The 57,671-nt window shown below is 50.6% G+C and carries 51 protein-coding genes (2 of these 51 running past the window's edge); 32 read left to right on the plus strand and 19 right to left on the minus strand.

From position 1 onward, the window contains the following. Together cynS and SGR01S_RS08020 are read right to left on the minus strand one after the other, a co-directional pair. Nucleotides 1-97, minus strand: partial view of a cyanase gene (cynS, locus tag SGR01S_RS08015; protein ID WP_037424597.1) — the 5' end (the start) only. It extends 374 nt beyond the left edge of the window; only the first 97 of its 471 coding nucleotides appear in the window; the start codon lies at nt 95-97; its stop codon lies off the left edge, out of view. Nucleotides 98-118: 21 nt separating this feature from the next. Beyond that, a complete protein-coding gene (locus tag SGR01S_RS08020; protein ID WP_037424600.1) occupies nt 119-772 on the minus strand; it encodes a carbonic anhydrase in 654 nt (217 codons plus the stop codon). A 114-nt stretch (nt 773-886) separates the two neighbouring features. On the opposite strand from SGR01S_RS08020, the gene cynR reads away from it, so the two are divergent. Beyond that, nucleotides 887-1,789: a transcriptional regulator CynR gene (gene cynR / locus SGR01S_RS08025; protein ID WP_061807066.1), complete on the plus strand. Its 903-nt coding sequence runs from the start codon at nt 887-889 to the stop codon at nt 1,787-1,789. A gap of 24 nt (nt 1,790-1,813) precedes the next feature. Continuing rightward, the gene (gene mchS3 / locus SGR01S_RS08030) at nt 1,814-2,230 is read left to right on the plus strand and encodes an MchS3 family protein (RefSeq protein ID WP_061807067.1); all 417 of its coding nucleotides are present in this window, start codon (nt 1,814-1,816) and stop codon (nt 2,228-2,230) included. A 78-nt stretch (nt 2,231-2,308) separates the two neighbouring features. On the opposite strand, the gene SGR01S_RS08035 is transcribed toward mchS3, so the two are convergent. Beyond that, on the minus strand, nt 2,309-3,226 hold the full coding sequence (locus SGR01S_RS08035; protein WP_061807068.1) for a LysR family transcriptional regulator: 918 nt from the start codon (nt 3,224-3,226) through the stop codon (nt 2,309-2,311). Nucleotides 3,227-3,317: 91 nt separating this feature from the next. Between SGR01S_RS08035 and SGR01S_RS08040 the strand changes: the two genes are divergently transcribed. Together SGR01S_RS08040 and SGR01S_RS08045 are read left to right on the plus strand one after the other, a co-directional pair. Continuing rightward, a complete protein-coding gene (locus tag SGR01S_RS08040; RefSeq protein ID WP_061807069.1) occupies nt 3,318-4,127 on the plus strand; it encodes an isocitrate lyase/PEP mutase family protein in 810 nt (269 codons plus the stop codon). Nucleotides 4,128-4,310: 183 nt separating this feature from the next. Continuing rightward, complete coding sequence (locus tag SGR01S_RS08045) at nt 4,311-5,903, plus strand: ABC-F family ATPase (RefSeq protein WP_073963419.1); 1,593 nt, start codon at nt 4,311-4,313, stop codon at nt 5,901-5,903. Nucleotides 5,904-5,991: 88 nt separating this feature from the next. Here SGR01S_RS08045 and moeB read toward each other — a convergent pair whose 3' ends face one another. Both moeB and moeA read right to left on the minus strand, forming a co-directional pair. After that, entirely contained in the window at nt 5,992-6,747 is a 756-nt protein-coding gene (gene moeB, locus SGR01S_RS08050) for a molybdopterin-synthase adenylyltransferase MoeB (RefSeq protein WP_037424617.1), read from the minus strand. Nucleotides 6,748-6,749: 2 nt separating this feature from the next. After that, nucleotides 6,750-7,988, minus strand: coding sequence for a molybdopterin molybdotransferase MoeA (gene moeA, locus SGR01S_RS08055; protein ID WP_061807070.1), 1,239 nt, complete (start codon nt 7,986-7,988; stop codon nt 6,750-6,752). Nucleotides 7,989-8,081: 93 nt separating this feature from the next. Between moeA and SGR01S_RS08060 the strand changes: the two genes are divergently transcribed. The 7 genes from SGR01S_RS08060 to SGR01S_RS08090 all read left to right on the plus strand — a co-directional run bounded on the left by SGR01S_RS08060 (nt 8,082) and on the right by SGR01S_RS08090 (nt 15,526). Then, nucleotides 8,082-8,618, plus strand: a complete 537-nt coding sequence (locus SGR01S_RS08060; protein WP_061807071.1) for a DUF924 family protein — start codon at nt 8,082-8,084, stop codon at nt 8,616-8,618. Nucleotides 8,619-8,964: 346 nt separating this feature from the next. Continuing rightward, complete coding sequence (locus SGR01S_RS08065) at nt 8,965-9,921, plus strand: isoaspartyl peptidase/L-asparaginase family protein (protein ID WP_061807072.1); 957 nt, start codon at nt 8,965-8,967, stop codon at nt 9,919-9,921. A gap of 19 nt (nt 9,922-9,940) precedes the next feature. Then, nucleotides 9,941-11,818, plus strand: a complete 1,878-nt coding sequence (locus tag SGR01S_RS08070) for a dipeptide ABC transporter ATP-binding protein (protein ID WP_061807073.1) — start codon at nt 9,941-9,943, stop codon at nt 11,816-11,818. Nucleotides 11,819-11,841: 23 nt separating this feature from the next. Further along, nucleotides 11,842-13,380, plus strand: coding sequence for a glutathione ABC transporter substrate-binding protein GsiB (gene gsiB, locus SGR01S_RS08075; RefSeq protein WP_061807074.1), 1,539 nt, complete (start codon nt 11,842-11,844; stop codon nt 13,378-13,380). Nucleotides 13,381-13,430: 50 nt separating this feature from the next. Further along, complete coding sequence (gene gsiC, locus SGR01S_RS08080) at nt 13,431-14,351, plus strand: glutathione ABC transporter permease GsiC (protein WP_061807075.1); 921 nt, start codon at nt 13,431-13,433, stop codon at nt 14,349-14,351. A 9-nt stretch (nt 14,352-14,360) separates the two neighbouring features. Further along, nucleotides 14,361-15,269: a glutathione ABC transporter permease GsiD gene (gene gsiD / locus SGR01S_RS08085; protein ID WP_172479774.1), complete on the plus strand. Its 909-nt coding sequence runs from the start codon at nt 14,361-14,363 to the stop codon at nt 15,267-15,269. 26 nt (nt 15,270-15,295) lie between these two features. Beyond that, nucleotides 15,296-15,526, plus strand: a complete 231-nt coding sequence (locus SGR01S_RS08090) for a hypothetical protein (RefSeq protein WP_037420231.1) — start codon at nt 15,296-15,298, stop codon at nt 15,524-15,526. A gap of 46 nt (nt 15,527-15,572) precedes the next feature. Here SGR01S_RS08090 and fghA read toward each other — a convergent pair whose 3' ends face one another. From fghA to ptrR, 3 genes are all read right to left on the minus strand, one after another. After that, on the minus strand, nt 15,573-16,415 hold the full coding sequence (gene fghA, locus SGR01S_RS08095; RefSeq protein ID WP_061807076.1) for an S-formylglutathione hydrolase: 843 nt from the start codon (nt 16,413-16,415) through the stop codon (nt 15,573-15,575). 14 nt (nt 16,416-16,429) lie between these two features. Next, nucleotides 16,430-17,557: an S-(hydroxymethyl)glutathione dehydrogenase/class III alcohol dehydrogenase gene (locus tag SGR01S_RS08100; RefSeq protein ID WP_037420225.1), complete on the minus strand. Its 1,128-nt coding sequence runs from the start codon at nt 17,555-17,557 to the stop codon at nt 16,430-16,432. Between the two features lie 153 nt (nt 17,558-17,710). Beyond that, nucleotides 17,711-18,628 (minus strand): putrescine utilization regulator PtrR, encoded by a 918-nt coding sequence (gene ptrR, locus SGR01S_RS08105; RefSeq protein ID WP_061807077.1) that lies wholly within the window; start codon nt 18,626-18,628, stop codon nt 17,711-17,713. Nucleotides 18,629-18,735: 107 nt separating this feature from the next. Between ptrR and SGR01S_RS08110 the strand changes: the two genes are divergently transcribed. From SGR01S_RS08110 to mglC, 9 genes are all read left to right on the plus strand, one after another. Then, nucleotides 18,736-19,893: a YbfB/YjiJ family MFS transporter gene (locus tag SGR01S_RS08110; RefSeq protein ID WP_061807078.1), complete on the plus strand. Its 1,158-nt coding sequence runs from the start codon at nt 18,736-18,738 to the stop codon at nt 19,891-19,893. A gap of 489 nt (nt 19,894-20,382) precedes the next feature. Beyond that, nucleotides 20,383-21,207 (plus strand): acid phosphatase, encoded by an 825-nt coding sequence (locus SGR01S_RS08115; RefSeq protein ID WP_061807079.1) that lies wholly within the window; start codon nt 20,383-20,385, stop codon nt 21,205-21,207. Nucleotides 21,208-21,233: 26 nt separating this feature from the next. Continuing rightward, entirely contained in the window at nt 21,234-21,998 is a 765-nt protein-coding gene (locus SGR01S_RS08120; protein WP_218000718.1) for a hypothetical protein, read from the plus strand. Nucleotides 21,999-22,437: 439 nt separating this feature from the next. Beyond that, nucleotides 22,438-23,103, plus strand: coding sequence for a GTP cyclohydrolase I FolE (folE, locus tag SGR01S_RS08125; RefSeq protein WP_012005993.1), 666 nt, complete (start codon nt 22,438-22,440; stop codon nt 23,101-23,103). 70 nt (nt 23,104-23,173) lie between these two features. Beyond that, nucleotides 23,174-24,355, plus strand: a complete 1,182-nt coding sequence (gene yeiB, locus SGR01S_RS08130) for a DUF418 domain-containing protein YeiB (protein WP_037420209.1) — start codon at nt 23,174-23,176, stop codon at nt 24,353-24,355. A 129-nt stretch (nt 24,356-24,484) separates the two neighbouring features. After that, a complete protein-coding gene (gene galS / locus SGR01S_RS08135; protein ID WP_061807081.1) occupies nt 24,485-25,522 on the plus strand; it encodes an HTH-type transcriptional regulator GalS in 1,038 nt (345 codons plus the stop codon). A gap of 254 nt (nt 25,523-25,776) precedes the next feature. After that, nucleotides 25,777-26,769: a galactose/glucose ABC transporter substrate-binding protein MglB gene (mglB, locus tag SGR01S_RS08140; protein WP_061807082.1), complete on the plus strand. Its 993-nt coding sequence runs from the start codon at nt 25,777-25,779 to the stop codon at nt 26,767-26,769. 313 nt (nt 26,770-27,082) lie between these two features. Continuing rightward, nucleotides 27,083-28,591: a galactose/methyl galactoside ABC transporter ATP-binding protein MglA gene (gene mglA, locus SGR01S_RS08145; protein ID WP_061807083.1), complete on the plus strand. Its 1,509-nt coding sequence runs from the start codon at nt 27,083-27,085 to the stop codon at nt 28,589-28,591. An 11-nt stretch (nt 28,592-28,602) separates the two neighbouring features. Then, nucleotides 28,603-29,613, plus strand: a complete 1,011-nt coding sequence (mglC, locus tag SGR01S_RS08150) for a galactose/methyl galactoside ABC transporter permease MglC (RefSeq protein WP_012005998.1) — start codon at nt 28,603-28,605, stop codon at nt 29,611-29,613. Nucleotides 29,614-29,679: 66 nt separating this feature from the next. Here the strand turns inward: mglC and sanA are convergent, their stop codons facing one another. The 8 genes from sanA to metG all read right to left on the minus strand — a co-directional run bounded on the left by sanA (nt 29,680) and on the right by metG (nt 39,453). Next, nucleotides 29,680-30,417: an outer membrane permeability protein SanA gene (gene sanA, locus SGR01S_RS08155; protein ID WP_061807084.1), complete on the minus strand. Its 738-nt coding sequence runs from the start codon at nt 30,415-30,417 to the stop codon at nt 29,680-29,682. Between the two features lie 170 nt (nt 30,418-30,587). Further along, on the minus strand, nt 30,588-32,285 hold the full coding sequence (locus SGR01S_RS08160; RefSeq protein ID WP_037420197.1) for an NAD-dependent malic enzyme: 1,698 nt from the start codon (nt 32,283-32,285) through the stop codon (nt 30,588-30,590). A 221-nt stretch (nt 32,286-32,506) separates the two neighbouring features. Beyond that, nucleotides 32,507-33,391: a cytidine deaminase gene (gene cdd / locus SGR01S_RS08165; protein ID WP_061807085.1), complete on the minus strand. Its 885-nt coding sequence runs from the start codon at nt 33,389-33,391 to the stop codon at nt 32,507-32,509. A gap of 137 nt (nt 33,392-33,528) precedes the next feature. After that, the gene (locus SGR01S_RS08170; RefSeq protein ID WP_037420194.1) at nt 33,529-34,224 is read right to left on the minus strand and encodes a CidB/LrgB family autolysis modulator; all 696 of its coding nucleotides are present in this window, start codon (nt 34,222-34,224) and stop codon (nt 33,529-33,531) included. Further along, nucleotides 34,221-34,628: a CidA/LrgA family protein gene (locus SGR01S_RS08175; RefSeq protein WP_037420191.1), complete on the minus strand. Its 408-nt coding sequence runs from the start codon at nt 34,626-34,628 to the stop codon at nt 34,221-34,223. Before SGR01S_RS08175 ends, SGR01S_RS08170 begins: the two co-directional genes overlap by 4 nt. A gap of 137 nt (nt 34,629-34,765) precedes the next feature. Further along, entirely contained in the window at nt 34,766-35,992 is a 1,227-nt protein-coding gene (locus tag SGR01S_RS08180; protein WP_061807086.1) for an MFS transporter, read from the minus strand. Nucleotides 35,993-36,124: 132 nt separating this feature from the next. Further along, nucleotides 36,125-37,195, minus strand: a complete 1,071-nt coding sequence (locus SGR01S_RS08185) for a sugar ABC transporter substrate-binding protein (RefSeq protein ID WP_061807087.1) — start codon at nt 37,193-37,195, stop codon at nt 36,125-36,127. Between the two features lie 230 nt (nt 37,196-37,425). Further along, nucleotides 37,426-39,453 carry a methionine--tRNA ligase gene (gene metG, locus SGR01S_RS08190; protein ID WP_061807088.1) on the minus strand — a complete coding sequence of 676 codons (2,028 nt, stop codon included), beginning with the start codon at nt 39,451-39,453 and terminating at the stop codon, nt 37,426-37,428. Between the two features lie 160 nt (nt 39,454-39,613). On the opposite strand from metG, the gene apbC reads away from it, so the two are divergent. Then, entirely contained in the window at nt 39,614-40,726 is a 1,113-nt protein-coding gene (gene apbC, locus SGR01S_RS08195; protein ID WP_037420181.1) for an iron-sulfur cluster carrier protein ApbC, read from the plus strand. A gap of 48 nt (nt 40,727-40,774) precedes the next feature. Here apbC and SGR01S_RS08200 read toward each other — a convergent pair whose 3' ends face one another. Further along, nucleotides 40,775-41,404 carry a phosphatase PAP2 family protein gene (locus SGR01S_RS08200; protein ID WP_061807089.1) on the minus strand — a complete coding sequence of 210 codons (630 nt, stop codon included), beginning with the start codon at nt 41,402-41,404 and terminating at the stop codon, nt 40,775-40,777. Nucleotides 41,405-41,649: 245 nt separating this feature from the next. Between SGR01S_RS08200 and udk the strand changes: the two genes are divergently transcribed. From udk to asmA, 3 genes are all read left to right on the plus strand, one after another. Beyond that, entirely contained in the window at nt 41,650-42,291 is a 642-nt protein-coding gene (udk, locus tag SGR01S_RS08205) for a uridine kinase (protein ID WP_004942376.1), read from the plus strand. 126 nt (nt 42,292-42,417) lie between these two features. Next, nucleotides 42,418-42,999: a dCTP deaminase gene (gene dcd / locus SGR01S_RS08210; protein ID WP_012006010.1), complete on the plus strand. Its 582-nt coding sequence runs from the start codon at nt 42,418-42,420 to the stop codon at nt 42,997-42,999. Nucleotides 43,000-43,043: 44 nt separating this feature from the next. Next, nucleotides 43,044-44,882 carry an outer membrane assembly protein AsmA gene (asmA, locus tag SGR01S_RS08215; RefSeq protein ID WP_061807090.1) on the plus strand — a complete coding sequence of 613 codons (1,839 nt, stop codon included), beginning with the start codon at nt 43,044-43,046 and terminating at the stop codon, nt 44,880-44,882. 45 nt (nt 44,883-44,927) lie between these two features. Here asmA and SGR01S_RS08220 read toward each other — a convergent pair whose 3' ends face one another. Next, nucleotides 44,928-46,721: a putative phage tail protein gene (locus SGR01S_RS08220; protein WP_061807091.1), complete on the minus strand. Its 1,794-nt coding sequence runs from the start codon at nt 46,719-46,721 to the stop codon at nt 44,928-44,930. Nucleotides 46,722-47,025: 304 nt separating this feature from the next. Here SGR01S_RS08220 and dcuC point away from each other — a divergent pair, with 304 nt between their 5' ends. Next, complete coding sequence (gene dcuC / locus SGR01S_RS08225; RefSeq protein WP_061807092.1) at nt 47,026-48,384, plus strand: anaerobic C4-dicarboxylate transporter DcuC; 1,359 nt, start codon at nt 47,026-47,028, stop codon at nt 48,382-48,384. A 33-nt stretch (nt 48,385-48,417) separates the two neighbouring features. On the opposite strand, the gene SGR01S_RS08230 is transcribed toward dcuC, so the two are convergent. Beyond that, nucleotides 48,418-50,004 carry a TerC family protein gene (locus SGR01S_RS08230; RefSeq protein WP_061807093.1) on the minus strand — a complete coding sequence of 529 codons (1,587 nt, stop codon included), beginning with the start codon at nt 50,002-50,004 and terminating at the stop codon, nt 48,418-48,420. A 683-nt stretch (nt 50,005-50,687) separates the two neighbouring features. On the opposite strand from SGR01S_RS08230, the gene galU reads away from it, so the two are divergent. The 7 genes from galU to wzc form a co-directional block, all read left to right on the plus strand. Then, on the plus strand, nt 50,688-51,587 hold the full coding sequence (galU, locus tag SGR01S_RS08235) for a UTP--glucose-1-phosphate uridylyltransferase GalU (protein WP_061807295.1): 900 nt from the start codon (nt 50,688-50,690) through the stop codon (nt 51,585-51,587). Between the two features lie 44 nt (nt 51,588-51,631). Beyond that, entirely contained in the window at nt 51,632-52,525 is an 894-nt protein-coding gene (locus tag SGR01S_RS08240) for a UTP--glucose-1-phosphate uridylyltransferase (RefSeq protein ID WP_061807094.1), read from the plus strand. Nucleotides 52,526-52,651: 126 nt separating this feature from the next. Then, a complete protein-coding gene (locus tag SGR01S_RS08245) occupies nt 52,652-53,527 on the plus strand; it encodes a glycosyltransferase (RefSeq protein ID WP_167348752.1) in 876 nt (291 codons plus the stop codon). A 116-nt stretch (nt 53,528-53,643) separates the two neighbouring features. Continuing rightward, the gene (locus tag SGR01S_RS08250) at nt 53,644-54,747 is read left to right on the plus strand and encodes a glycosyltransferase family 4 protein (protein ID WP_061807097.1); all 1,104 of its coding nucleotides are present in this window, start codon (nt 53,644-53,646) and stop codon (nt 54,745-54,747) included. 35 nt (nt 54,748-54,782) lie between these two features. Then, nucleotides 54,783-55,919, plus strand: a complete 1,137-nt coding sequence (locus SGR01S_RS08255) for a polysaccharide export protein (protein ID WP_061807098.1) — start codon at nt 54,783-54,785, stop codon at nt 55,917-55,919. A gap of 10 nt (nt 55,920-55,929) precedes the next feature. Then, nucleotides 55,930-56,361, plus strand: coding sequence for an arsenate reductase/protein-tyrosine-phosphatase family protein (locus SGR01S_RS08260; RefSeq protein WP_061807100.1), 432 nt, complete (start codon nt 55,930-55,932; stop codon nt 56,359-56,361). A gap of 15 nt (nt 56,362-56,376) precedes the next feature. Next, nucleotides 56,377-57,671, plus strand: partial view of a tyrosine-protein kinase Wzc gene (gene wzc, locus SGR01S_RS08265; RefSeq protein ID WP_061807101.1) — the 5' portion only. 859 nt of this gene lie beyond the right edge of the window; only the first 1,295 of its 2,154 coding nucleotides appear in the window; its start codon is at nt 56,377-56,379; its stop codon lies beyond the right edge, outside the window.

The raw sequence follows: 57,671 nt of genomic DNA on the forward strand, positions 1-57,671 counted from the left end.
TAATCGCTTCGAAGGTCAGATTTTTGCGGATCTTAGCGTCCATAATGATGTCGGTTAAGGCTTCGCGTGAAGATGAGTGATGCAGTGACTGTGTCATATTGTCTCCTTAATAATGAAATTAAAAACGTGGTACGGCAGGGGTTGCCGTGACATCAGGATTAGTGGCCAGTGGAATAAAACGACGGGTTTCACCGTCCAGCGCTTCAATGCAACCGCTGGCGATGTCATAAACCCAGCCGTGCAGTTTCAATCGCCCTTGTTCAAGCGCCAGGGCAACGGACGGATGGGTTTTAATATTGGTCAACTGTGCGATGACGTTTTCACGTACCATCGAACTGACGCGCTCCTCCTTGGATATGTGCTGATACGCCTGATTTACCGCCTTGGCGGAATCGGCATAGCGCAGCCAGTTAGCCACGGTTGGCATATGATCCAGGCACTGGCAAGTAGCAATCGCAGTCATCGCACCACAGTCGGAATGCCCGCAGATCACGATATCTTCCACTTCGAGTGCAGAGACGGCATATTCCACCGATGCGCAGACGCCACCGGGCTCTGGACCAAATGAAGGCACAATATTGCCGGCATTACGGATCACAAACAGGTCGCCAGGTTCTCGCTGGGTAATCAGTTCTGGCACCAGACGGCTGTCAGAACATGAGATAAACAGGGTGCGTGGGCTTTGTTGAGTAGCCAATTGCTGGAACAATGCCGTACGTTCGACGAATGCTTCGCGCTGGAACTTCAGAAAACCCTCGATCACTTCTTTCATAATTTCTCCATCGGGTTGCTGTTAAGCGATGGATGTATCTTGCGCTGTGCTAGCTATAGGGTCTAAGACCCATTTATAATGATAGTCATAGGAATTACTAATAGTAGGTGCGCTATGTTGTTACGACATATCCGTTATTTTCTTGCTGTAGCCGAGCAGGGCAATTTCACCCGCGCGGCCGAAGCCTTGCATGTCTCACAGCCGACGTTATCGCAGCAAATCAAACAGTTGGAAGAGCAACTTGGCACACCCCTGTTTGATCGCAGTGGCCGTGCGGTGCGTTTGACCGACGCTGGCGTTGCCTGGATGCGTTATGCCCGACTGGCATTGCAAGATCTGGAAGCGGGAACGCGGGCAATTCACGATGTGGCGACATTGGAACGCGGCAGCCTGCGGTTAGCGATGACGCCAACGTTTACTGCCTATTTGGTTGGTCCGGTTATTGATGCTTTTTATCAGCGCCATCCGGGGATATCGTTGAGTATTCAAGAGTTGACGCAGGACAGAATCGAGGCGTTGTTGGCGGAGGACCGACTGGATCTGGGCATAGCTTTCGGCCAGGCACAATCGACGGATATTACGGCTGAAGACCTATTTAGTGAGTCCTTGGAGATGATGGTGGGTGTTAACCACCCCCTGGCCCAACAGCAACACCCTTTGACGGCGGAAGAGTTTGGCCGGCAACCCCTTGCGTTGCTGAGCGAGGATTTCGCGACCCGCCAGTTTATCGACAGTTATTGCCGTCAGCAGGGTATCCGGCCACAGGTGGCCGTTGAGGCCAATGCTATTGGCGCTATCGTTGAAATTGTACGCCGCGGTCAGCTCGCCACTGTGTTACCCGCGGCGATTTCCCAGGCAAATCCGCAGTTGCGCTCAGTGCCGTTGAATAGCGCGATGCCTGCTCGTCGGGCGGTATTGTTGCAACGGAAAGACGCGTACCGCAGTGCGGCATTGCGGGCATTTGTGACTGTTTTGCATCAGCAGGATTTGATGTCGGCACATTCCAACCCGGTATAAAACCGGTTGAATAGGGAGACTTTTATGAAAATGATTTTTCGCGTTGTGGCTTTGCTTGTTGTTTCTTTCTGTTCCCTCAACGCTTACACCGCTGAGCAAAGCAGTGAAGAGACAGAAAATGTTTTATCCAAAGTCAGCAATTTCTCTTTGGGAATGAATGGGTTTGTTGGCATTGGCAGCGTTGGCGAAACCGAGTTAATAAAAATCCTGACCTATCAGGATGCGGGAGCCATTTTCTTGCGTATTGCCAAAAAACCGCAGGCAACGCCAGAAGCGAAACTTTATGCCGCCTGTGGCTTAAAAAAGCTAAATAACAACGACGGCGAAGCCGATTTTACCCAAGAGTGGGATAAACCGGTTTCGGTATTGAAAGGGGATGTTTTAAGGACAGAAAAGTTTAAAGATGTTTATTTCAGTATCTTAAAACATGGCTGCTGGTGATTTCGTTAGTGCAGAAAGCACATTGGCACAGGATTCCCCGCCAGATGGATAATACCGGGTTGGCGGTATCCGGTTCTGTCACCTAATTATGGCGCTTTGCAGACAAGGTTCCTGCTGCCAGCGGTGGCTCAGAAATTCGACCAACGCCCGAGCCGCTGGCCCCACAGGCCCCGGTGGATAAACGGAATAAACCCCTGTCTCTCTACCCGTCCATTGCGGCAACACCTGCACCAACTGACCCAAACTGATGGCGTCAGCCATGGTAGCTGCGGAATGAAACGCGATACCTTGTCCATCGAGACAAAACTGTTTAACTGCATCACTGTTGTCTGCACGCATCCTGCCCTTGGGGCGAAAAAGGGTTTCGCCTTCAGGGCCAAACAGGCGCCAATTATCACCGTCGTGGCTCGCGGTAGAAACCAGACACTCGTGCCATTGCAACTCCTTCAGGGTTTCCGGTATACCACGCTGCTGCAGGTAGTTCGGCGCGGCAACAAGAATGCGCCGATTATTGAGCAACTTGCGTGCTACAAGGCTCGAGTCTGGCAGGCGGCCGATACGGATTGCCACGGCTACGTGTTCTGCGACTATGTCGACATAACGGTCAGTCATCAGCAGGTCTATCCGTAATTTTGGATAGTGCATCATAAAGGCTGACAGGTGCGGCGCGACGTGAAGGCGACCAAAGGACAGAGAAGTACTAACCCGCAGTGTTCCCCGAGGCTGGTTTTGCTCATCGCGCATACGTTCATATGCTATGTGCAATTGCTCAAGTGCGGCACTGCAATCGGTAAAGTAACGCTGGCCAGCATCGGTCAGCGACATGGCCCGAGTGGTGCGATTGATCAGCAGCATATCAACCTGCAGCTCAAGTTTTTTGACCAGGCGACTAATCGCCGAAGGGGTCATATTGAGCCTTTGTGCCGCCTTGGCGAAGCTTTGGTGTTCCGCCACAGTGACAAAGACTTTCACCAGATGCAGGGAAGGTTCTTCCATTCGTTCTCCTGAGGAATGAATATCTGAAATTCGCGGCTATTATCATCCAGATTGACGATGGTTAGAATGCGTTTTTTCTTGGGAGAATTTTATGGACCTCAACAGTAACGCCACCATTTTTGCCAATTTACACCGCCAGCGACATCCCTTGCGTCTGCCCAATGCCTGGGATGCCGGCAGTGCATTATTGATTGAAAGCCTCGGTGCGGCGGCGATCGCGACTACCAGCGCCGGTGTTGCCTGGTCACTTGGCTACCGCGACGGGGATCAGTTGCCGTTGGAACCCCATCTGGCGAGCATAGCGGCAATAGCCCGGGTGATTAAAGTGCCGCTCAGTGTCGACATTGAAGGCGGCTATGCCACGCATGAACATAGCTTCGAAAATGTAGTAGCCCGCTTTATTGATGTTGGTGCGGTTGGCATCAATATTCAGGATGGTGCAGGCTCCCCGCAAATACTGTGCGAAAAAATTAGTCAGGCGCGTAGTGTGGCGGAACGCTTGGGCGTCAAACTGTATATTAATGCCCGAACGGATGTTTATGCGCGTAATCTGACTTCTGCCGCCAAGCGGATGGATGAGACGCTGTTGCGAGCAAAACTTTATCGCGACGCCGGAGCCGACGGTCTGTTCGTTCTGGGGGTGACAGATCCGGAAGCGATCCGTCAGATTGCCGGCAATACTGATCTGTTACTCAACGTAATCACCTGGCCTGGTCTTCTGCCCGCCGACAGGCTGGCTGAACTTGGCGTTCGGCGAGTGAGTGTTGGTTCATGGATCCCGCAAACGCTGTGGGCAAGCACTATCAAATTAGCCGCGGGCTTTTTGGCTGACGGCAACTCAGAGCCGTTATTCACAGATGCGGCATCTTATGCGGATATCAACGGTCATTTTCCGGATTAACCCGCTTGTCTGTCGGGTGGGGGTTACCGCATCCGACCGTTCTGGCAAACAATCTGCTTGCCTGGCTTCCACCACCGCCGCATCTTTGCTCAAATTGTCACCGAAACTTCCCGCGATCTCTTATCCCCGTTATGGCATAATGCGCGCCAAATCACATTCCCAATGATATGAAGAGCGAGCGCTGTGTTAAGCACTAACAACATCACTATGCAGTTTGGCAGTAAGCCGCTGTTTGAAAACATCTCCGTCAAGTTTGGCGGCGGTAACCGTTATGGTTTGATCGGGGCCAACGGCTGCGGTAAATCCACCTTTATGAAAATCCTGGGTGGCGATCTGGTACCGAGCGGCGGCAACGTGTTCCTCGACCCGAACGAGCGTCTGGGTAAACTGCGTCAGGATCAGTTCGCTTTTGAGCAATACAGCGTGCTGGACACCGTTATCATGGGCCACCATGAACTGTGGGCAGTGAAAGAAGAGCGTGACCGTATTTACGCGATGGCCGAAATGAGCGAAGAAGACGGCTATAAAGTGGCCGATCTGGAAGTGGCTTACGGCGAAATGGACGGTTACACTGCCGAAGCGCGTGCCGGCGAACTGTTGCTCGGTGTAGGCATTCCGGTTGAACAGCATTACGGCCCAATGAGCGAAATTGCACCGGGCTTCAAGCTGCGTGTATTGCTGGCACAGGCGCTGTTCTCCGATCCGGAAATCTTGCTACTCGATGAACCGACGAACAACCTGGACATCGATACTATTCGTTGGCTGGAGCAGGTGCTGAACGAACGTAACAGCACCATGGTTATCATTTCGCACGACCGTCACTTCCTGAACATGGTGTGTACTCACATGGCGGATCTGGATTACGGCGAACTGCGTGTCTATCCAGGCAACTACGACGAATACATGACGGCGGCGACTCAGTCGCGTGAACGTCTGATGGCGGATAACGCGAAGAAAAAGGCACAGATTAACGAACTGCAATCGTTCGTGAGCCGCTTTAGCGCCAACGCCTCCAAATCAAAACAAGCAACTTCACGTGCCCGCCAGATAGACAAAATCCAGCTGGAAGAAGTGAAGGCGTCAAGCCGTCAGAACCCGTTCATCCGTTTCGATCAGGACAAGAAACTGTTCCGTAACGCCTTGGAAGTCGAAGCATTGACCAAAGGCTTCGACAACGGTCCACTGTTCAGCAAGCTTAACCTGATGGTTGAAGTCGGCGAAAAAGTCGCGGTATTGGGTCCGAACGGTATTGGTAAGTCTACCTTGCTGAAAACGTTGGTTGGCGATTCACAGCCGGACAGCGGCAGCGTGAAATGGTCTGAAAACGCCAAGATCGGTTACTACGCACAGGATCACGAATACGAGTTCGATGACACCCTGACGGTATTTGACTGGATGAGCCAGTGGAAACAGGAAAAAGACGACGAGCAAGCGGTGCGTAGCGTGCTGGGTCGTTTGCTGTTCAGCCAGGACGATATCAAGAAGAAAGTGAAGGTGTTGTCTGGTGGTGAGAAGGGCCGCATGTTGTTCGGTAAGCTGATGATGCAGCGCCCTAACATCCTGATTATGGATGAACCGACGAACCACCTGGACATGGAATCCATCGAGTCGCTGAACATGGCGTTGGAAATGTATGAAGGCACCTTGATCTTCGTTTCCCACGACCGCGAATTCGTTAGCTCGTTGGCAACCCGCGTGCTGGAAATGACACCGACCAAGGTGATCGACTTTACCGGCAACTACGAAGACTACCTGCGTAGCCAGGGTATCGTATAACTCTCAGGTAGGGGCGCTGCATGCTGCGCCCAAAGAAGATAACCAGTGATAATCTAAGGCGGGAATATTCCCGCCTTTTTTGTGTCTGCTATTCTCCGCCACACACCTCGCACTGCGGATTCTTCGGCAGTTTCATTTCGCGGAACTGCATGGTCATGGCATCAAACATAAGTAGTTTACCGGTGAGGGGCTGACCGTATTGTGTCAGTAGCTTGATGGCTTCCATGGCCTGTAAGGTGCCAATCGTGCCGACCAGCGGTGCCATCACTCCGGCTTCAACACAGGTTAACGCGTTGTCACCGAATAACCGGCTCAGGCAGCGGTAACAAGGTTCGTCAGGTTGATAGGTAAAGACACTGAGTTGCCCCTCCATGCGGATCGCCGCACCGGATACTAATGGTGTGCGTTGTGCATGACACAGACGGTTCAGCAAGTCGCGTGTCGCCACGTTGTCTGTGCAATCCAGCACCAAATCACAGGCGGCAATCTGCGCCGCCATCTGTTCGTCGTCCAGTTGCCCATCAAGTGTATCAATGTGGACATGGGGATTGATCCCGCTTAATTCGATGCGGGCAGATTCAACTTTTGTCATGCCGATGCGCGCGTCGCGATGCAGAATCTGGCGTTGCAGGTTGGAGAGCGAAACGGTGTCGAAATCAACCAACGTCAGGTGACCCACGCCCGCCGCAGCCAGATAGGGGGCTGCGGCGCAACCTAATCCACCGAGGCCGACAATCAGCACCCGTGCGGCTTTCAGTTTCTCTTGGCCGTCGAAGTCGAAGCCACGCAGGATAATTTGGCGGTTATAGCGGAGTGCTTCGGCATCGGTTAATTCCGGCAGCATATTCAGTTCCTCAGCAGGGCGTTGAAGGGCTCAATTTCGACCATTTCGCCTGCAGCAACAGAGCCGCGTTCACGCTCCAAGACGATAAAGCAGTTACCCTGACTGAACGAACTGAATATGTGTGACCCTTGATGCCCGGTGGTACTCACTTCTAACTCACCCTGTGCATTGCTGGTAAACACACCACGCTGAAAATCGAGGCGGCCAGGTGCCTTCTTCAATGGCGTCAATGCACGTGCTTTTAGACGCGGTGGCAACTGCCAGTCGCTGTGACCGGCCAGTTTTGCCAGTAACGGTTGCACCAGTTGGTAGAAGGTCAGGGCGGCAGAAACCGGGTTGCCCGGCAGACCGCAGAACCAGGCATGTTTTAATTTACCGAAAGCGAAAGGTTTACCCGGCTTGATTGCCAGCTTCCAGAAACTGACTTCACCCAGTTCATCCAGCATCTGCTTGGTGTAGTCGGCTTCACCCACGGAGACGCCACCGCTGCTGATCACCACATCGGCCTGGCTGTCCGCCTGCTCGAAAGCGGCGCGTAGCGCTTCTTGATTGTCGCGGATAATGCCCAGGTCGATCACCTCGCAGCCCAGCTGTTCCAGCATCAGGCGTACTGCAAAGCGATTGGTATCGTAGATTTGCCCAGCCTGTAACGGCTGGCCGACCGGCTGTAACTCGTCGCCGGTAGAGAATACCGCGACTTTCAGTTTGCGCATCACCTGGACTTCGGCAACGCCGAGCGACGCCAACAACGGTAACTGTGCTGCACCTAATCTCACACCTGCCGGCAACACGCCTGCACCCTGACGAATATCTTCCCCCGCCAAACGGATGTTTTGCCCGTTTTGCACCTCAGCGGTGAAGCGTACGCCGACATCGCTCACTTCTGCTTGCTCCTGCATGATCACGGCCTCTGTGCCGGCAGGGACAGGCGCGCCGGTCATGATGCGAATACAGGTATTTAGCGGCCAGTCACCGTTGAACGGTGCACCAGCAAAGGCTTTCCCCGCCACAGGCAGCGGCGTGTTAGCCTGCAAATCGGTGAGGCGAACAGCGTAACCGTCCATGGCCGAGTTGGCGAACGGTGGCACATCAATAGGGGATATCACCGGTGCAGCAGTAATGCGGCCCGCGGCGGCGGTCAGGGCAATGGATTCAGTCTGCTGTAGGGGAGAAAGCAGGCTGAGCATCTTCTCTAATGCCTGCTCCAGGGAAATGAGATCGGATGTATGACAATGATCCATTGGGGGAACTCCGTAATCAGGGTGCGCGAAATTTTCGGCAAAGTAGGGGTATTATGAAGGATGCTATGCTGAAGTAAACAACAGGAGGCAGTGATGCACAGACAGGTATTAGACTTCTGGTTCGATGAGATCGAACCGGCTTTGTGGTTCAAAAAGGATGATGATTTTGATCGCCTTCTGCATACGCGTTTTAATGAGATTTGGCATGCCGCTGCCGCCGGGGAGTTGGCGCACTGGCGAGAAACCATTGAGGGACGGCTGGCGGAGGTGATTGTGCTCGATCAGTTTAGCCGCAACCTGTTCCGTGGTACACCACGTTCATTTGCCAGCGATTGCATGGCGCTGGTGTTAGCGCAAGAGGCGATCCGCAGTGGGCAGTGTGAGCAACTCAGCAAGGAACAACGGGGTTTTCTCTATTTGCCGTTTATGCACTCGGAATCGGCGCTGATTCATCAGCAGGCGCTGGTGTTGTATACCGAGCTGGATAATGGTGACCAGTTGGCGTTTGAATTGCGGCATAAAGCCATTATTGACCGTTTTGGTCGTTACCCACATCGTAATGCGATATTAGGCCGCGTCTCAACCCCGGAAGAAGAGGCATTTTTGTTGTTGCCAGGTTCGGGGTTCTGAATATTGATCATCTGCGTTCAGCCTGCAAAAAAACAGCAGGTTGAACGTGTAGCCGCGAGATATTCAGAGATATCGGTTATTTCTCTAGATAATAGTTCTCTATCTGCCAAGTGTTTTTACCAAAAATCCCAATCGTTATTTGTGACATTTTTAGTGCGTTCTAACTCTCTGTTTTTATTCCATTAAGCTATTTCAATGTGCGAAATAATCTAAGCGGGCTACGCTAAATGATGAGTGATGACTTAATGCTTTACATAGAATGCTGGGCTAAATATAGTCGGGAAAAGATAAAATAAATAATTATCAGCCCGGGAACGGTGCGGGATTAACACAGGGTGTCAGGCAAATGAGCAAACCAGTGATTGCTATTCATGGCGGTGCGGGGGCGATTACCCGTGCGGCGCTGAGTGTTGAAAAGGAACACGAGTATATTTTGGCGTTATCCAGCATTGTCGGTGCGGGCCAGGAAATTCTGGCCAGAGGCGGCAGCGCATTGGATGCGGTTACCGAAGCCGTAAGGCTACTGGAAGAGTGCCCGTTGTTTAATGCAGGCAAAGGTTCCGTATTTACTCATCAGGGCACGCATGAATTGGATGCCTGTGTGATGGATGGACGCACGTGTGATGCTGGTGCTGTGGCATGCGTGAGTCGGATACGTAATCCGGTGCTGGCTGCGCGCGCGGTATTGGAAAATAGCCAGCATGTCTTGTTCACCGCTGAGGGCGCAGAGAAATTCGCTGCCGCCCATGGCCTGGAAATGGTCTCTCCTGACTTCTTCTTTACCCAACAACGTTTCGACCAATTGCACCGTGCTCAGGCGGAGCAGGGACGCGTGCTGCTCGATCATGATGGTGCAGCACAGGCCAGTGAGCCGATCGATCCCGATCGTAAATTCGGCACCGTGGGTGCGGTGGCGCTGGATGCATTAGGCAACCTGGCGGCGGCCACATCGACCGGCGGTATGACGAACAAACAAGCAGGCCGGGTGGGCGACACGCCAATTATCGGCGCCGGTTGTTACGCCAATAATGCCACCGTGGCCGTGTCCAGTACCGGCACGGGCGAAATATTCATGCGCGGCGTGTCGGCTTATGACGTTTCTGCCTTGATGGAGTATGCCGGCTTCAGTCTGCAGCAGGCCAGTGACCGGGTAGTAATGGAAAAGCTGCTGGCGATGGGCGGCAGCGGCGGCATGATCGCCATCGACAGTCACGGTAACGTGGCGCTACCTTTTAATAGTGAAGGCATGTACCGCGGTTTTGGTTATGTCGGCGATGCGCCGTCGGTAGGGATTTATCGCTAATCGATCACCAGGAGGGTGCATGACCGAGACCTTGATGCCACCAGCGGCCGACAGTGGGCTAGTGCTGCCACCACAGCGTGTACTGTCGGTGCGTGATCTGAGTATTCATTTTAGCCAACAGGGCGATACCGTAGAAGCGGTACGTCACCTGTCATTTGATGTTGATCGCGGTGAAACGCTGGCGATCGTCGGTGAGTCCGGTTCAGGAAAATCTGTCACTTCTCTGGCATTGATGCGCCTGGTCGAACAGGGCGGGGGGCAAATCGTCAGTGGTGCTATGCCATTTCGGCGGCGTAACGGTGAAGTGCTGGATCTGGTCCGTGCGCGTCAGGGCACGCTGCGCACGGTACGCGGTGCCGATATGGCGATGATTTTTCAAGAGCCCATGACCTCGCTGAATCCGGTATTCCCGGTAGGTGAACAGATCGCCGAGTCTTTGCGCCTGCATCAGGCAATGGATCACCGTACCGCAAAACACGCCGCTTTACAGATGCTCGATCTGGTACGAATCCCTGAAGCCAAAGACGTGCTTAACCGCTACCCGCATCAGCTTTCCGGCGGTATGCGCCAGCGAGTGATGATCGCGATGGCGCTATCTTGCAAACCCGCATTGTTGATCGCCGACGAGCCGACTACCGCGCTGGACGTTACCATCCAGGCGCAGATCCTGCAGCTCATCCGAGTGCTTCAACAGGAAATGCAGATGGGGGTGATTTTCATCACTCACGACATGGGTGTGGTGGCGGAAATTGCCGATCGGGTACTGGTGATGCGTCAAGGGGAAAGCGTCGAACAGGGGGCCGTGAGAGAACTGTTTACTGCCCCACAACAGCCTTATACCCAGGCATTGCTGGCCGCGGTACCGAAGCTCGGTTCGATGGCGACCCAAGACTTTCCGGCCAAATTTCCGTTGCCAAAGGGGACGGAAAATGGCGGGCCGCAGGATACCGTTCCGCCCGGTGTGGCACCGATCCTACAGGTAGAAAACCTGGTCACCCGCTTTGATCTGCGCAGCGGCATTTTGAACCGTGTTACCCGCCGGGTACACGCGGTGGAAAATGTCAGCTTTGAACTTTATCCCGGAGAAACGCTGGGTTTGGTGGGGGAGTCAGGTTGCGGTAAGTCTACTACCGGCCGTTCTCTGCTCAAGCTGGTGGACAGCCAGCGCGGCACCATCACCTTTGACGGCCGCCAAATTAATCAGTTGAAAGGCCCGGCATTGCAGCACCTGCGGCGGGATATTCAGTTTATCTTTCAGGATCCTTACGCCTCGCTCGATCCACGTTTGACCGTCGGTTTTTCGATTATGGAACCCTTGTTGGTGCATAACGTGGCGCGCGGTAAGGCAGCACAAGAAAGGGTGGCCTGGTTACTGGAACGCGTCGGGTTAAAGCCGGAACACGCTCGCCGCTACCCGCATGAATTCTCTGGCGGGCAGCGGCAGCGTATCTGCGTTGCACGCGCGTTGGCACTCAATCCTAAAGTCGTGATTGCCGACGAGTCAGTATCGGCACTCGATGTGTCGATTCAGGCGCAGATCGTCAACCTGTTGCTCGATTTACAGCGTGAATTTGGCATCGCCTTTTTGTTTATTTCCCATGATATGGCCGTGGTGGAGCGTATTAGCCATCGCGTTGCGGTGATGTACCTTGGACAAATCGTTGAAATCGGCCCACGTCGTGCGGTGTTTAATAATCCCCAGCATGCCTACACGCGCAAGCTGATGGCGGCAGTGCCGGTGGCCGATCCGGCCCATGCTCACAAACGCCAGCCGTTGTTGGTAGATGAAATCCCCAGCCCGATCCGTGCATTGGGTGATGAACCCGTTACCGCACCGCTGGTGCAGGTTGGCCCCGGGCACTTTGTTGCCCGTCACCCGATCGCCGGTGCCTTTTAGTGACCTCAGGAGAAGCAAGCACCATGAAGCACACATTCAAACGTAAGGCATTAGCGGCCGTTGTGCTGCTGGCGGCGGTGGGCGCAGGCCCAGCTTGGGCTGCAAAGGATGCGGTGATCGCCGTCGCGTCCAACTTCACCACACTTGATCCGTATGATGCCAATGACACGTTGTCACAGGCGGTGGCCAAATCCTTCTATCAGGGCCTGTTCGGTTTCGACAAGGACATGAAACTGGTGAACGTGCTGGCAGACAGCTATGAGGTGAGTCCGGATGGCCTGACTTACACCGTCAAACTGCATCCGGGGGTGAAATTCCATGACGGTACCGATTTTAACGCCGAAGCGGTGAAGGTGAACCTGGATCGCGCCAGTAACCCGGACAATCATCTCAAACGCTACAACCTGTTCAAGATGATCGACAAAACCGAGGTGGTGGACGCCACTACGGTGAAGATCGTGCTGAAAGCGCCGTTCTCCGCGTTTATCAACAATCTGGCGCACCCGGCTGCGGTGATCATTTCCCCGGCGGCACTGAAACAATACGGTAAAGAGATCGGTTTCCATCCGGTCGGCACCGGCCCTTATCAGTTCGTGACCTGGAACCAGACCGATTTTGTTAAGGTGACGAAGTTTGATGGCTACTGGAAACCGGGGCTACCGAAGCTCGACAGCATCACTTGGCGACCGATAGTGGACAACAACACTCGAGCAGCGATGTTGCAAACCGGTGAGGCGACCTTTGCCTTCCCGATCCCTTATGAGCAGGCCAAGGTGCTGGAAGGCAATACCAAGCTTGATCTGGTGGCAGCGCCCTCGATCCTGCAGCGTTATATCAGCCTGAATGTGACTCAAAAACCTTTTGATAATCTGAAGGTCCGTCAGGCGCTAAACTACGCCATCAACAAAGATGCGTTGATCAAAGTGGCGTTCTCCGGTTACGCGGTACCGGCAGAAGGCCCGGTGCCACCGGCAATCGACTTTGCTACCCGTTACAAACCATGGCCGTACGATCCAGCCAAAGCACGCGAACTGCTGAAAGAGGCTGGCTATCCGAACGGTTTCACGACCACATTGTGGTCTTCTCATAACCACAGCACTGCGCAAAAAGTACTGCAGTTTGCTCAGCAACAGTTGGCGCAGGTTGGGGTGAAAGTGACGGTAACCGCGATGGATGCCGGCCAGCGCGCAGCGCAGGTAGAAAGTGTTGGGGTGAAAGACACCGGCGTACGCATGTTCTATACCGGCTGGTCTGCGTCAACCGGTGAGGCGGATTGGGCACTGTCGCCGTTGTTCTCTACCCAGGCCGCACCGCCTAAGCAGTTCAACACGGCGTTCTACAGCAATCCGCAGGTGGATCAGGATCTGACCAGCGCGCTGGCAACCACCGATCGTGCCGAAAAGCAAAAGCTGTACAAGGACGCGCAGGATCGTATTTGGGCTGACGCACCGTGGATCTTCCTGGCGACAGAACGTCTGCTGTCGGCCAATAACAAACAGTTGAGTGGTTTCTATGTGATGCCAGATACCTCGTTCAACTTTGACAATGCCGACCTTAAATAAGGCACCCATCCCCGCTCTCGTTGAGGGCGGGGTGAGGGGACTCACGCGAGATGCTTAATTATTTTCTGAAACGACTTCTGGGCCTGATCCCGACGCTACTGATTGTTGCGGTGCTGGTGTTTCTGTTCGTCCATATGTTGCCTGGTGACCCGGCGCGATTGGCAGCAGGGCCGGAGGCCGACGACGCGGTGGTGCAATTGGTCCGTAAGGATTTGGGGCTGGATAAGCCATTACCTCAACAGTTTGTACACTTTTTTGTCAACGCGTTGCAGGGGGATTTCGGTACCTCGATGGTATCCAAGCGCCCAGTGAGCGAAGAAATCGGTTCGCGTTTTCTGCCGACTTTGTGGCTGACCCTGACCAGCATGCTATGGGCGACGATCTTCGGTATGGGGATTGGCATGGTCTCCGCGGTGTGGCGTAACCGATGGCCCGATCGTCTTGGTATGACGCTGGCTGTCTCTGGGATTTCATTCCCTGCGTTTGCACTCGGCATGCTGCTGATGCAGATGTTTTCCGTCAATTTGGGTTGGTTGCCGACGGTGGGTGCCGACAGCTGGCGGCACTATATTTTGCCTTCCATCACGTTGGGCGCCGCAGTGGCAGCGGTGATGGCGCGGTTTACCCGTGCTTCATTCGTGGAAGTGTTGCAAGAGGATTATATGCGCACTGCACGGGCCAAGGGGGTACGGGAAACCATGGTGGTGGTGAAGCATGGGATGCGCAATGCGATGATCCCGGTGGTCACCATGATGGGGCTACAGTTTGGCTTTTTGCTCGGCGGTTCTATCGTCGTGGAGAAAGTATTCAACTGGCCGGGTCTGGGCAGGCTGTTGGTCGACTCGGTGGAGATGCGTGATTATCCGGTGATCCAAGCCGAAGTTTTGCTGTTTTCGTTGGAGTTTATTTTGATTAACTTGTTGGTGGATCTGCTGTACGCGGCAATTAACCCGGCGATACGCTACAAATGAGGACGCTGGATGATTAAGCATTGGCGACGTAATGCCGTACTGAAAGCGATACCGACGATAGATTCTCACACGGTGCGTACGCCATGGCATGAATTCTGGCGGCGTTTCCGGCAACAACGCGTGGCGCTGTTGGCCGGCGTGTTGGTGTTGCTGCTGGCGGTAGCTGCATTGCTGGCTCCCTATCTGGTGCCCTTTGACGCGGAAAACTACTTTGATTACGACCGATTGAACGAGGGCCCTTCGTTAGTGCATTGGCTGGGTGTGGATTCACTGGGGCGAGATATTTTTAGCCGTATTCTGATGGGGGCACGTATCTCGCTGGCTGCCGGAGTATTCTCAGTGCTGGTCGGCGGGGTTATTGGCACGCTATTGGGTCTGCTGGCGGGTTACTACGAAGGCTGGTGGGATCGCATCACTATGCGCATTTGCGATGTGCTGTTTGCTTTTCCCGGCATTTTGCTGGCAATCGGCGTGGTGGCGATTATGGGCAGCGGCATGGCGAATGTGATCATTGCGGTGGCCATTTTCAGCATCCCGGCGTTTGCCCGGCTGGTACGAGGCAATACGCTGGTGTTGAAGCACCTGACCTATATAGAGTCGGCACGCAGCATTGGTGCGTCTGACTGGACCATTATCATGCGACATATACTGCCTGGGACGATATCGTCGATCGTGGTCTATTTTACCATGCGTATAGGGACTTCAATCATTACCGCCGCCAGCCTGTCATTCCTTGGCCTGGGGGCGCAACCCCCGACGCCAGAATGGGGGGCGATGCTTAATGAAGCGCGAGCGGATATGGTGATTGCGCCACACGTGGCGATTTTCCCCAGTCTGGCTATATTTATCACCGTGTTGGCGTTCAACCTGCTGGGTGATGGGCTACGCGACGCGCTGGATCCGAAGGTAAAAGGGTAATTTTATGTTGTCAAAAGGGATTAATGATGAGTAATAAAACCCAAAGAAATAACGCACTGGTCGCCATGATCAGTGTTTGGGGTGGGCAAATTTTGGTGCACCGGTCGTCATTATTGATAGCGCAACCCTGTACCCGCTATGTCGATGTCATCATTGGTGTGCTGATATTTTTCGGCATCTGGAAAGTTTGCAATCTGGTGCAAGCCTTTTACCGTTGGTTCAACGGTATCGAGAAGGTTTCTTCTCACCCCGAGTAAGGGATTTGGCAGTTATACACCGCCAAACCCCTTTATTCAGACTTATTCAGCGGAACAGATGTTCGGCGTGGAAACGCAAATGGTCTTCAATAAAACTGGCGATGGTAAAATAGCTGTGATCGTAACCCGGCTGGATGCGCAAGGTCAGCGGCCAGTCGCGTTGACGTGCCAGTTCGGCCAGCTTCGCCGGTTGTAGTTGATCGGCCAGGAATTGATCGTCATCCCCTTGATCTACCAGCACCGGCATTTTTTCTGCACCGCTCGCCAGCAGGTGGCAACTGTCATATTGCAGCCACTGACTTTCGTCATCACCCAAATAGGTGCTGAAGGCTTTACGCCCCCATGGCACCTGGCAGGGGTTAACGATCGGCGCGAATGCCGATACCGAACGGAAGCGCTGTGGATTGCGCAGCGCCATCACCAGTGCGCCGTGTCCCCCCATTGAGTGACCGAAAATCGACTGACGATCACTAACGCTGAAATGCTGATGAATCAACGCCGGCAGTTCATCGCTGATGTAGTCGTACATACGGAAGTGTTTGTCCCAAGGAGCCTGGGTGGCATTCAAATAGAAACCGGCCCCCTGGCCCAGATCGTACCCTTCATCATTGGGGACATCATCGCCGCGTGGACTGGTATCAGCCATCACCAGTACCAGCCCCAGTTCAGCCGCAATGCGTTGTGCGCCAGCCTTCAACGTGAAGTTTTCATCATTGCAGGTCAGCCCCGACAGCCAGTACAGAACCGGCGGCGGGTTATCATCGCGCGGTGGTGGCAGATAGATGCTGAAAGTCATGTTGCAATTCAGGCTCTGCGCCGCATGGCGGTAGCGCTGTTGCCAGCCGCCGAACATACGATGCTCTTCGAGAAGTTCTAATGACAAAGTCATCTCTGCCTCCTGGCTTATTTTTTATCGAAGTGAATAACGGAACGGATAGATTTGCCTTCGTGCATCAAATCGAACGCCTCGTTAATCTGCTCGAGTCCCATGGTGTGGGTGATAAAGTCATTCAGAGCGAACTCGCCGTCCATATAGCGTTGGACGATACCTGGCAGTTGCGAACGGCCCTTCACGCCGCCAAAGGCGGAACCGCGCCACACACGGCCGGTCACCAGTTGGAACGGACGGGTAGAGATCTCTTGACCAGCCCCGGCGACACCGATAATCACGGATTCGCCCCAGCCTTTATGACAGCATTCCAACGCTGAACGCATCACGTTAACGTTGCCGATACACTCGAAGGAGAAATCAACGCCGCCGTCGGTCAGTTCGACGATCACGTCCTGAATTGGCTTATCGTAATCTTTCGGGTTGATCAGATCGGTAGCGCCCAATTTGCGTGCCAAATCGAACTTGCTGGTGTTGATATCAATACCGATGATGCGGCCTGCACCAGCCATCTGTGCACCGATGATTGCCGACAGGCCGATGCCCCCGAGGCCGAAGATGGCAACGGTATCGCCTTTCTGCACTTTGGCAGTATTGATCACTGCACCCATACCGGTGGTGACGCCGCAACCCAGCAGACAGACTTCTTCCAGTGGGGCCTCTTTGCTGATTTTTGCCAGTGAGATTTCCGGTACCACGGTGTATTCGGAGAACGTGGAAGTGCCCATGTAGTGGAAGATGGGCTTGCCGTCTTTGAAGAAGCGCGTGGTACCGTCCGGCATCAGGCCCTTACCCTGTGTGGTACGGATCGCCTGGCAAAGGTTGGTTTTGCCGGATTTACAGAATTTGCACTCGCCGCATTCTGGGGTGTACAGCGGGATCACATGATCGCCGACGGCTACGCTGGTGACACCTTCACCGATGGCTTCTACCACGCCACCGCCTTCATGGCCGAGGATCGCCGGGAACACGCCTTCGGGATCTGCACCCGACAGAGTGTAGGCATCGGTGTGGCAGACGCCGGTGGCGACGATCCGCACCAATACTTCGCCTTTTTGCGGTGGCATCAGATCGACTTCTTCAATCTTCAACGGCTGGTTCGGGCCCCAGGCAACGGCGGCACGGGTTTTGATCATTTTCATCATAGTCTCCAGTGGTCTACCCTTCTTACTTGACGCTGCGACATCGTTGGCGACATGAACTCACCTCCAATTCACTGACGTTAATCACGTTCTTGGGGATTCATACACTTGCCGTCTGACTGCAACGCCAATTAATCAGGGTCTATATTTTTATCAGGCTATGCCAGCAACACCCGATGAAACAGGGTCTGTGTTTTCAACAATAGCGGTTTCGGTTTGTTCAATAATTAATTCTTTCAGAGCGCGGACATTCGGGCCAAAGGCATCCCGTCGCCATAACAACCATGTGGCGGTTTGGGCAATATCATCCGGCAGGCTATGTACTTTTACGCGTTCATGACCCGGTAGCAGGCTGAGTACAGAATGGGGGATCATCGCCAATCCGGCGCCGCTGGCAACGCAGGCCAGCATCGCGTGGTAGGACTGGATTTCCATGACTTGGCCTGGCAGCACACCTTCGCGCTTGAACCAGGATTCTAACCGCAGGCGATAAGAGCAACTGGCGCGGAAGGCGAACAACGTTTCACCCTTGGCGTCTTTGGCGTTATTGATCGGCAGGTGATCGAGGCAGGAAATCACCACCATACGTTCGGGAAAGGCGATACAGCCGTTGAGTTCGTCGTATTGAACCGGCCCGTCGACCAACGCTGCTGCCAGCGTACCGGCGCGCACGCGTTCCGTGATTTCGCCAGAGGTTCCGGTAGTCAGCGACAGAGAAACCTGCGAGAAACGCTGGTGATATGCCGCCAGCAATGTGGGCAGTCGGGTGGCTGCCGTGCTTTCCATTGAACCAATGGCGAAGTTGCCTGCTGGTTCACCGGCGTGGGTGATGCTCATGGCTTCTTCGCTCAGCGCCAGGATACGATGGGCGTAACAGAGAAAATTATGACCCATTGGTGAGAGCCGCAGGCGTTGTTTTTCGCGGATAAACAGATCGGTACCCAGTTCCACTTCGAGCTGACGCAGGCGCGTGGTCAGGTTCGACGGCACACGGTGCAATTGCTCAGCGGCACGGGCGACAGAGCCAGTTTCGGCAACGCTGCAGAACATTCGGAGCTGGGTCAGATCCATGATCTTCTCTTTTCGTGATGAACTTGATGAGTATTATTCAGTTTTTGTAAGTGTAATGCTGCGGCATGATACTGGCAACTTTCTTTTAACAGTTTGGATAACTCAACATGGCCATAAGAATTGCCCTGAGCGGTTTTATTGCGTTGATCGTTGCTATGGGGATTGGTCGCTTTGCCTTCACCCCGCAGGTGCCGCTGATGATTGCCGAACACCAGTTCACCCTAACCGGTGCTGGGTTGGTGGCAGCCATCAACTATTTGGGATATCTGTGTGGAGCCTACGACGCTATGCGTGCCAGTCGGCATGTCGAACGTCGACTGTGGCTGGGCGTATGGGGTGCGGTGCTCTTGACGCTGCTTTCTGCGTGGGTGCAGGGGGAGTGGTGGCATGGTGCGGTGCGGTTTTTCATAGGTTGGGCCAGTGGTTGGTCGATGGTCTTGGTCGCGGCCTGGACCAACGAGCGGTTGGCACACTATGGCCGACCGGTGCTCAGTGCCGCGGTGTTTGCCGGCCCTGGGGCCGGGATTTTTATCAGCGGCATGCTGGCAGTAGGTATTCACAGTATGGCGCTGACAGCGTCACAAGCCTGGATGGTGTACGGTGTATTGGCACTGGTGTTGATTGGCGCAATCAGCATCAACCTGCCGAAGGCCGGTGAATTACATCGCCCGAATGTTGCACCAGAGCCGTTGCTGCTAACGCCGGCGCTGAAGCGTCTGGTATGGAGCTACAGTTTGGCAGGTTTTGGCTATATTCTGCCGGCAACATTCCTGTCGCAAATGGCAGCCGCGCGTTTTCCCGGCAGTGTCTTCGCACAATTTGTTTGGCCGATCTTCGGTGGGGCGGCAGTCCTGGGGATTATTCTCGGCATTCTAACCCGACACCGACTGACGACCCAGACGCGTTTGGCTATTACTCTGTGGGTACAGGCGTTGGGGGTATTGAGTGCGGAAATTGTACCGGGGGTTGCCGGGTTAGCGTTGGGGGCGTTGCTGACCGGTGGCGGTTTCCTCAGTGTGGTGCAGCTCTCAATTCAACATGGCCGTGAACTGGCGCCCAACCATGCACGTTACATGGCGGGTTTATTGACTACCGGTTATGCGATTGGTCAGTTAGTCGGCCCTACGTTGTCGGCATTATCAACCGCACTGACCCATCGTTTGGAGCCTGCATTATATGTTGCCGTTGTGGCTTTGATCGTGGCAGGTCTGCTGGTAGTGAATACGCCAGCGCGGGAGTTGGCTCGAAAACCGATGTCGTTATGATTCATGTAGACCACGTCAATTTCCCCACTGCGCTGGCAGTGGGGTTCAATAATCAATAAACTGTGCGCAAGGTACAGTAATGATAAATATCGTTAGTACATTATGTCATATCACAATATTTCATTGTTAATGAAAGCGGCGTTTTATTTCTACCTCTTTGGGATGGAGTGACTGTTTTTCTGTTAATTGAATTGACTACTATAGAAAGTAAAGGATACTCAGTAATTATCCTGATTAAAAATAATCTTATCTGGCTAATAATTAATTTTTGCAGGTGATTTCTTATTTTAATTAATATTATTTGTTTATTGTCATGACCAGTGGTAACCCATTTCTATCGGGGGGATTGGATTATTCATAACGCATTGTCCCTTCGAGATATTTTTAGTCACCATTTTCGTAAGTGCGATTAATTCAAAAAGTTATGATGATGCTAACCACTCTGGTTCAGGGGGGCATCTTCCGAGGCAATCAATAAGGATGAATATAATGATGATCTCCGGGTCTTTGCGTTACCGTTTGGTGCCGTTACTTTCTCTATTATGTACGACGTCTGTCTTTGCTACTCAAGAAGTAAAACCCAAGGTGACGGATCCGCATTTCAGTTTAGCCCCCGGTTATTTAGACTCAGCTGAGTTGCCGGCTCGTCTGGCGCTGCTTGGCGCACCGCCGACCCCAGATTCGGCAGCCTTTGCTCGTGATGAAGAAGCTCGTCGCGCTGCTCTTGCTTTACGGGGGACGATTCGCGAGAAACTGGCAGCAGAAGACGCCGAGCTGACTTTCCCGGCACCAGCCACCACCTTTTCCTGCGCACTCGGGGTGAATATCACCGAAAAGGACACTCCACGTCTTTATACCCTGATGCGCCGTGTCCTGACTGATGCCGGTATTTCTACCTACAGTGCCAAGAACGCATTCAATCGCACCCGGCCGTTTGTTATGCATAACGAAGGGACTTGCCGTAAAGATATGGAGGCTGTCTTGCGCCATGATGGCTCCTGGCCATCGGGTCACTCGGCTGCCGGTTGGGGTTGGGGGCTGGTGTTGGCGGAAATACAACCCAAGCGCGCCACTGAACTACTGGCCCGTGGTTTGGCCTTCGGTCAGAGTCGGGTGATTTGTGATGCTCACTGGCAGAGCGACGTGGATGCGGGGCGCATCATGGGAGCGGCCACTGTAGCGAGATTGCATGCAGAGCCGGCTTTCCTGGCCGATGTGGCTGCGGCCCGGGCGGAAGTCCAGGCAGCAGAAAAAAAGGGTCTGAAACCGACTCAGGATTGTGCGGCTGAACGCACCGCCTTGTTCTTGCGCTAATACTGATGAGGATAACGGGGATGGGCATGGCGTACAAAGCGAGTCTTTGTCTCGGTGTTTACCTGCTGCTGCCCGCAGCAACCAGCGCGGCGGGGGGATCTTTATCCGGAGCGCCGATGACGGCGGATGCGCAAGAGTGGCATTTTTCGGTAAGCCCTTATATCTGGGGGGCGGGGGTTGAAGGGGATGTAGGCCATAAAAGGACCGGTAAATCCCACGTGAAGTTAGATTTCTCAGATGTTGCCCGTAACCTTGACGTGGCGTTTATGGGGCTGATGGAAGCGAGAAAAGGGCCCTACAGTATCTTGGCGGATATCATGTATAGCGACTCAACCACGAAAACGGATCTGCCATCTAGCCGCTTGGATACGAAATCAAAAACGGCGTCTGGCTTTCTGGGGGCGGGATACACCTTACTTCAGGATGGAAAAAGTCATCTGGATGTTATTGCCGGCGGGCGAATATGGTACAGCAAAACCACGCTGGCTCTGCATGGTGGTGCTATTGACGGGACACAGAGAAGCGACAGTGCCACCTGGGTTGATGCGGTGGCCGGTATGCGTGGCCACTATGCTATGACCGAACACATATTCCTGACCGGATGGGGCACGGCTGGCGGGGGGCAGGCACGGTTCGACTGGGATATGGCGGGGCTGTTGGGATATCAGTTTGGTTCTACCGTTGCCGTGCTTGCAGGATATCGTGCAATGGGCGTGAATTATCAGCATGACGGGTTTGTCTATGACATGGTGCAGCAGGGACCGGTTATCGGCATGACCGTAGGATTCTGATTGCGGTGTGTCCGCCTGGTGATAATGGCTTCCTCTGAAACAGATTTGGCCGGCGGACAATTTTTGGCAATAGTACTGTTATGATCTTATGCATAGGTGAGGAAGCCCGGGAGATCTCATTGAATAGGTCGCATTTTTTCGCAAAGGCTAAATTTTGAGCGGAAGTTTAAACCGAGCCTTTTAACCGCGAAGGTGCTTTCCTCTCCCGCCGACAGGGTAACGTTGAAAAAACCACGGGCAGGAAAATGCGAATATTTCACCTGCTGATGAAGCACAATCACTGGATAATCGCCGCACTCTCATCTACAGTGGAGCCAAAATCTTGACCAGGTTCACGTTATTAACGACGTAAAGATCTGTTGTCAGGAGAGTACGCAATTCACCAGTTTGCTCGGTAAAGCAGCCGGATTGGCGAGTTCAAGTCCGTTGGAGAGATGAAATGACATCATTAAGTAAAGAAGCTGTACTGGTTCATGCTGCGCTTGAAGAGCGTGGTCTTGAAACACCGTTGCGTGGAGAAGTGCTGGATCGCGAGACGCGTAAGCGTCGCATTAAAGAGCACATGACGGAAATCATGCAGCTGCTTAATCTCGATCTGTCCGACGATAGCCTGGCAGAAACCCCACACCGTATCGCCAAAATGTACGTTGATGAGATCTTCTCCGGTCTGGACTACGCCAACTTCCCGAAAATTACCGTCATCGAGAACAAGATGAAGGTAGACGAAATGGTCACTGTTCGCGACATTACCTTGACCAGTACGTGCGAACACCATTTTGTGACTATCGACGGTAAGGCAACAGTTGCCTATATTCCAAAAGATGCCGTTATCGGCTTGTCTAAAATCAACCGTATCGTGCAGTTTTTCTCCCAGCGACCACAGGTGCAAGAGCGTTTGACTCAGCAAATCCTGGTGGCTTTGCAAACCTTGCTGGGGACCAATAACGTGGCAGTATCGATTGATGCGGTCCATTATTGTGTTAAAGCGCGCGGTATCCGTGACGCGACCAGCGCCACTACCACCACCTCGTTGGGTGGGCTGTTCAAGTCCAGCCAGAACACTCGCCAGGAATTCCTGCGCGCGGTGCGTCATCATCAGGGGTGATGAGAGTTTGCTAAACAAGAACAGGCGCCTGCGGGCGCCTTTTTAATGACCGGAATACAGCGGTAAAATAATGAACAACGCTCCGATAACGCCGCTGCCGCGCATCGCCACTCTGGACTGTGTGCGCGGCATCGCCATCCTTGGCATTCTGCTGCTGAATATCAGCGCCTTTGGACTGCCGAAAGCGGCCTACCTTAATCCCGCTTACCTGGGGCTACCGTCGTCGCGCGATGCCTGGACCTGGGCGCTGTTGGATATTTTCGCTCAGGCCAAATTTCTGGCGATGTTTGCGCTGCTATTTGGTGCCGGTTTGCAGATGCTGCTTCGCCGCGGTAAAGGCTGGATACGGGCACGATTGTCTTGGTTGGTGCTCTTTGGCTTGGCACATGCAATCTTCCTCTGGGATGGCGACATTCTGTTGGCCTATGGCCTGATTGGTCTCGTGTGCTGGCGGATGATCCGCGATGCCAAAGAAACCTACCAATTGCTGAAAACGGGTGTGGTGTTGTACCTGATCGGTGTGGGGGTGTTGCTGCTGCTGGGTTTCATATCGCACGGTGAACCGGGCGGTTTTTGGCAGCCCGGTGTAGCAGAACTGCAGTATGAGAAGTTCTGGAAATTACAGGGGGGTATGGAGGCATGGCGCAGTCGTACAGATTTGCTCTCTTCCAGCCTTTTGGCCATTGGCGCGCAATATGGCTGGGAGTTGGCGGGGCTGATGCTATTCGGTGCCGGATTGATGCGTAGCGGCTGGCTGCGTGGGACTTATTCACCGGGTTACTATCGTCGGCAGGCGGCTTGGCTGATACCGCTTTCATTGATGATCCAATTACCGGCAGTGGTATTGCAATGGCATCTTCACTGGGACTACCGCTGGAGCGGTTTTTTATTGCAGGTGCCACGTGAACTGGGGGCGCCCTTGCAGGCCATGGGATATCTGGCCTTATGCTACGGTTTCTGGCCGACGTTGTCGCGTCTACGTATCGGTCATTGGCTGACGCAGGTCGGGCGTATGGCGTTGAGTAATTACCTGCTGCAAACGCTGATTTGCACCACGTTGTTCTACCGCTTTGGTTTGTACCAGCAATTTGACCGTCTGCAACTCTTGGCGTTTGTTCCCGCAGTTTGGTTGGCTAACCTGTTGTTTTCAAACTTGTGGTTGCGTTATTTTTCCCAGGGCCCAGTGGAGTGGCTATGGCGCAAATTGACCACTTTGGCTGCCGGCAAGACGGAGCCCAAGGCACTGAACTGAGATCTGGCGCAGGTAGGTTAAAAAAATGTATGTAAACGTTTTCTTTCCTGTGACGTAATTCACGCAGAGGAGGATGACAAACGGGGTAGGATAGCGCCACTGTCAACTACCCCGACCTCAGGATCTTTCATGACCTCTGTTCACCCAACCACCATTCGCGACGTGGCGAAGCGTGCGGGCGTGTCTGTAGCGACCGTCTCCCGTGTGCTCAACCACAGCGCCCTGACCAGCAAAGAAACGCGTGAACAGGTGCTGAAAGCGGTGGCCGAACTGGGTTATCGGCCCAATGCTAATGCACAAGCATTGGCGACGCAGAGCAGTGATACTCTCGGGGTTGTGGTGATGGATGTCTCAGATCCCTTTTTTGGCGCTTTGGTGAAAGCGGTAGACACTGTCGCACAGCAACACCATAAATATCTGTTGATCGGCAACAGTTACCATCAGGCGGATAAAGAACGTCACGCCATTGAGGTGCTGCTACGGCAGAGATGCAATGCCTTGATTGTTCATGCAAAAACCTTATGTGATGCAGAGTTGATCGGTTTTCTCGATCAGGTGCCAGGTATGGTATTGATCAACAGAATTATCGCCGGCTATGAGCATCGCTGCGTTGGTTTGGACAATGTCAGCGGCGCGGAGATGGCAATGCGTTTGTTGTTATCGCAGGGCCATCAGCGTATCGGCTATCTGGGCTCCAACCACCCCATTGAAGATGGTCCGTTACGCCAGCAGGGCTATATGCAGGCGATGGGGGCCGCAGGCCTTGCGACGCCAGACAATTGGCGCGCTTACGGTTCGCCGGACTTGCAGGGTGGGGAGTCTGCAATGATTGAGTTGCTGGGGCGTAATCTGCACTTGAGCGCAGTGTTTGCCTACAATGACGCGATGGCAGCCGGTGCCATGGCAGTGTTGAAAGAAAACGGTATCACCGTACCGCAAAATTTTTCGCTGGTGGGGTTCGATGACATCCCTATCGCGCGTTATACCAGCCCCAAACTCACCACGGTACGCTATCCCATTGTTACCATGGCGACTTTGGCTACTGAACTGGCCCTGCGTGGAGCAGCAGGCCAGCTGGAGCCTCAGGCCCGTCATTTGTTCATGCCCACCTTGGTACGCCGCCATTCTGTCGCCCCTTGGCAAAGTGAGGCGGCGGTCACTCTCTGAACATTTAATCTTGTGTAACCGTTTTCAATCTGTGAGAAAATTCACAGATTATTAACATCACGCCGTCTATGCTCTAGACGTTTTCCAGCGCAAAGGCTCTTGCCGCTGCTGTTTTTAACTCGCGCTGTCAGCATATTTTCAGGAATAACATGATTCACGGATGACAGGGAAACTGCCAGGCCCGGTCGTGCACTTACCGCCGGTTAACTTTGGCTTAATACCGAGCAAGACCCTACATAAACCGGAGACACACAATGAATAAGAAGGTTTTCACCCTGGCCGCGACGGCCGCAGCCATGATGTTTGGCGCCGCAGCACATGCAGATACCCGTATTGGCGTCACTATTTATAAATATGATGACAACTTTATGTCGGTGGTACGCAAGGCGATTGAGAAAGACGCTAAAGCTTCTCCGGATGTCACTTTGCTGATGAATGACTCGCAGAATGACCAATCCAAACAGAACGATCAGATCGACGTGTTGATTGCCAAGGGTGTTAAAGCACTGGCGATCAACCTGGTGGACCCGGCCGCTGCCCCGGTAGTTATTGATAAGGCACGCGCAAACGATATCCCAATCGTGTTCTACAACAAAGAGCCTTCACGTAAAGCATTGGACAGCTATGACAAAGCTTATTACGTGGGGACCGACTCTAAAGAGTCCGGTGTGATCCAGGGCCAGTTGATTGAGAAACACTGGAAGGCTAACCCGAACTGGGATCTGAACAAAGATGGTCAGATTCAGTATGTGTTGCTGAAAGGTGAGCCAGGCCATCCGGACGCTGAAGCTCGCACCACCTATGTGGTGAAAACGCTCAATGATGACGGCATTAAGACTCAGCAGCTGCAAATGGATACCGCAATGTGGGATACCGCACAGGCGAAAGACAAGATGGATGCCTGGCTGTCTGGCCCTAACGCCAACAAAATTGAAGTGGTTATCGCCAACAACGATGCAATGGCGATGGGTGCGGTAGAAGCGCTGAAAGCACATAACAAATCCAACATTCCGGTATTCGGTGTGGATGCGTTACCTGAAGCGCTGGCGATGGTGAAATCTGGCGCGATGGCGGGAACAGTACTGAACGATGCCGATAATCAGGCTAAAGCCACTTTTGAATTGGCGAAAAACCTGGCTGCGGGCAAACCGGCTGCCGATGGCACCCAATATAAGATCGAAAATAAAGTGGTCCGTATTCCTTACGTTGGTGTTGATAAAGACAACCTGTCTCAGTTTGTTAAATAAGCTCTGAGATAACACACAATGCCCCCGCTTGTGGTGCGCTGACCGGCGCCAACACCAGGAAAGCCGCAGGCGGGGCATTTATGATTAATATCAAGTCCATACCCTATGAATTTCAAGTTACAGCAAGGCGGCCAGCACGGTCGGTCCAGGCGTTTACTCAGGTAAGTCACTGGGGGGAGCGACAAGTCTGTCGGGAACCGATTTGAACGCTGCTTGCAGTGGCCCCACAGGGGCAAGACCCAAGGATGGGCTTGTAAAGCAGATAACAACGCTGTGACTTGAAAGGCGACAGGTATACTAGCCAGGTGTATTTATGGCCGACAGCCCACGCGAATTTTTGCTGGAAATGACCGATATCAGTAAGTCATTTCCCGGCGTTAAGGCATTGGATAATGTGAATCTACGCGTTCGTCCGCACTCCATTCATGCGTTAATGGGGGAGAACGGCGCGGGCAAATCGACATTATTAAAATGCCTGTTTGGCATTTATAAAAAAGATGCCGGCAGTATTATTTTTCAAGGCCAGGAAGTTGATTTCAAAAGCTCTAAAGAGGCGTTGGAACACGGCGTTTCAATGGTGCACCAAGAATTGAACCTGGTTTTGCAGCGCACCGTGATGGACAACATGTGGCTGGGTCGTTACCCGACCAAGGGCATGTTTGTCGATCAGGACAAGATGCTGAAAGATACCCAGGCAATATTTGACGAGCTGGATATTGATATCAACCCACGGGATAAAGTGGGTACGTTATCGGTATCACAGATGCAAATGATCGAAATTGCCAAGGCGTTCTCCTACGACGCCAAGATCGTCATTATGGATGAGCCGACCTCATCGCTGACGGAAAAAGAGGTGAACCATCTGTTCACCATTATCCGTAAGCTGAAGGAGCGTGGCTGCGGCATTGTTTATATCTCGCACAAGATGGAGGAAATTTTCCAACTGTGTGATGAAATCACCATTCTGCGCGATGGGCAGTGGATCGCGACCCAGCCGCTGGAAGGGCTGGATATGGACAAAATCATTTCGATGATGGTGGGCCGTTCGCTCAGCCAGCGTTTCCCCGACAGGCAAAATACGCCGGGTGAAGTGATCCTGGAGGTGAAAGGCCTGACCTCAATGCGCCAGCCTTCGATTCGCGATATTTCTTTCGATCTGCATCAGGGGGAGATCCTCGGCATTGCAGGGCTGGTGGGGGCCAAACGTACCGACATCCTGGAAACCCTGTTCGGCATTCGTGAAAAAGTCGCGGGCACCATCAAGCTGCATGGCAAAGCCATCAATAACCACAGCGCCAATGAAGCGATAAACCACGGTTTTGCATTGGTGACGGAAGAGCGCCGATCTACCGGGATTTACGCTTATCTGGATGTCGGTTTTAACTCGCTGATCTCCAACATCCGCAATTATAAAAATAAAATCGGCCTGCTGGATAATGCCCGAATGAAAAGCGATACCCAGTGGGTGATCGATGCCATGCGGGTCAAAACGCCAGGCCACCATACCAATATTGGTTCGTTGTCCGGCGGTAACCAGCAGAAGGTGATCATCGGCCGTTGGTTGCTGACTCAGCCTGAAATATTAATGCTGGATGAGCCGACGCGCGGTATTGATGTGGGTGCCAAATTCGAAATTTATCAGTTGATGACCGAACTGGCGAAGAAGGGCAAGGGGATCATTATTGTCTCGTCTGAAATGCCGGAGCTTTTGGGAATTACCGACAGAATATTGGTGATGAGTAATGGTCAGGTTGCGGGCATCGTTAACACCAAACAGACCTCGCAAAATGAAATTTTACGTCTCGCATCCCTGCACCTTTAAGGATCAGAATTATGAACGCGCTGAATAAGAAAACTTTGTTCACCTATTTCAAGGAAGGTGGCATTTACGTGGTATTGCTGGTGCTGCTGGCAATTATTATTATCCAGGATCCGACATTCCTCAGTTTAATGAACCTGAGTAACATTCTGACGCAGTCCTCGGTGCGTATTATTATTGCATTGGGCGTGGCCGGACTGATAGTTACCCAGGGGACGGACTTGTCCGCAGGACGTCAGGTGGGGTTGGCTGCGGTGATCGCGGCGACGTTGTTGCAGTCGATGGATAACGTCAATAAGGTGTTTCCGCACATGGAAACCTGGTCGATCCCACTGGTGATCCTGCTGGTGTGCGCCGTGGGCGCGGTAATTGGTCTGGTGAACGGTTTGATCATTGCCTATCTCAATGTGACGCCGTTTATTACCACGTTGGGTACCATGATCATCGTTTACGGCATTAACTCGCTGTATTACGACTCTGTCGGTGCATCGCCAGTGGCGGGCTTTGATCCCAAGTTCTCGACCTTTGCGCAAGGGTTCCTGCGTTTCGGGGATTTTAAGCTGTCGTACATTACCTTCTACGCCATCATTGCGATTATTTTTGTCTGGATCCTGTGGAACAAAACCCGCTTCGGTAAAAATATCTTCGCCATTGGTGGTAACCCAGAGGCGGCAAAGGTTTCCGGCGTGAATGTGCCACTGAACCTGATCATGATTTATGCGTTGTCTGGTGTGTTCTATGCGTTCGGCGGTTTACTGGAGGCGGGTCGTATCGGCAGTGCTACCAACAACCTCGGCTTTATGTATGAGCTGGATGCGATTGCTGCCTGCGTGGTGGGGGGCGTGTCCTTTGCCGGTGGGGTGGGGACTGTGCTGGGAGTGGTGACCGGGGTGATCATCTTCACCGTCATCAACTACGGTCTGACCTACATTGGCGTTAACCCTTACTGGCAGTACATCATCAAGGGCGGCATCATTATCTTCGCGGTAGCGCTGGATTCACTGAAGTACGCCAAGAAAAAATAAACCTCCGTAGCAAGAAAAACGGCCAGCAAATGCTGGCCGTTTCTATTTTTAGTGTTGGGCTTCAGGCTACTTGGCCTTTTGTTTTTCCGCCGCTAACTTGTGTTCCAACTCGACTAACTGTTCTGGCGACACAGCCGGATAACCTTGAGCATCTTCGGGTACGGTGTGCATGGCGGAAATAGGGATCAGTGGGCCAAGGAAACGCGGTTCGCGTTTGAGAATGTACAGATCGGTCAGCGCACCAAGGCGGGCGAAGATCTCGCGAGCACGCACTGTCATCATATCTTTCGGCGAAGGCACCGCATAACACTGTGCCTGGATCCCCATATGCAACGCAATAAACAGCGCGCGCTCGCAGTGGAAGCGTTGAGTGATGATGATGAAGTCGTTAGTGTCGAACACTTTTCGAGTACGTACGATCGAATCCAGGGTGCGGAACCCTGCGTAATCCAGCACGATGTCGCTAGGTGCCACGCCTGCTGCAATCAAATCGCGGCGCATGGTCATAGGTTCGTTGTAGCTTTGCTGAGCATTGTCACCGCTCAGCAGCAGGTATTTTACCTTACCGCTGTTGTAGGCGTTGATCGCACCTTGAATGCGGTAGCGATAATATTGGTTGATCACGCCGGTACGGTAATATTTGGCGGTGCCGAGTACTACACCAACCTGCCGATGGGGCAGACCTTGTAGCTCGTCATAGACGTAAGGCGCGGTTTTCCAACTGATCCAGCGATCAAGCGCGAGAGCCGAAATCATCACCAGGGCAGTGATGATGAACAGGCTGATGATCAGGCGTTTCCACATGTTATTGCCTTACGCGCACAGGGGCCAAAAAAGATGGCTCAAGGCTACTTTACCTGACTGGCTGAAGCAAGCTTGTCCCTCTTTCAAGCACGCATTACGCGGCATTTTTAGGCAGTTTTGCCAATAAAAAAGCCCGGCGAACCGGGCTTGATAACCATCATCTGTTTCAATCAGAATGAGGTGCGCTTATAGCTGCGATATTGTGGACGCCAGAAGTTGTGTTCGATGGCTTTTGACAGCGCTTCTTCAGAGGTGACGACGGCCATTCCCTGCAGTTGCGCCGCTTTACCAACTTCCATTGCGATGCATTTTGACACGCCCTGGATATCATCGATATCCGGCAGTAATGCGCCATGCCCATCGGTCGCCAATGGCGAACATTCTGCCAGCGCACGGCTCGCGGCCATTAACATGGCATCCGTAACGCGGGTGGCGCCGGAAGCCAGAACACCCAAACCAATCCCTGGGAAGATATAGGAGTTGTTGCACTGGGCGATAGGGAACAGCTGGTCTTTATAGGTCACGGGTGCAAACGGGCTGCCAGTTGCGACTAACGCAGCGCCATCGGTCCAGTTGATGATGTCTTCTGGACGGGCTTCGACACGGGAAGTTGGGTTGGACAGCGGCATCACGATCGGACGCGGACAATGCTTGTGCATTTCGCGGATCAGTTCTTCTGTGAACAGGCCTGGCTGACCAGAAACGCCAATCAAAATGGTTGGTTTAGCGTTACGCACGACATCCAGAAGTGAAATGGCATCGCTTTCAGTCTGCCATTCGATCAGGTTTTCGCTCTTCTGCACCAGCTTGCTTTGGAAATCGAGCAGGTTAGGCAGTTTGTCGGTCAGCAGACCGAAACGGTCGACCATGAAGACACGTGCACGTGCTTCATCTTCGCTCAAGCCTTCGGATTTCATCTGCGCGATAATTTGCTCGGCAATACCACAACCGGCGGAACCTGCGCCAAGGAAGGTCACAGTTTGATCGCGCAGTTGGCTGCCCGCGGCACGGCTGGCAGCGATCAAGCTGCCAAGCGTGACGGCGGCGGTGCCCTGAATATCGTCGTTAAAGCAGCAGATTTCGTTGCGATAGCGGTTCAACAGAGGGGTAGCGTTATTCTGCGCAAAGTCCTCAAACTGCAACAACACATTCGGCCAGCGGCGTTTTACCGCTTGAATAAATTCCTCTACGAAAGCGTGGTATTCATCACCGGAAATGCGCGGATGGCGCCAGCCCATGTACAGTGGATCATTCAGGCGTTGTGGGTTGTTAGTCCCGACATCCAGCACTACCGGTAGGGTATAGGCGGGGCTGATGCCGCCGCAGGCGGTGTACAGAGACAGCTTACCGATAGGAATGCCCATGCCGCCAATGCCCTGATCGCCCAGGCCGAGAATACGTTCACCGTCAGTGACAACGATCACCTTGACGTTTTGCTTGGTGGCGTTTTGCAGCATGTCATCAATACGATCGCGGTTCGGGTAGGAAATAAACAGCCCACGTGCACGGCGATAAATATCGGAGAAATGCTCACAAGCCTCACCCACCGTTGGTGTGTAGATGATTGGCATCATCTCACTCAAGTGTGAGTCAAGCAGACGGTAGAACAGGGTTTCGTTGGTGTCCTGAATGTTACGCAGGTAAATATGCTTATCGCTGTCGTTTTTGAAATCCTGATACTGGCGATAGGCGCGTTCTGCTTGTTCCTCAATGGTTTCTACCGCATCAGGCAGTAAGCCTTGCAGGTTGAAATGGCTGCGTTCTTCTTCAGTGAAGGCGCTACCTTTATTCAGCAGCGGGAATTCCAGCAGAATAGGGCCGGCATAAGGGATGTAGAGGGGGCGTTTGCTTTCGTATTCAAGTTCCATGGCTTTTGCTCTTCAACGTATCGGATAACTTTATGGGGGAGATCCTAAAAGATCGGGAAAATATGTACAGCAATTGTTATCGGATCATGAGGTAATTTGGCGTAATTATCGACGATCACGTCCTAATTTAACTAAAGAAAGTGTTTTAAGACGTGAATGCCATTGTAATCGGCTTGCGGGGCTGTTAACAGCGGTGCCAGGCAGCACCGCCAAGAGCAGGATTAGAAAGTGATGCGGCTGACGTTTTGGCAGCCGAGCGCGGCCAGTGTCGCACGCGTAGCATCCCACTGTGTGAGGATGGCACTTTCCGGTTCAGCCAGCACTGCACGGCTCACTTTTTGGCAATCGCGGCCGGAGACATTCATGAGGATCAATGCGGCTTGCAATGGAGGCAGGCTTGGGTTGAACGCGGCGTTTTCAGCATAGCGACCAGTGTAAATAGTACCGTCTTCGGCTTCGAGCGCGACACCACTGTGGGCATTGCTGTATGGCGCATGACTCTGATTGGCTGCGGCCAGCGCGGCTTTTTCCAGTTCGCTGGTTAGCGTCAGTTGGAAACCGTGATCAACCCGGTCCATCAGCAGTGTGGCGATATCCAGATCTTTAGGGCCGAAGGCATCAGGCAAATAATCGCCAAGCGTTGCCGGTTCACGGCCGGGCAGGCGGATTTTCAGTGCGGCGCCGCTGTTGAGTTCATTCATAAATTGGCGGCAGTGACCACATGGTGTGTAGTTAACCGTGATAGAGACCAAGGCTGGTTCGCCGCGTAGCCAGGCATGGGTCACGGCACACTGCTCTGCATGAATGGTCTGTTGCATCGGCGCGCCACTGAACTCCATATTGGCACCAAAATACAGGTTGCCGCTCTGCCCACGGGCAATGGCGCCGACATAGAACCTGGAGATTGGAGCTAACGAGCAGGCCGCCGCCAGGGGCAACAGAGCGAATGCCAGAGCATCATCATCCAGCCCGCAGCGCTGCTTAATCGCATCCACCTGTTCTGCCTTAAACATGGCCGGAAAATCAGGCGCATCAATATAAGGTAATAGGGCGGATTGCAATGTGGCGGGCAGTTCACCGAAAGCGGTTTGAAAACGCGGGTGCATAGAAACTCTCTCTACAGGTTAACGGGATAACATTCTAGGCAGCTCGGCGTGAATAAAGTGTGATGTAAATCTCTTTCTTGATGAAATCAATGCAATGAAATTCATAATTGCGAGACTAATCGCAAGTTTTAAGCCTTTCAACCGAACAGATGCAGTAACACCGGGAATAGAAAGGGTGCCAATAGCGAGGTAATGATCCCGCAGATCACTAACGCGAGTGAACCGAATGCACCTTCCTGATAGTCCATTTCCGCACAGCGTGCCGTGCCCAGTGCATGTGATGCGGTCCCCATTGCCAGCCCGCGTGCCGAACGGGTTGTGATTCCCAATATTTTGAACAAGGTATGTCCAAATACGGCACCAAGAATGCCGACGAAGATAACGCAGACTGCGCTGATCGCCGGGATGCCGCCGAGTGATTCTGCGACTGCCATGGCGATGGGCGTCGTAACCGATTTCGGCATGATGGATGCTGCAATCTCCGGCGTAGCCCCCATCCATAATGCGATAGCACCACCGCTTATCATGGCTGTCATGCTGCCGATAAAACAGACGGCGATAATGGACTTCCAGCGAGCGCGGATCTGGTGCAGTTGTTCATACAGCGGGTATGCCAGTGCCACTACCGCCGGTTGTAACAAGTCATTGAGGGTTTTGCTGCCCTGAAAATAACGTTCATAAGGAATGCCCGTCAGCAATAGCAGGGGAATGATCACTGCCATTGACACCAGAAGTGGGTTGAGCAGTGGCATATTCAGCCACTGGGCCAGCTTGCGTGCTGCAAAGTAGACCGCCAGCGTCAGCGGCAATGACCACCAGATTTCATGGATCATTTTTCGCTCTCCACCGCATCAGATTTACCGACGATGCGGCGCTCTCGATGGAAGTAATGTGAGGTATAGCCGACGACGACCAGCACCATCAGAGTACTAACGACGCATGAGATCACAAGGGGGCCGAGGTGTTCGATAATCTGGTCATAGTATTTCATCACGCCAACACCGATGGGCACGAACAAAAGCACCATATAGCGGATCAACAGATGGCAACCAGGCTTGACCCACTTGGCCGGCATAATTTGTGTGGAAAGTAGAGCGAACAGCAGCAGCATACCGATAATGCTGCCGGGAATGGCGATCGGCAACAACGCCGCGACCGCATTGCCGATAAACAAACAAAGGTAGATAAGGGCGATTGCCCTTAAGTATTTCCAGCACAGAGTGAGTAGCTTGGTCATAACTTAATCCTGTTTAACCGATGCATTCATCATACAATTAAACTGTGACCTTAGCCACAAATCACACCATGAATTCGCTCTATGGCTACTATGCCGATTGAGTAGGTTGACAGCCTTACGCTAAGCCGCATGTATGCTCATTCCGCACTGAGCGCGTTAGGGGTGTCCAACTGCTGTTTCTGCGCCAAGCGGTGCCCGAGGAAAAAGAATAACAGGCTAAATAACGCGGCGGCAATCAACATCAGAAACATCATGTGTGGTGCGGCGTAGCTGAGAATAAAACCGCAGAGCACCGGGTTAATAGCACCGCCCAGCGCGCTGAGGTTTTGCACGCCGTAGTAACTGCCTTTTAGATGTTGCGGCGCGATAAAATCGATAAACATGTATTCCACTGGGATCACAATAATCTCGCCCAGGGTAAATATGGCCATCGCCGCGATCCACAACCAAAGCGATTGCCCGGCCAGGCTAAAACCGATCAACCCGAGAATGAAAAACAGCGTGCCCAACACCAGCCAGCGCAGCATGTTTTCCTGACGCATACCTCGACTTAGCAGGTACTGCAGGGCGATGACGATACAGGCGTTAACGATCATCACGGCGCCAATGACCTGGTAGGCGAACTCTGCGTTGGAAACCAGGATCAGGTATTGCGACAAATAGCCGGTGAACTGGCCGAAAACGACCGCCCCGAGGGTGCTGCCGAGGGTAAAGTAAATCAGCCGACGATCGTTGCGCAGGATTTTCAGCGTCTGGCGGAAATTAGGCGATGCGGCCGGTATCACACCGCTTGCTGGTGGTGGTGCAGCGTGTTGTCGGCGCAGACTAAAACTCAACGTTGCCACAGTGAACAACGCCAACCCGCCGGAAAGGTAGAAGGGCAATAACGGGTTCAGCCCTGCGACCATCACTCCCAGTGATGATCCGACCGCCCAACCAACGTTCACCAGTGTGTAATTAATTGAAAAGGCTTTGATACGTTGTGCCACCGGCAGCCAGTCGGCAAAACAGGCCTTGATGGTAATGCCCAGTACTGAATAGGCGGTATGTAGGATAGCCAAGACTACAATGATGCCGCCCGGATGTGGGATCCAAGGGATAGCAAAAAAGCTCAAAGAAAACAGTAGAATGGAGGTCAGGATAAGTGTGTTTTTGTTGAATTTATCTACCAGGTAACCGCCGTACAAACTGGCGAAAATACCGATTGCCAGACTGATGCCCAGAATAATCCCGACACTTTTCGGCAGCAGGTGGAAATGCCCGGTGAGATAAATGGTAATGAACGGCAGAGTGACACCGCGGCCGATGGTTAATACCAGCGAACTCGCCAGCAGTGCGTTGATCAGTGGTGGGAATCCCTTCATGTCAGACCTGTTTATGCATACAGTTATTAACCTTATAGGGATAACATAGCTTATTTTAACCAACATGGCAGGGGAGAAATGGGGAGTTGTGTGAAAAAAGAGGCTACCGGGATAGCCTCGGGCGGAAAGTGATTATTTGCCAGTTTTGGCCTGCAACGTGGCGAACCATGGCTGAATGAAAGCATCGCTACTGCCCCAGCCCGGAATGATTTTGGCCAGACTGGCGACGTTGACAGGACCAGGCTGGCTGACCAGTAACGCCTGTGGGATAGAGGCGGCTTTAAATTCGTAGGTTGCCGGCGTCGGTTCCCCGGCAATTTTGTTCGCCACCAAACGCAAGTTGACCGCACCTATCAGCTTGGTATCCACCGCTACGCTGACTTTCCATGGGCTGTTGGCTTCGCGCATCAGTTGCAGATCCTGATTGGATATGTCGATGCTGTAGAGTTTGATTTCGGTACGGCCATTTTCTTTTAGTGCTTTATAAGCTCCCTGACTGAAAGCATCCCAGGTGCCCCAGATAGCATCAATCTTGCCTTTCGGGTATTTGGCCAGCACAGCACCGACTTTATTGGCGGTATCCCCTTGTACGTCGGATGAGACTGCACCAATCGATTCCAGCTCATGAATGCCCGGGTTTTGTTTCAGTAACTGTTGATAGGCTGCTTGCCGGCGTTCCATTGGTGGAAAGCCCGCTACCCAGAGCTTAATAATATTGGCTTTGCCGTTGAAGTCCTTGACCAGCTGTCCGAAGGATTCATTCGCCAACGAGGCGTCATCCTGCTGTGAAACCGTGACGCCGGGAATACTGCCGCTGATATCGGTATCAAAGGCGGATACGGCAATGCCTGCTGCGGTAATGCGTTTGACCAGCTCGGTAGAATAAGGCGCACGTCCTTGCGAGAGGATAATACCGTCATATTTCTGGCTGATGGCTTGGTTCACGAAATCTTGAAAGCGTGCGTCATCACCATTGCTGAGAAAGGTGTCGACCTTAAAGCCTAGCTTGCGTCCTTCCTGAAGAGTACCTGCTAGAAACTGGGTAGTGTTGTCGTCAGAACCCAAATTGCGGATTACCGCAATACGGATTGGTCCCTGATGTTGCGCGATGGTGGCGGGCACTGGCGCAGGTGTTTCTGCTGCGAACAGTGGCAAAACGGTCAGCAGGCCAATGGCCAGCAGCGGGGTCTTTATGGTTTTCATTATTATTGGCTCCGAAAGCAGATGAGGACTATCCCGGTAAGACAATATTTATAGCAGTCTTTCCTTCTGGACGTCTACTTGTAATATCGGAACCTCGTAACGGACCCAAGCTTCACGGGGGATGAGCTGGGTATTGCCCTTTGCTGAGTAGGCCAGTGAATCGATAGCATTAGAGATTGAAAATAAAAAGGGCCGAGCAAGCTCGACCCTTGTGGCAGTGGAAGCGGGTGTTATTTCACCTGCATCCCTGGTTGTGCGCCGCTGTCTGGGCTAAGCAGGAAGATCTCTTTGCCACCTGGGCCGGCAGCCATCACCATGCCTTCGGAAATGCCGAAGCGCATTTTACGAGGTGCAAGGTTGGCAACCATAATGGTTAGTCGGCCTTCAAGCGCTTTCGGATCTGGATAAGCGGAGCGAATGCCAGAGAAGATCTGACGCATTTCACCGCCCAGATCTAACTGCAGCTTAAGCAGCTTATCCGAACCTTCAACAAAATCGGCGCTTTTGATCAGTGCGATCCGCATGTCAACTTTGGCGAAATCGTCAAAGGTGATCGTGTCCTGAATGGGATCGTCAGCCAGCGGGCCGGTGACAACTTTAGCCGCTGTCATGTCTTCTTTCGACGCGCTTACCATTTCATTCACCTTGTCCAGATCGATACGGTTGAACAGCGCTTTGAATGGATTGACCTGATGGCTCAGCAACGGCTGCTGAATGCTATCCCAGCTAAGCTCGCAGTTGAGGAAAGCTTCGGTACGTTCGGTCAGTGACGGCAGCACCGGCTTCAAGTAGGTCATCAATACGCGGAACAGGTTGATGCCCATTGAACAGATGGCTTGTAAATCGGCATCGCGGCCTTCTTGTTTCGCCACGACCCACGGCGCCTGCTCATCCACATAACGGTTAGCCAGGTCGGCCAATGCCATGATTTCGCGGATTGCCCGGCCAGACTCACGGCTGGCATAGGCGTCGGCGATACTTTGTGCCGCGTCAACGAAGGTCTGGTACAGCGCAGGGGCCGCCAGTTTGTCGGCCAGTTGGCCACCAAAGCGTTTGCTGATAAAACCAGCGTTGCGAGAGGCCAGGTTCACCACTTTGTTCACGATGTCGGCGTTCACGCGCTGCACGAAATCTTCCAGATTCAGGTCGATATCGTCAATGCGTGAAGACAGCTTAGCGGCGTAGTAGTAACGCAGGCAATCGGCATCCAGGTGTTGCAGATAGGTGCCGGCCTTGATAAAGGTGCCGCGAGACTTGGACATCTTGGCGCCGTTCACCGTCACATAACCGTGTACGAACAGGTTAGTCGGTTTGCGGAAGTTACTGCCTTCCAGCATTGCCGGCCAGAACAGGCTGTGGAAATAAACGATGTCCTTGCCAATAAAGTGATACAGCTCGGTGGTGGAGTCTTTGCGCCAGAACTCGTCAAAGTCCAGGTCACCACGCTTGTCACACAGGTTTTTGAATGAGCCCATGTAGCCGATTGGCGCATCCAGCCAGACGTAGAAGTATTTGCCTGGGGCATCCGGGATTTCAAAGCCGAAATACGGCGCATCACGGGAGATATCCCACTGTTGCAGACCGGACTCAAACCACTCCTGCATCTTGTTCGCGACTTGCTCTTGCAGCGCGCCGGAACGGGTCCACGCTTGCAGCATGGCGCTGAACTCAGGCAGATCAAAGAAGAAGTGCTCGGAATCGCGCAGTACCGGCGTAGAGCCAGATACCACGGATTTCGGATCGATCAGTTCGGTCGGGCTATAGGTTGCACCGCAAACTTCGCAGTTATCACCGTATTGATCTGGTGATTTGCATTTTGGGCAGGTGCCTTTTACGAAGCGGTCAGGCAGGAACATGCCTTTCTCCGGATCGTACAGCTGAGAAATTGTCCGGTTTTTGATAAAGCCGTTTTCTTTCAGGCGACCATAAATCAGGCTCGACAGCTCACGGTTCTCATCGCTATGGGTTGAATGATAGTTATCATAGCTGATGCCAAAACCGGCGAAATCCTGTTGGTGCTCTTGGCTCATCTCCGCAATCATTTCTTCTGGCTGAATGCCCAACTGCTGCGCTTTCAGCATGATCGGCGTGCCGTGCGCGTCGTCCGCACAGATGAAATGAACCTCGTTGCCGCGCATTCGTTGGTAACGAACCCAGATATCTGCCTGGATGTGCTCGAGCATGTGGCCGAGATGGATGGAACCATTTGCGTACGGTAGCGCGCACGTCACCAATAATTTTTTCGCGACTTGAGCCATAGTGAGAACTTGGTTTCTGTAATGAATAAAAAGGGTCTTCGATGTTACCCGATCGTGCTCGCCACGGCTAGGGCGGTTTCTTTATGCAGACATGCGTCGGCGGGCGCGCAGTTCTGATATGCTAAGCAGGAAGCTATCCATTCAAAATCAAGGAGCCGGGATGAGCGCAAAATCCCCTGAGCAGACTAACCCCGAAGTTCTGCGTGCCCTGGTGACCGGAGTACTGGCCGCCTTTGAACACCCGACGTTAAAAAATAATCTGACCGCGCTGAAGGCAATTCACCATTGTGCGCTGCTGGACGATGTACTGCATATTGAATTGACCATGCCATTTGCCTGGCAGAGCGGTTTCGACGTCCTGAAGGACACCGTCAGCGCAGAGTTACTCCGCGTGACGGGGGCTGAGGCGATCGACTGGAAGCTGAAGCATGACATCACCACGCTGAAACGTGCCAACGATCAGGCTGGCATCAAGGGCGTGCGTAATATTATTGCTATCAGTTCCGGCAAAGGCGGGGTGGGTAAATCTACCACTGCGGTTAACCTCGCATTAGCGCTGGCAGCGGAAGGGGCCAAGGTCGGTATTTTGGATGCTGACATTTATGGACCGTCGATCCCGAATATGCTGGGCACTGAAAATGAACGCCCAACGTCACCAGACGGTCAGCATATGGCACCGATTGTGGCGCATGGTCTGGCAACCAATTCGATTGGTTATCTGGTGACTGACGACAATGCTATGGTTTGGCGTGGTCCTATGGCCAGCAAAGCGCTGATGCAGTTGCTGCAAGATACGTTGTGGCCAGATTTGGACTATTTGGTACTGGATATGCCACCGGGCACTGGCGATATTCAGTTGACCTTGTCGCAGAACATCCCGGTTACCGGGGCATTGGTGGTCACTACGCCGCAGGACATTGCGTTGCTTGACGCTGCCAAGGGTATTGTCATGTTCGAAAAGGTTCACGTGCCGGTTTTGGGTATTGTGGAAAATATGAGCGTGCATATTTGCAGCAATTGCGGTCACCATGAGCCGATCTTCGGGACCGGCGGGGCTGAGAAGTTGGTGAAAAAATACCACAGCCGTCTGTTGGGACAATTGCCGCTGCATATTTCACTGCGTGAGGATTTGGATCGCGGTGAACCGACGGTGATCAGTCGCCCGGACAGTGAGTTTGCCGAACTGTACCGTCAACTTGCCGGTCGTGTTGCCGCGCAAATGTACTGGCAGGGTGAAGCGATCCCGACGGAAATCTCTTTCCGCGCGTTGTAATCATCACTGGCTAAAAAACAAAACCCCGGACAAGTTCCGGGGTTTTGCTTATGGGACGATAGCCTGTTTGTGCAAATCAGCCCGGGTATACGGGCGTTCGATCTTCGCCAAAACAGTCGCAATATGTTCCAGCAGCCCTTGCGTCGGCGCGGGTTGTCGTACCCCCATCAGCACCATTGGCAGTGCCAGTGCAACGACGATCTGCGGTGTTGATAGCTGAGGGCGCGGCTTACCGCGCTGCAACCACAAAAACAGCGTACTGGCCAGATAGCCAAGTATTAGGCCGCTCACGACTTCCGAAGGTGAATGGACATGGATAGCTAACCGCGATAGCCCTATGGTGACAGGCAATACCAACCCCACAACCAGCGCCATGCTGCGTACGGCATGTGAGAAACGCCCGGTCAGTGCCCAGAGCAGTACCGGCCAGATACTGGCCGCCAATGCAGAGTGGCCGCTAAAGCCGGTAAAGTCATAACTTTTTATCCCAATGCCCCAACCCATAAAAGCCAGTTTGGATATGCATACCACACCACCGGCGCAGCCGAAGATCAACGCCCATTGCCAGCCAGCGGTCCGGGTGGCACGTGAGGCGACTAATACGGCAAAAAGAATCAGCGAGCAGGGCAACAGCAACATGCTGTCGCCAAAAAATGTCAAAAAATGCCAGTCCAGCACGTTAGTCTCCGGTGAAATACAGCATCCTCGGTCAAGGATCATCATCAAGCCACGGAGTTTACCTTGTGACGTTGAATTGCCCTAGACGCAATAATCTTAAAACCGTTGAATGCCACTTCTGGCAAAATAACCAGAGATAGCGCCCTTGTGCCGACAATATAGTCTGGCGCAATGCCCGCTAACTCCCTATAATTGTCGCGTTTTAGTTCCCCCCCTTCACACTACGAAATCAGGTCTTCAATTTTATGACTGACAAGCCGCATCAGTGCGTCATTATTGGTATAGCTGGCGCATCTGCCTCCGGAAAAAGCCTTATCGCCAGTACGTTATATCGTGAACTTCGCGATCAGGTTGGCGATGAACACATCGGCGTTATTCCTGAAGACAGTTACTACAAAGACCAGACTCATCTCACCATGGAAGAACGGGTCAAAACAAACTATGACCACCCGAGTGCCATGGATCACAACCTGCTGTTCCAGCATTTGCAAATGCTGAAATCGGGCAAGGCGATAGAGTTACCCTTGTACAGTTACACTGAACACACGCGTAAGAAAGAGACCATTCACCTGGAACCCAAAAAGGTGATTATTCTTGAGGGGATCCTGCTGTTGACGGATATCCGTTTGCGTCAGGAAATGAATTTCTCGATCTTTGTCGATACGCCGCTGGATATTTGCCTGATGCGTCGAATGAAGCGTGACGTGAATGAACGTGGTCGTTCGATGGATTCGGTGATGGCGCAATACCAGAAAACCGTCCGTCCGATGTTCCTGCAGTTTATCGAACCTTCCAAACAATACGCCGACATTATCGTTCCACGTGGCGGGAAAAACCGTATTGCGATCGACATTCTTAAAGCCAAAATCAGCCAATTCTTTGAGTAATGCCACTCAATGGCCGGAAAACCCATGTTTCCGGCCTGCGGGCAACTATTTACGCCGCGGCGTAGACCTTTTGCCCGTTGTGTGGCAATTTTTGTTTTAGTGACACGCCTTGATGGAGATAAATAAATGAGACTGTGCGACCGTGATATAGAAGCCTGGCTGGATTGTGAAAAACTGGTGATTTCACCGCGTCCGCCGATTGAGCGTATTAACGGGGCCACAGTGGATGTCCGTTTAGGCAATCAGTTCCGCGTGTTTCGTGGTCACACTGCGGCATTTATCGACCTCAGCGGGCCGAAAGACGAAGTCAGCGCTGCGTTGGACCGCGTGATGAGTGACGAAATCGTCCTGCCGGAAGGCGAAGCCTTCTTCCTGCATCCGGGAGAACTGGCACTGGCAGTCACTTTGGAGTCGGTCACGCTGCCAAACGATTTGGTGGGTTGGCTGGATGGCCGCTCCTCCTTGGCGCGCTTGGGGCTGATGGTTCACGTTACCGCGCACCGTATCGATCCCGGCTGGCAGGGCCGCATTGTTCTGGAGTTCTATAATTCAGGTAAGCTGCCGCTGGCATTGCGTCCGGGTATGCTGATCGGCGCGTTGAGCTTTGAACCGTTGTCCGGGCCGGCAGCACGTCCTTACAATAGCCGCCAGGATGCAAAATATCGCGATCAACAGGGTGCAGTAGCCAGTCGAATTGACAAGGACTAACAGCGCTAGTGATAGGGTTAGTGTGGCGCTGACAAGAGGATGGCATGAGAAGATTACTGACGACTTTGGCGATTTTACTGGTGGTGCTGGTGGCGGGAATATCCGCGCTGGTACTTTTGGTTAATCCGAATGATTTTCGTGCCTATATGGTCACGAAAGTCGAACAAAAGAGCGGTTATCATCTGACATTGGATGGCGATCTGCGTTGGCATATTTGGCCGCAGCTAAGCATTCTGGCAGGGCGCATGACGCTGACCGCTCCCGGTGCCAACGCGCCCGTGGTGAGTGCGGATAACATGCGCCTTGATGTCAAGTTGCTGCCGTTGTTGTCACATCAGCTGTTTGTGAAACAGGTGATGCTGAAAAATGCCGTCATCCGCCTTACGCCCGACAGTGAAGAACAAAATCAGCCAGATGCGCCTATCGCGCCCGCGGGCAATCCTACAGAGTCGGTGGATACACCGTGGAAGTTTGACATTGATAATCTGAAGGTGGTGGATAGCCTGCTGATCTGGCAGCGAGCCAACAATGAACAAATCAACGTTCGCGATATTAATCTTACCCTTAAACAAAATGCCAAACGCCAGGCGCAAATGGAACTTTCCAGCCGGGTGAACCGAGATCAACGCGATCTGAGTTTCAACATGGTGGCAGATATCGATCTGCAGCAATATCCGCGACGCATTACGGCCAATATCAGCCAATTCAATTACCAGCTTGAAGGTGCAGATATTTTGGTCGGTGGTATCAAGGGTGATGGCAGCGCTCAGATGGTATATCAACAAATGCCGCAGCAAGTCGCGTTAAGTCAACTGACCCTGAGCGCCAATGACAGTCAATTCTCAGGCGGCGCCAGTGTACAGATTGGTGATGTGCCAACCTATGTGTTAAACCTGACATCCACAGCGGTAGATTTAGACGCACTTTCTGGTTGGCAGTCCAAGTCCGGTTCGCAAGTGCAGCAAACACAAGGCACGACATCCGCACCAGTGATTGCCAATCAAATGGACGATCCACAGCAAAATCTCGAAGTGTTGCGAGACTTCAACGCTCAACTTAATTTGAGCGTTGATCAACTGACCTACCGCGGCATGAATATTGCCCATTTATCAACGCAAGCGGAAAATCAGCAAGGTTTGCTAACGGTACATTCACTCTCAGGACAGTTAGCCGGCGGCGACTTTGCTTTGCCTGGTTCGTTGGATGCGCGCCACAACCGGCCGGTTATCGCGGTGAAGCCGGTATTGAGGCAGGTTGAGCTGGGCACGGTATTGAAAGCGTTCGATATGCCACAGGTATTAACTGGCAAACTCAGCATGCAAGGGGATTTGACCGGCGATCGTCTGACGTCACAATCGTTTGAGCGGCGTTGGCAAGGAACTGCTCAGTTGGCGATGCAAGATGCACAGTTGCACGGCCTGAATATTCAACAGTTGATTCAGCAAGCGGTAGCTCGCAACGACAGTAGCGTGCGTGGGCAGAACGATTACCAGCGTTATACCGAAGTGAAGCAGCTGTCGGCAAAAGCCAGTTTGAATAGCGGTACGGTAAAAATCACTGAACTGGGCGCCGATTCTCCGTTGTTGAATTTGAGCGGGAGCGGCACGGTGGATATGCCAGGTAAACAGTGCGATATGGCGCTTAATGTACGAGTAACCGGTGGTTGGCAAGGACGTAGCGATCTGATCGAACAGCTGCAGAAAACGCCTATCCCGCTGCGTGTATACGGTCCATGGAGCCAGCTCAACTACCAGTTACAGGTTGATCAGATATTGCGTAAAACGCTGCAGGACCGGGCGAAAGAAGCGTTGAATAAGTGGGCTGATAAGAACAAGGATTCGCGTGAAGGCCAGGATCTGAAAAAACTGCTCGATAAGCTCTAAAATCAAAACATGGGGCAATGCCCCATGTTTTTAAAGTAATGGATGTTAATCAGATATTTTTCCATATCCTTTCCATACGCCGGGGGTTCCTGCTTCTACACACCGCCAACCATCCCATCCTCCTGCTGTTGGAGCGCTATTTACAATTCGGTCGCCTTGGCTAAAGCTGCCCAATGTTGGTGCCGTATTTCCATGCATGATACGAACATTACTTGGGATTGAAATTCGTTGTTCCATTGCGATCGTTTCATTTCCGGCAATGTTATTAGCATAATAGATACTATTATTACAGTTAAATGTCATATTACCTAAAACGGTGCTGTTTACAAAAGAATGGGATGAGGATGTGTTATTCTTCTCTTCAAGAAACGTTACGTTATTCTGCACTAATATGCCATCAAAATGTGTGCCCTGAGATTGTGGCGATGTATTTGTGACCAAAAGAGAATTTAACGTTCCGCCAAACCATCTTATAGAGCCAGCGGTATTCTTAATAATAACATCAGATGCTACAACATTTGAAAATTGGTGGTTCCCGTTATAGGCCGAAATTTCTATTTTACCCACAAGACAGTTGGATAGTGCTAATGTACCTCTTTTACCATCGGCTTGAGTTATAATGTTACCGCCAATGCCACGGCCACCTGAAACGATTGTTTTACCGTACCCTTTAATTAGTAAAGCATTTTTGAATCTAGAACCTGCATGCTCAGATATTTGTACGTCGGCGCTACCTATTTCCATAAAGTCTCTTTTTCCCCAATTCCATTTATCTCTGATTTCAGCATGTGTCTGGTGAAACATAAGGCCAATCCCATTAGTTATGCGTACATAGGGGCTGCATTTATTATTCTCAATCTGGCAGTTATTAAATCTTATCATATTACAAGCATCATTCTTAATTGTACTGGTTAGTAGCAATGCTGGATGGGTCGTTTTTGTATTGTCAGATGGGTCACCATTTGAATAACCACCATCTTGAATATTAGTGGCTTCGAAAACAGAGTCTTGAACTTTATCCAACCAAAGATTGCAGCCATGGAAAGAATATATTTGCACATTGTTAGTATAGACATAGGCAACATTTGTTAATCTGAGTGCACTCAACGTGAAGTTAATACCATCAAAAGATAGGTTTTCGATTCTCAATCCCCAGCTAAACTTTTTTTCTGCATTATATTCTATCAGGATAACGTTAGGGTCTTTAGGATCCTCGCTGGGACGGATAATGCAATTTCTAGTATTACTTCCTCGAAGAACCCCAGCCCAATTGCTAGGGATTTTTATCACTCCAGGCTTTAAATATGTCATTGCACTTGGAAACACTAATTCTACTCTATAGTTATTAACCATAGATTCTTGTAAAATAATAGCATTTTGTTCTCCATATTGAGTTGAGCCAGTTCTTATCCCAAGCCACTCAATTGGCCATATGTTGGTAGAAACAGAGTCAACTCTAATCCAACACCAATTATCATCCACTCTAATTACTATGCCACTTTTTTCCTTCAAGTCTTTCGATTGGACAGCATAGAACTCTCCCCCCCCAGATGATATAATATTGTTAGTTGAATAAAAACTCACAACGTCTATTTTTTGACCTGAGAACTGGGGGGTTATTTTTCTCAAATTATCAATGTCGGGGCACCTTCCAATATATTTTGCCCCATCGTAACTAGAAAGCTTTGAAGATAAAATAGATAAACTATTGCTGGCTGATAAATCATTTTCAGCATTTGTTGATATAATGCTATTCACTTTCTCTGCGGCATAAACCTTACCCGCTAAAATACCAGATGTTCCTGCTATTATTGTCTTTACGAGATTTCTACGGTTCATGCATACCCTTCCTGTCTATGTTATAAGAGTGACTCAAAATTAATAATAACATCAGGCAGCTAATTGTAAAATATAAGTTGTTAAATCTAGTATCTATTTGTTAATGAATTGATTTTATTCATTGTGGTATGCATGATTATTTAATTTAATCAATTGGTTATGTTTATGGTTTAGTGTTTGTGAAGTGTGTGAGATAAGTTCTATTTACTTTGATTTTTATCACCTATAGTACAAGCCATAATATTTATAGTGTCCGCAGTGATATATTCATATTGTTTTTTCTACATCTATCTGGGGTCAATTCATGTTGGAACTTTTTATTGGGGCTATAGTGGCGGCGGGCGTTGGGCGCTATATCATCAAAGGCTACTCCGCTACTGGCGTATTGATGGTGGGGGGCCTGCTTTTATTGGCAATCAGCGCCCTGATGGGCAAGAGCCTGCTGCCTGCCAACGCGACATCTACAGGGTGGCGCGCGACGGATATCATCGAGTACGTCAAAATCCTGCTGATGAGCCGCGGTGGCGATCTTGGCATGATGATCATGATGCTGTGCGGGTTTGCGGCGTATATGACCCACATTGGTGCTAATGACGTGGTCGTAAAGCTGGCTTCACGTCCATTACAGATGATCAACTCCCCCTATCTTTTGATGGTGGCAGCCTATTTTGTCGCTTGCCTGATGTCACTGGCTGTTTCCTCCGCAACCGGTTTGGGGGTACTGCTGATGGCCACATTATTCCCACTGATGGTCAACGTGGGTATTAGCCGCGGTGCTGCGGCAGCTATCTGTGCTTCACCGGCGGCGATTATCCTTGCACCAACTTCAGGTGATGTGGTGCTGGCTGCCAAGGCTGCGGAAATGCCGCTAGTCGATTTTGCGTTTAAAACCACCTTACCGATATCCATTGCGGCGATTGTCTGCATGGCCGTTGCGCATTTTTTCTGGCAACGCTACCTCGACAAGAAGAATAACGAACAGCACCACATTATGGATGTGAGTGAAATAACTACGCATGCGCCAGGGTTCTACGCCATTTTACCCTTTACGCCGATCCTCGGGGTATTGGTGTTTGACGGTAAATGGGGACCGGAACTGCACATTATCACCGTGTTGGTAGGGTGCATGTTATTGGCGGCAGTGATTGAGTTCTTGCGAAGCTTCAGTGCCAAACAGGTGTTTACCGGCCTGGAAGTTGCCTACCGGGGAATGGCGGATGCCTTTGCCAGTGTGGTAATGCTGTTGGTTGCGGCGGGCGTATTTGCTCAGGGGTTGAGTACCGTAGGCTTTATCAGCGGGCTGATCAGCCTGGCACAGTCGTTTGGCACCGGCGGCATTATCATGATGCTGGTACTGGTGGTGATTACCATGCTGGCGGCAATGACGACCGGTTCGGGGAACGCACCTTTCTATGCTTTCGTTGAGCTCATTCCCAAGCTGGCGGCGCAGATGGGGGTCAATCCGGCGTATTTGGTGATCCCGATGCTACAGGCGTCGAATCTGGGTCGTACGTTGTCACCGGTTTCTGGTGTAGTAGTAGCGGTATCAGGCATGGCGAAAATCTCTCCGTTCGAAGTCGTAAAACGCACGTCGGTACCGGTGATTGTCGGATTGATTGTGGTGATTGTGGCGACAGAACTGCTGGTTCCTCAGCATTTGTAATAGGTCGCCGGGCGATGGATGCCCGGCTCCTGTTTATACTTCGTAGTCAGGTTCTGGCACTGACAGTGGGGTGATCTTTACTTTCAAAATACGGTGGCTACTGACTTCCAGCGGTTCAAACAGATAGTCACCAATTCGTAATTGTTCACCCTCTTGAGGAATACGCTGGCTGTGTTCCATCAGTAAGCCGGCCAGCGTGTGATACTCACGTTTTTCCTCCAGCGGGAGCGGTAAATACAACACCAAGTCTTCCAGCGGCATATAACCATTGGCGGTCCAACTGCCATCATCATTTTGCTGGATGTCATGCCGTGCATCGACTTCTTCACCCGCCTCCGGCAGGTTACCGGCAATGGTTTCCATCACGTCTGTCAGTGTCACAATTCCTTCGACCGAGCCAAACTCATCGACGACAAAGGCAAAATGCGTCTGTGCCTGGCGGAATTGCTCCAACGCGCTCAACAGAGTTAATTGCTCTGGGAATATCAGTGGCTGAAGGACCAATGCCCGTAAATCGAGCGGCGCCTGAGCTAATTGCTGTTTCAGCACATCAATAGTATGGATGACGCCGAGCGGTTCATCGCTGGCACTGTTCTCCACCACGACAATGCGCGTATGCTGATTTCGCTCAAGCAACTGTGTCAGCTTTTCTTGCGGATCATTCAGCTCAAGATATTCCACATCGTGGCGTGAAGTCATGATGCTGCTTACTGTGCGCTGCGCCATGCCTAACACCCGTTCTATCATATGGCGTTCTTGCTGATTGAAAATCTCACCGCTTTCATTGGTACTATCGGCCAACAGGTTGGCTGAGTGGCTATCCACTTCGGCTTCTTCGTGCTTACCACTCAGCATGCGCAATACGGCTTCCGCAGTTCGTTCTCGCAACGGTCGCACCGTTGACAGGAAACGACGACGGTTGAACTGGGACAATTGGTTTAACGCTTCAATCATCACCGAGAAACCAATGGCAGCATACAAATAGCCTTTCGGAATATGGTAGCCGAATCCTTCAGCAACTAAACTGAAGCCAATCATCAACAAAAAGCTCAGGCACAGGATAACGATCGTCGGGTGGGCGTTGACGAAGCGCGTGAGTGGCTTGCTGGCCAGCAACATCAGTCCGATCGCGATACAAACTGCTATCATCATCACTGCCAGATGATCGACCATGCCGACGGCGGTAATCACTGAATCGAGCGAGAAGACGGCATCCAATACCACGATTTGCACCACAACCGGCCAGAAACGGGCACCTTTGCGCGGGCCATGTTGTTCTTCATCTTTACCCTCCAGCCGCTCGTTCAACTCCATGGTGGCTTTAAATAGCAGGAAGATGCCCCCGACCAACATAATAAGATCGCGGCCGCTGAAAGGGTGTCCAGAAGCAAAGAACAGCGGTTGGGTGAGTGTGGCCAACCATGAGATGGACGCCAACAGCGCTAAGCGCATCAACAATGCGAGCAATAAGCCGACAACACGGGCCTTATCCCTTTGATGTTTTGGTAATTTCTCCGCCAGAATGGCAATAAAGATAAGGTTGTCTATACCCAGAACGATTTCCAGCACGACCAGAGTGGCCAGGCCGGCCCAAATTGTTGGATCTGCGATCCATTCCATACGCCCAATTTCACCTGTAAGTTCGACGGCTTATGCCGCAGGGGAATGATGGGTGTTGAGGCGGGAAAATTCAACTTTAAAACCTTGAGGGAGGGAATGTGCATCTAAGATAGGGTGAGGTTAAGCTAATTTAGTGCATAAAAAATCATCGCCCTATTAGGCTGAGCGGATGAGTTATTGCGATAGAGAGGGCATTTTAGTGGGAGGGATGGTGTTTTTCGAGAATATGACTCTGAGTGTTTGCTTATAAGGTGGTTGAAATATAATTATTAAAAATCAATTTGTTACGAGCTTTTTTAGCTGCTACGATTTACCCTGTCAACGTCTATGCGTAGTCTTATTCTGAAAAGGGTACTTAACAGGTATCTTAGGCTTGTATCGATAAGGCAATAGTATAAGAATCTTAGCCACATAAACATTTACAAGTATCATCGTTTGGTTATAAGGGCGGAATTATTTTTGCTTTGTGTGACATGATTCGCGCTCAGCAAAGAACATCGCCTTGAATTTACATTAAAACGCGATTGGGCCTCCTGGTTGCTCCATAGAAAATGATGATAGTGCATTGGTAGCTGAGAGCCAGGGGCGGTAGCGTGTCTGAACCATTCCGTTCCCGTCTTCATAAGTATCCTGGATAAGGCTTAGTTCGGCTACGTTATAATTATTGATTGTGGATGAAAAACATGCAAAAGAGACTGAAGGCTGTGATTCCCGTAGCTGGCCTGGGAACCCGTATGTTACCTGCGACAAAAGCCATTCCTAAAGAAATGCTGCCGGTGGTCGATAAACCATTGATTCAGTATATTGTTAATGAGTGTGTGGCGGCAGGAATTAAAGATATCGTACTGGTAACTCATTCCTCTAAGAATGCGATTGAGAACCACTTCGATACTTCTTTTGAGCTTGAAGCCGTTCTAGAGTCTCGTGTGAAGCGTCAACTGCTGGAAGAAGTTCAGACTATCTGTCCAGCCGATGTAACAGTGATGCAGGTTCGTCAAGGCCAGGCAAAAGGCTTGGGCCATGCCGTTTTATGCGCTAAACCAATGGTCGGCGATGATCCTTTTGTGGTGTTGTTACCTGATGTATTGTTGGATGACTCGACAGCCGATTTGCGTAAAGAAAACCTGGCCAAAATGATCCAGCGTTTCACAGAAACTGGCTATAGCCAGATTATGGTGGAACCGGTACCGGAGCAGGATGTTTCGAAATACGGCGTGGTGGATTGTGGCGGTGCGGCGTTGGCAGCAGGTGAGAGTACTCCGATGACTGCGGTCGTGGAAAAGCCTGCCCGTGAAGATGCTCCATCAAACCTGGCTGTGGTGGGACGTTATGTCCTGTCCGCCGATATCTGGCCGTTGCTGGAAAAAACGTTGCCGGGGGCGGGAGATGAAATCCAGCTTACTGATGCGATTGCCATGCTGATGGATGCACAAACCGTAGAGGCTTTCCATATGAGCGGCAAGTCGCACGACTGTGGTGATAAGCTGGGTTACATGAAAGCGTTTGTGCAATATGGCTTGCGTCATGCCTCTGAAGGCGAAGATTTTACCCAGTGGTTGAAGCAAACGCTAAATAGCAAATAGAGTTGCGGCTGAAAATACGATCACAATATTGAAAGAGGATTATCATGACCACGTTGAAAGCTGTCATTCCTGTTGCAGGCTTGGGTATGCGTATGCTGCCTGCAACCAAGGCCATTCCAAAAGAAATGTTGCCGATCGTAGATAAACCGTTGATTCAATACATTGTCAATGAGTGCGTCGCTGCTGGAATCAAAGAAATTATCCTGGTGACACACTCATCGAAAAACGCGATTGAAAACCACTTTGATACTTCATTTGAATTGGAAGCGATGCTTGAAGCTCGTGTGAAGCGTCAACTGCTGGAAGAGGTTCAGTCAATTACCCCTAAAGGCGTAACGCTGATGCACATTCGTCAGGGGCAGCCAAAGGGGTTAGGACATGCGGTACTTTGTGCCAAACCCTTGGTAGGGGATTCACCCTTTGTAGTTCTCTTGCCCGATGTCCTGCTTGATGACGCCAAAGCCGACCTGAAGAAAGATAATTTACCTCATATGATTGCCCGCTTTGAACAGACGGGACTGAGCCAGGTATTGGTACAGGCTGCTGATGAGCATGTGCTGTACGATTACTCGGTAGTTGAATGTGAAGCGAATAAATTGCAACCGGGCGAAAGTTCTCGCATGACGTCTATTATCGAAAAACCGGGCCGTGAAGTTCAGTTGAAATCCAATTACTCCGCAGTAGGGCGCTATGTTCTCTCGGCTGATATTTGGCCGATCTTGGAAAAAACAAAGCCAGGGGCGTGGGGACGTATTCAACTGACAGATGCTATTGCTGAATTACTGAAACACAAACCGGTCGAGGCGACAGAGCTGGTGGGAGAGTCGTTCAACTGTGGTGAAAAAATGGGGTATCTGCGGGCGTTTGTGACCTATGGTTTACGGCATCCAAGTCAAGGTATTGAGTTTAAACAATGGATTAACGCGATACTTCCGTAGTCTTGAACGTAAATCTACATAGGCTAATTATCAATTGGCCTATGAGGAAAATTAAACTGATGACAATATCTTACATCACCGATTTTCAATCAGATATTACCAATTAAATATATTAAGGAAATGAAAGTGGTAGAAGATAAATTGATATCTGTATATATCCCTACACATAATCGTAAGTTAATGCTCCAGCGGGCAATCCGGTCAGTGCAAGAACAAACATATAAAAATATTGAAATTCTTGTCTGTGACGATGGCTCATCTGATGGAACTGAAGATGTTGTGGCAAAGTTGTCTACTTTTGATAAAAGAATTAAATATTTTAGGAGTGAAGTCCCTCAGGGAGCCTGTTCTGCCAGAAATATGGGGATTTTCTCGGCGAAAGGGTACTATATTACTGGCTTAGATGATGATGATCAGTTCAAGGAAAATCGCATTAAAACCCTTGTGGAGGTGTTCGAAGATAAAGAATGTGCTTTTGTTTGCAGCAATATAATAATGAATTATGGTACTCACCAGAGAGTAATGGGTAACTTTAGTGGGGTCATAAGCAGAGATATGATGGGGTTTAAAAATCATGTTGGCAATCAGCTTTTTACGAAAACGGATTACTTGCAAAGCATTGGCGGCTTTGATGAAAAGTTCCCGGCATGGCAAGATTATGACGCATGGTTCCGACTGGTAGATTTATACGGCCCGGGTTTTAAACATTTGGAAGCGACTTATATACAGAATGTTGACCACGAGTTAGGCAGAATTACCACTGGTAATAAAGCAAAAATCGGCTACGAAATGTTCATTTTAACGCACAGGGAAAAACTAAATAAATCAAAACTTAAGCATCTTTACTTCCAAGATAAAATGAATCGCAGCGAGCCTCTGAAGATTGATGATTTATTAAATAACTTTACTTTTGAAAATTTAAAAATATATGTCAAGCAATCTATAAAGGAAAATGTTCCCTGTGTAAAAAATATGGTCGAAGGTTCAAGAAATCGAACATAATTAGTTTCTCTCAGTATATTTTATACTGTTTTTAAATTTATTTATACTTCCTTTTATACATGATGTTCACGAAAAAAGAAATGACGATTGTGGATAACTATAGTGGATGATGTAGGATGAATAGTATTCAAGATGAAATCGTAAAAGCTGATATTGATAAATTCATTCTTCAAATGAATCAAGAAAAGTTGATTTTTATTTTCCCGAGCAAATTTGTTGGGGGACATGAAATAATGGCATTAGAAATAATAAGGAAAATATTGTCTCAAGGGAATAGAAATGTCAATGACATTTTTTGCATTTTCCCGAGTGATAATAAAAAGCTTGAGAAAATTATAAAAACAAACCATTTTGAATTTAAAACATACAAATCAAACGATTCAAAACCAGAATTTTTACACGCCTTTTTTAATCCGTTTTATCTATATCGATGCATTAAAATAATTAAAACCTTATCAAAGGAAAGAAATATAATTTTGGTTCAAGGTGATATTTTGCAAGGTGTTGGATTTATAGTTTCAGGAAAATTGTTGCATAGTAAAATAATTAGCTACATACCCTACGCACATTCTTTCAGGAAAATGGGTGCCAAGCTAGCTACGCTTAAAGATTTTTTCGCAAAGATTATTTATAAAACTTGTGAGGAATACATCACAATATCCGAATGTTTTAAACATGAAATAGAACTAAAAAATAAAAACGCGAGAGTATCACTCATACACAACTTTGTGAGTGAGGAGGGAATACCTGAAAAACCTAAAGAGAGAGATCTTGATAATGATGATGAGATAAATATCTTTATTATCGGTAGGGTGCAATTCCATCAAAAAGGTCACGATATTCTCATTGACGCATTGACAGGGATCAGCGACTACAAAATTACACTTCATGTAGTGGGTGATGGACCAGATCTACATAAACTAAAAGCAATGCAACATAAGCTGCCAAAAAACATTGGGTTAGCGCTTCATGGTTGGGTTGACGATTCATGGCGTATTGCCACTACCCATAATATTGATTTTTTGGTAATACCATCGCTTTTCGAGGGGGTGCCGCTTGTGATGTTAGAAGCCCAAGCACGGGATGTGCCGATCATTGCTGCTGCAAGGGATGGCATGCTAGATTATTTGCCTAAAAATAGCCTTTATGCAGTTTCAGGCGATGAAGTTGCAGCACTGCGAGATAAAATACTCTATCATATTCAAAATCAATTAGCATAAATTCAACTTCAATATTTAGATGGTAGCGACCAATAATGATAAATCCAAGAGTTAAAGCTTTAGCAATTATTGTATATGGGACGATGCTAACCGGATGTACTGTCATCCCAGGACAGCATTTGAGTCAAGATAGCAAAAACATTGTTAAACAAGAAGATAGTGATTTTAATATTGATGATATGGTCAACATTTATCCATTGACTCCTTCACTGATTGCCAAGCTTAGGCCCGTAAAAGTTGTAGCTCAACCTAATGCGTCACTTGAACAGGCAATTAGAAATTATGAATATAAGATCGGTGTAGGCGATGTTCTTAACGTGACTGTTTGGGACCATCCTGAACTTACAACACCTGCCGGGCAGTATCGTAGCGCCAGTGATACGGGTAACTGGGTGCAAGCAGACGGAACTATCTTTTATCCCTATATTGGAAAAGTCAAGGTTGCGGGCAAAACGGCTAGTCAGGTTCGAACTGAAATTTCTAATCGTTTAACTCAGTATATCGAAAGCCCTCAAGTTGATGTGAATATTGCGGCTTTCCGCTCTCAGAAAACCTACATAACTGGTGAGGTTGAAAAATCGGGTCAGCAATCGATCACCAATATACCGTTAACCATTCTGGATGCAATTAATGCTGCTGGCGGGCTAAGTGCTAATGCCGATTGGCGTAATATTGTGTTGACGCATGAGGGAAAAGAACAAGTTTTATCATTGCAGAAGCTGATGCAAAATGGCGATTTAACACAGAACAGACTTCTTTTCCCTGGTGATATTGTTTACGTACCTCGTAATGATGAACTTAAAGTGTTTGTTATGGGCGAAGTTAAGACACCAGCAACGCTAAAAATGGATCGTAGTGGAATGACGCTCACAGAAGCACTTGGTAATGCAGCTGGTCTTGACCAGACAACGTCCGATGCTACGGGAGTTTTTGTTATACGACCTTTACGTGGCACCCAAGGAAGCAAGCTTGCAAATATTTATCAACTAAATATGGCTGATGCTACCGCTATGGTAATGGGAACTGAATTTCAATTACAACCTTACGATATTGTATATGTTACCGCAGCACCAATAGTTCGTTGGAATCGTCTGATTTCACAATTGGCTCCTACTATATCCAGCTATAATAATTTAACTGAAGGTACATTGCGTATTCGTAATTGGCCATAGGAAATAACAAATGTTTGATTCTATTTTGGTCGTTTGTGTCGGAAATATATGCCGTTCACCTATTGGAGAACGGTTACTGAAAGATTTATTACCGGATAAGAGTGTGAGTTCGGCTGGGATATCGGCACTGGTCGGTAAAAGTGCTGATGATAAAGCATCAGCGGTTGCCAGTAACTATGGTGTGAGTTTGGACGGACATATAGCTAGACAGTTAACGGCAGACATGTGTAGAAAAAATTCGTTGATCCTAGTAATGGAACGACGACACATTGATGCTGTATGTCAGTATTCGCCGGAGGCTCGCGGAAAAACCATGCTATTTGGTCATTGGAATGATAAAAAAGAGGTCGTGGATCCTTATCGTAAAAGTGATGAGGTATTCGAGATTGTATATAATTTGTTGGCTGAATCAGCTCAGAAATGGGCTAAAGCACTAAATTGATTAATAGAGATTACAATGACTGACAATAAAAGAGCCAGCACTACGGGTAGTAGTCACGATGATATCGATCTCGGCAGATTGTTTGGGATGTTGATTGACCACCGTTGGTTGATTATAGGAATAACCCTTTTATTCTCTGTTGCAAGCATGGTATATGCGATATTTGCAACTCCTATTTATCAATCAGATGCGTTGATACAGGTTGAAAACCCAACGGGTAACGCGATTCTGAGTGATTTGTCGCAAATGATGCAGAGTAATGAAGCGGGATCCTCATCTACTGAGATTGAGCTTATTCAGTCAAGAATGGTTATCGGAAAGACAGTTGATGATTTAGGATTAGATACGATTGTTGAAGTAAAACGCTTTCCTATTTTTGGTAAAGGTTGGGCAAGATTAACGTCAGCAGGAACGCCAAGAATAGCTTTATCGAGAGTAAATTTCAGGGATAACCTAATTGGGTCTGATTTGGAATTGAAAGTAATTGATAAAGAAAATTATATCCTATATTCAGACGGCCAGGATATTCTTAAAGGAAAAGTTGGTGAATTCGCCAGCTCAGACTATGCAAGTATGTTGGTTACCGCGATAGACGCTCAACCAGGAACTATTTTCCTGGTAAAGAAAGTTCACCAGATATATGCTATAAATAATATACTGGATTCATTAACAGTTGTTGACAAAGGCAAGGACACTGGCGTTCTGAGCTTAAGTTATTTAAACCCAGATCCTAACCTTGCGAAGAAAGTCCTGCAAAGTATTAGCAATAATTATCTCCTACAAAATGTTGAGCGAAAATCTGAAGAGGCAGCAAAAAGTTTAGCTTTCCTGAAAGAGCAGCTACCTCTGGTTAGAGCGTCATTAGATGAAGCGGAAAATAAATTAAATCTATTTAGGCAACAGAACTCTTCAGTAGATTTATCGCTGGAAGCTAAATCAATGCTTGATACGATTGTTGCCACTGAATCCCAATTAAATGAGTTGACTTTCAAAGAAGCTGAAATATCAAAGCTTTATACCAAAGAGCATCCCGCTTATCGGGCGTTATTGGAAAAGCGAAAAACGCTTGAAACTGAAAAAGGCAATCTGAATAAGAAAATTAATGGGATGCCGAAAACGCAACAAGAAATTATTCGCTTAACGCGTGATGTTGATGCGGGAAAAGAAATCTATATGCAACTGTTGAATAAACAACAGGAGCTGAGCATTACTAAAGCTAGTACAGTTGGCAATGTTCGGGTTGTCGATCCGGCCATTACGCAAATAAAACCAGTTAAACCGCGTCAAGCACTTGTCATAATCATTGCATC

Origin of the sequence: Serratia grimesii NBRC 13537, assembly GCF_001590905.1 — a bacterium.
In the GTDB taxonomy this organism is placed as follows: domain Bacteria; phylum Pseudomonadota; class Gammaproteobacteria; order Enterobacterales; family Enterobacteriaceae; genus Serratia; species Serratia grimesii.

Excerpts from the sequence above, each read along its gene's own strand:
- SGR01S_RS08110 (WP_061807078.1), top strand. The coding sequence starts at position 18,736 with ATGGCCATAAGAATTGCCCTGAGCGGTTTTATTGCGTTGATCGTTGCT.
- SGR01S_RS08100 (WP_037420225.1), bottom strand. The coding sequence starts at position 17,557 with ATGAAAATGATCAAAACCCGTGCCGCCGTTGCCTGGGGCCCGAACCAG.
- SGR01S_RS08185 (WP_061807087.1), bottom strand. The coding sequence starts at position 37,195 with ATGAAAACCATAAAGACCCCGCTGCTGGCCATTGGCCTGCTGACCGTT.
- SGR01S_RS08250 (WP_061807097.1), top strand. The coding sequence starts at position 53,644 with ATGAATAGTATTCAAGATGAAATCGTAAAAGCTGATATTGATAAATTC.
- SGR01S_RS08035 (WP_061807068.1), bottom strand. The coding sequence starts at position 3,226 with ATGGAAGAACCTTCCCTGCATCTGGTGAAAGTCTTTGTCACTGTGGCG.
- SGR01S_RS08220 (WP_061807091.1), bottom strand. The coding sequence starts at position 46,721 with ATGAACCGTAGAAATCTCGTAAAGACAATAATAGCAGGAACATCTGGT.
- SGR01S_RS08170 (WP_037420194.1), bottom strand. The coding sequence starts at position 34,224 with ATGATCCATGAAATCTGGTGGTCATTGCCGCTGACGCTGGCGGTCTAC.
- ptrR (WP_061807077.1), bottom strand. The coding sequence starts at position 18,628 with ATGGATCTGACCCAGCTCCGAATGTTCTGCAGCGTTGCCGAAACTGGC.
- mglB (WP_061807082.1), top strand. The coding sequence starts at position 25,777 with ATGAATAAGAAGGTTTTCACCCTGGCCGCGACGGCCGCAGCCATGATG.
- mchS3 (WP_061807067.1), top strand. The coding sequence starts at position 1,814 with ATGAAAATGATTTTTCGCGTTGTGGCTTTGCTTGTTGTTTCTTTCTGT.
- dcuC (WP_061807092.1), top strand. The coding sequence starts at position 47,026 with ATGTTGGAACTTTTTATTGGGGCTATAGTGGCGGCGGGCGTTGGGCGC.
- SGR01S_RS08175 (WP_037420191.1), bottom strand. The coding sequence starts at position 34,628 with ATGACCAAGCTACTCACTCTGTGCTGGAAATACTTAAGGGCAATCGCC.
- cdd (WP_061807085.1), bottom strand. The coding sequence starts at position 33,391 with ATGCACCCGCGTTTTCAAACCGCTTTCGGTGAACTGCCCGCCACATTG.
- SGR01S_RS08120 (WP_218000718.1), top strand. The coding sequence starts at position 21,234 with ATGGCGTACAAAGCGAGTCTTTGTCTCGGTGTTTACCTGCTGCTGCCC.
- SGR01S_RS08160 (WP_037420197.1), bottom strand. The coding sequence starts at position 32,285 with ATGGAACTTGAATACGAAAGCAAACGCCCCCTCTACATCCCTTATGCC.
- gsiB (WP_061807074.1), top strand. The coding sequence starts at position 11,842 with ATGAAGCACACATTCAAACGTAAGGCATTAGCGGCCGTTGTGCTGCTG.
- folE (WP_012005993.1), top strand. The coding sequence starts at position 22,438 with ATGACATCATTAAGTAAAGAAGCTGTACTGGTTCATGCTGCGCTTGAA.
- mglA (WP_061807083.1), top strand. The coding sequence starts at position 27,083 with ATGGCCGACAGCCCACGCGAATTTTTGCTGGAAATGACCGATATCAGT.
- asmA (WP_061807090.1), top strand. The coding sequence starts at position 43,044 with ATGAGAAGATTACTGACGACTTTGGCGATTTTACTGGTGGTGCTGGTG.
- yeiB (WP_037420209.1), top strand. The coding sequence starts at position 23,174 with ATGAACAACGCTCCGATAACGCCGCTGCCGCGCATCGCCACTCTGGAC.
- SGR01S_RS08230 (WP_061807093.1), bottom strand. The coding sequence starts at position 50,004 with ATGGAATGGATCGCAGATCCAACAATTTGGGCCGGCCTGGCCACTCTG.
- gsiC (WP_061807075.1), top strand. The coding sequence starts at position 13,431 with ATGCTTAATTATTTTCTGAAACGACTTCTGGGCCTGATCCCGACGCTA.
- SGR01S_RS08180 (WP_061807086.1), bottom strand. The coding sequence starts at position 35,992 with ATGAAGGGATTCCCACCACTGATCAACGCACTGCTGGCGAGTTCGCTG.
- cynR (WP_061807066.1), top strand. The coding sequence starts at position 887 with ATGTTGTTACGACATATCCGTTATTTTCTTGCTGTAGCCGAGCAGGGC.
- SGR01S_RS08020 (WP_037424600.1), bottom strand. The coding sequence starts at position 772 with ATGAAAGAAGTGATCGAGGGTTTTCTGAAGTTCCAGCGCGAAGCATTC.
- galU (WP_061807295.1), top strand. The coding sequence starts at position 50,688 with ATGCAAAAGAGACTGAAGGCTGTGATTCCCGTAGCTGGCCTGGGAACC.
- SGR01S_RS08040 (WP_061807069.1), top strand. The coding sequence starts at position 3,318 with ATGGACCTCAACAGTAACGCCACCATTTTTGCCAATTTACACCGCCAG.
- udk (WP_004942376.1), top strand. The coding sequence starts at position 41,650 with ATGACTGACAAGCCGCATCAGTGCGTCATTATTGGTATAGCTGGCGCA.
- fghA (WP_061807076.1), bottom strand. The coding sequence starts at position 16,415 with ATGACTTTGTCATTAGAACTTCTCGAAGAGCATCGTATGTTCGGCGGC.
- SGR01S_RS08260 (WP_061807100.1), top strand. The coding sequence starts at position 55,930 with ATGTTTGATTCTATTTTGGTCGTTTGTGTCGGAAATATATGCCGTTCA.
- dcd (WP_012006010.1), top strand. The coding sequence starts at position 42,418 with ATGAGACTGTGCGACCGTGATATAGAAGCCTGGCTGGATTGTGAAAAA.
- moeA (WP_061807070.1), bottom strand. The coding sequence starts at position 7,988 with ATGGATCATTGTCATACATCCGATCTCATTTCCCTGGAGCAGGCATTA.
- apbC (WP_037420181.1), top strand. The coding sequence starts at position 39,614 with ATGAGCGCAAAATCCCCTGAGCAGACTAACCCCGAAGTTCTGCGTGCC.
- SGR01S_RS08065 (WP_061807072.1), top strand. The coding sequence starts at position 8,965 with ATGAGCAAACCAGTGATTGCTATTCATGGCGGTGCGGGGGCGATTACC.
- moeB (WP_037424617.1), bottom strand. The coding sequence starts at position 6,747 with ATGCTGCCGGAATTAACCGATGCCGAAGCACTCCGCTATAACCGCCAA.
- mglC (WP_012005998.1), top strand. The coding sequence starts at position 28,603 with ATGAACGCGCTGAATAAGAAAACTTTGTTCACCTATTTCAAGGAAGGT.
- SGR01S_RS08060 (WP_061807071.1), top strand. The coding sequence starts at position 8,082 with ATGCACAGACAGGTATTAGACTTCTGGTTCGATGAGATCGAACCGGCT.
- SGR01S_RS08070 (WP_061807073.1), top strand. The coding sequence starts at position 9,941 with ATGACCGAGACCTTGATGCCACCAGCGGCCGACAGTGGGCTAGTGCTG.
- SGR01S_RS08115 (WP_061807079.1), top strand. The coding sequence starts at position 20,383 with ATGATGATCTCCGGGTCTTTGCGTTACCGTTTGGTGCCGTTACTTTCT.
- SGR01S_RS08255 (WP_061807098.1), top strand. The coding sequence starts at position 54,783 with ATGATAAATCCAAGAGTTAAAGCTTTAGCAATTATTGTATATGGGACG.
- metG (WP_061807088.1), bottom strand. The coding sequence starts at position 39,453 with ATGGCTCAAGTCGCGAAAAAATTATTGGTGACGTGCGCGCTACCGTAC.
- SGR01S_RS08090 (WP_037420231.1), top strand. The coding sequence starts at position 15,296 with ATGAGTAATAAAACCCAAAGAAATAACGCACTGGTCGCCATGATCAGT.
- gsiD (WP_172479774.1), top strand. The coding sequence starts at position 14,361 with ATGATTAAGCATTGGCGACGTAATGCCGTACTGAAAGCGATACCGACG.
- SGR01S_RS08240 (WP_061807094.1), top strand. The coding sequence starts at position 51,632 with ATGACCACGTTGAAAGCTGTCATTCCTGTTGCAGGCTTGGGTATGCGT.
- galS (WP_061807081.1), top strand. The coding sequence starts at position 24,485 with ATGACCTCTGTTCACCCAACCACCATTCGCGACGTGGCGAAGCGTGCG.
- sanA (WP_061807084.1), bottom strand. The coding sequence starts at position 30,417 with ATGTGGAAACGCCTGATCATCAGCCTGTTCATCATCACTGCCCTGGTG.